The organism is Kribbella sp. NPDC050241, assembly GCF_044459685.1.
In the GTDB taxonomy this organism is placed as follows: domain Bacteria; phylum Actinomycetota; class Actinomycetes; order Propionibacteriales; family Kribbellaceae; genus Kribbella.
The window spans coordinates 681203-728289 of record NZ_JBITJE010000004.1 but is presented as its reverse complement, the minus strand read 5'-3'; the positions used below and the strand labels follow the sequence as shown (position 1 = coordinate 728289).

Sequence of the window (47087 nt, the reverse complement as noted above, 5' to 3'; positions counted from 1 at the left end):
CTGCGCGGTGACCTTCTGGTCCGCGTGCGCCGAGTTCCAGCCCGCGACCATCTGCTTGGCCCAGGCCACTTCCTCGGCGTTGTTCGAGTACCAGACGGAGATCTCGCCGCGCGCCCTGGTCGGTGCGCCCGTACTGCCACCGTCCCCGCAGGCGACGGCGCCGCCTGCTAGAGCAAGAGCTAACGCAGCAGCGATGGTCGTGCGATTCATGACTCCTCCAGTGGATCAGTGCTGGGATGCCGGTGGACCGCCAGACAGTCAGTGCTGGTGATGCGTCCGATCCACACGGAGGATGCTGGCGCTGAGCAAGCGAGGCTCGCATGCCTGGGAGCAATGGGCGCACAGGTACAAGTCGCAGTGCTCGCGGGTTCGCTCACTGATCTGCCGGAACACCCATTTGGACTCGGCCTGTGTACCGGGTCCGCAGCGGGCACAGGTCTCGTTGGGATCGAACGTGAGATCTGTTGCGCTCTGCGGCGATATCAGCCCGGCCGGCATGAGGTCGGGCCAGGGGAAGTGTGCTGCGGTTGTCATGGCACTGCCTTCTCTCCGTTGGTCGGCGTTCTCAGTAGCCGGGTGCGATGGAGGTTTGTGTCGCGGCGCTAGCCGGGCTGGGGTTCGCCAGGGGCGCACCGGCCGGGGAGACGACGGTCCACACGCCGCCGTTCAGGTTGATGCCCTGACCGTTGGTCTGACCCGGGGTGGAGTCGACGACGAAGGTGTACAGGGGGTGTCCGGCGACGGTCAGTTGACGGTGGCCGTCGTCACGGGTGATCGAGCCGACCTTGCCGCTCACGCCGGGCGAGGACGTCGGCAGCGAGTCGGGCGCTGGTACGTAGGGCCAGTTGTCCGAGCAGGCTGCGGCGCACGTCGACGTGTTGTTCTTGTCGTTGGCGAACTGGTAGATGGTGCGGCCTCGGCCGTCAACGAGGATGGTGCCGAGTGCGGTGGTTTGCGCGCTGACCGGATCGCCGGTCGCCGGCGGAACTGGCACCGGCGCCGATCCCGATCCCGATGGACTGCCGCAACTGGCCGCGGTGAACATCATGGCGGCGGCCGCCAAAAACGCCGCTGCGAGCTGGACGCGCCGGCGGTGGATCGTGCCTGACTTCCGATTGGTGAACACTTGTCGCTCCTACCGTGAGCTGGTCGTCAGCTGGTGTGCTGACGGATCTAGGCTCGCGGCGATCGGCACCCGTGGGCGCCGGTAGGTCCCCGGGTTCGATCCCGGGTCTGCGTGAAGAGGACACGAACGGACGAGGCGGAGGGCTGCACGCGGCCCGGCAGAGAGGTGGCACCGACCGAGCGACCGTGCCAATCGCCTCGAGAGGCTTGCCAAAACACTGGGCGCGCTCCCTACCATCGACCATGGGTCCGTCCAGCGGTCGCCCGCGGTCAGTGTTGCGTGGTCGGCGCAGCGAGTGCGAGGTACTGGCCAGGCTGTTGGACGCGGTATCTACAGGGCGGAGCTCCGTCCTGGTGCTGCGCGGCGAGGCGGGCTGCGGCAAGTCGGCTCTGCTTGACTTCATGCTCGAGCGTGCGGCAGGCTTCCGCGTCGCGCGAGTCGTGGGCGTCGAGTCGGAGATGGAGCTCGCCTATGCCGGCCTTCACCAGCTCTGTGCGCCGATGCTCGACCGGGTCGAGACGTTGCCGGCCCCACAACGCGATGCGTTGCGGGTCGCCTTCGGGCTACAAGAGGGCGACGCACCTGATCGCTTCCTCATCGGTCTTGCCGTCCTGACCCTGTTGGCGGGTGCGGCCGAGGAGCAGCCGCTCGCTTGCGTGATCGATGACGCACAGTGGCTCGATCGGGCCTCCGTGCAATCTCTGGCCTTCGTGGCACGACGACTGATGGCCGATCCGGTGGCCTTGATATTCGCCGTGCGGGAGCCCAGCGACGAGCTGACCGGCTTGCCGGAGCTCAAGGTTCAGGGCCTCGGCGAGCGCGACTCCCACCTGGTCCTGGCATCGGCGCTTCGTGGACCGCTCGACGTACAAGTGCGCGACCGCATCGTCGCCGAAACACGGGGCAACCCGTTGGCGCTGCTGCAGCTGCCGCGAGTGCTGACGCCGACCGAGCTGGCGGGCGGATTCGGCCTTCCCAACACGGCGGCTGTGGCGACCCGCGTCGAACAGAGTTTCTATCGACAATTCCAATCGCTTCCGGACGATACGCAACTGCTTCTGCTCACTGCTGCCGCTGAGCCCATCGGCGACATGACACTGTTGCGCCGCGCAGCCGAATTGCAGGGAATCGGAGGCGACGCTGCAGCGCCTGCCGTGGCTGCAGGACTGGTCGAACTCGGCACCCGGGTCCGGTTCCGCCATCCGCTGGTCCGCTCGGCGGTCTACCAGTCGGCGTCTGTGGACGACCGGCAGGCGGTGCACCGTGCTTTGGCAGAAGCAACCGATCTGGTGCTCGATCCCGATCGTCGCGCCTGGCATCTCGCCCGTGCGGCGTCAGGGCCGGATGAGGCAGTGGCCGACGAGCTGGAGCGTTCGGCCGACCGGGCGCGCGCCCGCGGCGGCGCGGTCGCGGCGGCCGCGTTTCTGGAACGCGCGACCGAGCTGACGCCCGATCGCGAGCTTCGTGGAGCGCGTGCACTCGCCGCCGCTCAGGCCAAGCTCCTGGCTGGCGCGCCGGACTCGGCGCAGGCGCTGCTTGCGGCGGCAGAGCTGGCGCCGCTCGGCGGCATCCGGCGGGCCGGGCTGGAACGCCTGCGCGCACAGCTGTCGTTCTTGCTCAGACGCGGCAACGACGCTCCATCGCTACTGCTCAACGCCGCCGAACACCTCAAGGCGCTGGACACTCAGTCGGCGCGTGAGACTTACCTCGAAGCGCTCGGAGCGGCGATCTTCGCCGGCCGCCTCAGCAAGAGCGGCGGCGGCGTGGCCGACGCCGCCGGCGCAGCCCGCACGGCGCCCCGGGCCCCGCAGCCGGCACGTGCGATCGATCTACTCCTCGACGGTCTCGTGAGAAGGTTCACCGAAGGCTACGAGGCAGGGGTGCAGCCGCTCCAGCGAGCGCTGCGCGCATTGTCCAAGGAGGAGGGCCGCAGTCAGGACGACACCCGCTGGCTCTGGTTGGGGTGCCGAATCGCCCCGGATCTGTGGGATGACGAGTCGTGGCATGAGCTGGCCACCCGGCAGCTTCGGCACGCGCGGGATGCGGGCTGGCTGACCGCCCTCCCGATCGCCCTCACCTATCGCGCCGGCGTTGACGTACATGCCGGCGAGTTCGCTTCCGCAGCGGAGCTCATCGACGAGGCCGACGTGATCACCGAGGCAACCGGCAGCCCCCCGTTGATGTACACGTCGCTGGTGCTCTCCGCCTGGCGGGGCCAGGAAGCCCAGGCCACGGCGCTGATCAGGGCCAGCATCGAGGATGCAACAGCCAGGGGTGAAGGAAGGGCGATCGCCTTGGCGGACTACGCCACAGCGGTGCTCTACAACGGTCTCAGCCGCTACCAGGACTCGCTCGCCGCCGCGCAACGGGTCTGTGAACACGATGACCTGGGTCTCTTCGGCTGGGGTCTGACCGAGCTGGTGGAGGCGGCTGTGCGCAGCGATCGACCGGACATCGGCGCTACAGCCCTGCGGCGACTCGAGGAACGAACACGTGCCGCCGGGACGGAGTGGGCGCTCGGAATCGAGGCCCGCTCCCGCGCGACGCTGAGCGACGGCGAAGTCGCCGACGCCCTCTACCGAGAGGCGGTCGAGCGCCTCGCCCGGACCCGGATCACCGTCCACCTCGCCCGTGCTCAACTCCTGTACGGCGAATGGTTGCGTCGCGGGAACCGTCGCGTGGAAGCCCGCCAGCAGCTTTACCGGGCCCACGACACGTTCAGCCGCGCCGGGGCCGAGGGATTTGCCGAGCGTGCCCGACGGGAGCTGCTCGCCACTGGCGAGACACTACGCAGGCGGACAGTCGAGACGCACGAGGAGCTGACCGCACAGGAGGCGCAGATCGCCCGGCTGGCCCGCGACGATCTCACGAATCCCGAGATTGCCGCCCGGCTGTTCATCAGCCCTCGCACCGTCGAATGGCACCTTGGCAAGGTGTTCGCCAAACTTGACATCACCTCCCGAAAACAACTGCGCCGCGCGCTGCCCGACTCCAGCTCTGCCACCTCGTCAGCCTAGTCAGACGAGGTTCAGCATCGCTACTCGGCAGGCTTGTACAGTCGCCGTGATCACCGGACAGCCAGTCAAAACAAGGTCCACTACGCAGCGCCTTGATCGTTCTCGACGATCTCCTCGATCGGCGTCCCGTCGACGGTGAGTAGGACCTGAATGTTGCCACGGATGGCATTGGAATAAGGGCAACGCTCGTCGGCCTCGGCCATCAGGTGTGCGGCCGCGGCAGGCGCCAGATGCGGTGCGTGCAGATCAAGGGCAACCCGAAGCCCGAAGCCGCCGTGTCCAGTCGGGCCGATATCTACCCGGGAGGCGAACCGGGAGTCACTGGCATCGAACCTGCCACGCTGTGCGACTGACAGCATGGTCGACTGGAAGCAGGCCGCATAGGCGATCGCGAACAACTGCTCGGGATTGGTGCCTGGACCGCCGTTGCCTCCCATGTCCTCGGGCACCGCAAGCTCGACTTCCAGGCGGCCGTCAGTGGTGCGGCCGTGCCCGGACCGGCCGCCTTCGGTGACCGCCTCGGCGGTGTAGAGGACTCTTTTCAACGCAGTGACTGCCATTTCATGGCCTTTCCGAGTTGGGTCGACGTTCTCGCCTCACATCGGTGTCGAGGCGTCAGGTTTCGCCGCGAGCTTGCTGGCTTCGTTGCGCCGGCTGGCAACTCAGCTGGCGGCTTCCTGCCATGTTGGCGGCTGATGCTGGACGGTTGTTGCCGTTGGCTTCGCGAGGTGGAGTGCGGTGGTGACGAGGCCGGCGTGGCTGAGGGCTTGTGGCGTGTTGCCGAGGTGGCGTCCGGTGATCGGGTCGTACTCCTCGCTGAGCAGGCCGACGTCGTTGCGCAAGGACAGCAGGCGGTCGAACAGCTCGGCGGCCTCATCCGTGCGACCGATTCCGTGAAGCGCGTCGGCAAGCCAGAAGGAGCACGCCAAGAAGGCACCTTCCTCACCGTGGATGCCATCGACGTTGGTGCCCTCGGCGCCAACTGCGTAGCGGAGGACGAGACCGTCGCGGGTGAGGTTTCTTTGGATGGCGTCGACGGTGGCGACCATGCGCGGGTCTGCCCAGGGCAGGAATCCGTAGCGCGGCATGAGAAGGACCGAAGCGTCCAGGCGCGCGGAACCGTAGGACTGTGTGAATGCTCGTCGCGACTGACTGAATCCCCGGTTGCAGATTTCCGTGTGGATCGCCTCCCGCAGCGCACGTAGTTCGTTCAGGGATTCACGCGTGTGGTCGTTCTCGAGAACGCAGACGGCTCGGTCCACTCCGACCCAAGCCATCAGCTTGGAGTGGACGAAATGTCGTTGCGGTCCACGGACCTCCCAGATGCCGTTGTCCGGTTCGGCCCAGTTCTGTTCAAGCTGTGTGACCAGACCCCGTTCCAGATCTGCTTCGTCTGGACGCGGCGGATCTGCTGCGGCGCGGGTCGCCTGCAGAGCGTCGAGGACCTCGCCCCAAACATCGTTCTGTCGTTGGGTTGCCGCCCCGTTGCCGATGCGCACAGGTGTGGAGGCGGCGTGTCCAGGCAGCCAGTCCAGTGTCAGTTCGGGAAGGTGGCGCGTGCCGTCGACGGCGTACATGATCTGCGTTCCGGTCGGATCGCCGGCGACCGTGCGCAGTAGCCAGTCACGCCAGGCAGAGGCCTCTTCGACGTATCCAGTGGCGAGGAACGCTCGCACGGTGAAGGCCGCGTCGCGCAACCAGCAGAATCGGTAATCCCAGTTGCGCGAACCGCCGATCTGTTCGGGCAGTGACGTGGTTGCCGCGGCCACGATGCCCCCGGTCGGGGCGAAAGTCAGTGCCTTCAGGATGATGAGAGATCGCTTGACTGCGTCTGCCCAAGGACCGGAGTAGGTGCACTTGCTCATCCACTGGAGCCAGTACCTTTCGGTGGCCGCGAGGTCGTCGGCGGCATCGACGGTAGGGAGTTCGAGCTGCGGCGAGGGCAAGTGTCCAAGAACGAAGGAAATCTGCTGACCCGCCGAGACCACGAAGTCGCCGGTCAGAGTGTCGTTCGTGGCGGTCAGGGCGACGTCACTTGTCAGCCAGACGGAGTCTGGACCTGCGGTTCCGACAAAGTGCCCTCCGACGCTGTGGAGGCTTGGCACGACCTTGCCGTAACCCATTCTGGGAACCATGCACATGTGCATCGGAACCTCGCCCGCCAAGCCTTCCACACTGCGGACCACTTGCGACCCTGCGCTGGTCGGTGACATGAAGTCAGTGACGCGTACGGCGCCGTCCGGGGTGATCCATTCGGTATCGAGGATCAGCGAGTCGCCACGGTACCGGCGACGCGTGCATCGTCCGCCGCTCTGCGGCGCCAGGATCCATCGGCCGTTCCGGGTATCGCCCAGGAGCGTCGCAAACACTGCCGGCGAGTCGAATCTTGGGAGGCACAGCCAATCGATTGATCCGTCGACGCCGACGAGGGCCGCCGTGCGGAGGTCGCCGATGAGTGCGTAGTCCTCGATCTGCTGTGTCATCATCGGCTCCTCTGCCCGGGTGGACGACTCTTGCAACAACCGTCGCGGATCCATCGGCCCGTGGCCCCAGGGAGGACCCGGGTCGTTGCCCCGGCAGAGTCCCCGGTCGCCAGGGAGAGCAGAGGGCCGGACTATCGGCGACCGTCAGGACCGCTACGACCACTGCCGGAGGGCCGGGACTTCCTCCCGGCTACCCCGACGCGGCTGCGCCCTGGCAGATTCCGCCCGCAGTGCGCTTGGGCTATGTCACGGCCGTCGCTGGTGCCTTGCAGAGGAGTCCCCGGCTGCTTGCCAGTACCTCATGCGAGTTCAGTCGGCGGCCTGCATGGCGGACGGCTGGTCCAGGGTGGCGTGGACACGGATCTCGACATTTCCCTGCAGGGCTCGCGAGACTGGACAGCTACGCTCGGCCTCATGGGCTGCCCGCTCAAGCGATGCGGCATCCGCTTGGGCGGCAACAGCGTGGACGTCGAGCAGGCTCGAAACGATCGTCGGGTCGCCGGATGTCTCCAGCGTTACGGTGGCCATGACCCGCAGGAACTCCGGAGGCATTCCGTATCCCGCGAGTACCGAACCCAGCGCCATGGCGAAGCATCCTGCGTGCGCCGCCGCGATGAGCTCCTCCGGACTCGTCTTGCCTGCCGGCTCACCGAAGCGCGATGCGAGCGTGACGGGCAAGTCCCGAATCGCGCCGCTTCCTCCGGATGTGACCCCGGCGCCCCGTGCGATGCTTCCCGTCCAGTCAACCTGCGCCGTTCTCTGTACTGCTGCCATTGGATGCTCCTTCAATCATCGATGCGGGCCAGGACCCACGGCTGCGGATCCAGGCACCCTGTCCTTCAGTGCAACCGCTCCCCCGGGCGACATCGCGATCGGGCTACTGCGGTGCGGTAGTAGGCACTCGTCCGCCCGTCAGCCTGAAACGGATCAGGCCTAGTCGATTTGCCTGACACAACTGTCATGCCGCGCAGAGCCCCATCGCGCCCGGGACAGCCCGGGCATACCCCCGGGGTATGGCCGGGAACACCGGAGAGAGCAGCCTCCCGCCTGGAGGGCGTGCCAGTCGTCGCGATCGGTGTCCCACGCAACGAAATACCGGCGGCAGCCGTCGTGGACGAGCTGGTGCGGCCCTGGCGCGGATAGCCGACGTACCGGCGTTGTCCCGGTAGGCGAAGCGGCGCGCGCAGACGTACTCGCCGCTCAATTTCGCCGCCCCAACCCGCTGGAGACGATGACGGGCCATGTAGTCGGTTTGCAAGCCGCCGGGTACGACGAACTCGACCAGCCCGTCGCGAGACTGTGCATCTTCCCGACGGAGTCGCCAGCTGACGCGGCCCGTCTGTTCGGTGAGATCCCCGTTCTGTGCCTGACCACGTCGTCGAGCCTCGTCGACGCACCGGGGAGTGCATCATCGGAGGGCATCGACCACATTGTGGCCGTCGCGGATCAGCCGATCGTCTCGCAACTCCTGCACACCTTCGACCGCGCCGCTCGCGTCACCTGGAACCGCGGCGTCGTCGACGGACATCGCAAACTGCACATCTTCGCCTACCAGATGAACGTCCTGCCTGGAATCATCTGGCTCCAATTCGCGACCGAGGCGGGGCGACAGGTCACCTCCGCGTGGCTCGAGACGTTGCCGAAGGAGCAGGCAGAGAAGGACCCCGACGCCTTCAAGCACGTCAACGTCCTCATCGATGTGGCCGTACAGCATGTGGTGGCCGCATGGTTCATGATCGACCAACAAGGAGGGCGCAGCAGTGACCTTCGGTCCCGGAGCCAGCTCCATCGACGTCAATGAGCTGGTCGCCAGTACGCTGAACCAGTTCAGCTCGGTGGGCGAAGAAGAACTGGTCAAGCTCACCGACCAATCACTGGCTGCACTCGCCTCGGTCCTGGCCCCTCAGAATCCGGATCGTCTGTCCGCCGTCATTCTCCGCCTGCTCGACCAAGAGCTCGACGAGCCGCTGGCCATGCGACTCGGCAGCTGGCGGATCAACGTGCCCTTCGCGTCTTCCAGTCGCTCGTCGCCTCCGCTGTCCTGGTCATCGGAGTCGAGACGCTGGGCAAGGATTCGATCGCGGTCGTGGTCCTGGCCGCCGTACTCCCCTTCCTGCTCGACGTCGACCGGGTACGGATCAGTCCATCCGAGCACCTGGTCCTCACCGAGATCACATCACTCCTGGCCGACCCGAAGTTGCCGCGTGAACTCTGGTCCTCTCTGCCCGCCGACATCAAACACGAGCTCACCTACCTTGAGTTCGTCGACTCCTCGACCGACTCGAACGAGCAGGCGCACTGCGTAAGAACCTCGACGACCGCTACACCACACGAGGCTGGTTCACCGCATCACTCGGAGACTCCTGACGCCGCTTGGCCATCCGCGTTGACCTGGACACTCAAGGCGCATCTCGAACGATCGCCGCCAACTCTTCAGAAAGGTCCCTCCCACCCAGTATCCGAGCTCCTCCCACGGTCGGCCAACGTCGACGTCGACGTCGGCGACTGCGAGACGTCCGGCGCCGGTTTCGGGACTGGCGCCATGGCAACCTCGACCGCCGGTTCCCAGGTGGGAGGACGGCCACGAACTCGCCGCCCGGATCTCCTCGGCGCTACACCTACGTCGCGTCCGCGTCGGCCGGGCCTGTCCTCGTCGTGCCCACGGCGCCAACATCCGCGCCGCGCCGCGCTACCGCATCTGACGAGAACACCCGACCCCGCGCCGACATGGGAATAGCAACCGCAGCTCAGCTCGAGATCCACCCCACCTCCATCCACCTGGAGCTTTGGCCGGCCGGCTGAGGCTCCGCACAAGCAGACTCTTCCTCCGCGATCCTGTCGCGTTGCTGGGTCAGCGGTAGGGGATGTTTTCCTGTTCGAGGATTGCGACGAAGGCGTTCGTTGCCTGCTGGAACAGCTCGATGCCGCTGAAGCCTCCGGCTGGGCCGGCTTTGCTGAGGTGGGGTTCCATCGAGAAGAAGCCGTCGAAGCCGTCCGCCTTGAGGGCGCGCATCGTCTCGACGACGCCGCCGTCGCCGGCACCCGCCACTACTACGCGCTGGTCGGCCAGCAGGGCGTCCTTGATCTGCACGTACTCCAGATGTGGGCGCAACAGCTCGAAGGCTTCCGGGAAGGGAGAGATCCCGCACTGGACGAAGTTCGCCGCATCCCAGGCGATCTTCAGATTCGGCGAGCCGACGGACTCGATGATGTCGAGGCAGCGTTCCGGCAGATCGCCGTAGATCTTCTTCTCGTTCTCGTGCAACAGGACCACGTCCCGCCCCGCGGCCCGCTCGGCGAGCGTCGACAGCCGCCGCAGTACCTCGTCACGGTGCTGCTTGGGTTCGTCGCCGTCTGGATAGTAGAAGGAGAAGATCCGGATGTACGGCGCCTCGAGCACCTCCGCCACCTGCAGGGCCCGGTCGAACCGGCGCAGGTGCTCGTCGAAATCGTCGGCGACCGAAATCTTGCCGATCGGCGAGCCGATCGAGGAGGTCTGGATGGCGCTGTCGCGCAGCTGTGCGGCCACGGCTGCCAGTTGTTCGTCGTCCAGGTCGAGCACATTCGTGTTCCAGGCGCTGCGGACCTCGATGTGGGCGATGCCCAAGCCGTTGAGCACCTCACACTGCACGGAGAGCTCAGGTGAGATCTCGTCGGCGAAACCGGAGAGTGTCCACATGTCAGTGTCCGCTCAGCGCGACCGGCGCTTCGGCTTTGGAGGATTCGTAGACGGACAGGATGAACTCCAGTGCCCGGCGACCGTCCTGCCCTGAGCTCAACAGCGGCGTACCCGACTTGATGGCACTGATCAGGTCCACCATCTGGCGGCGATGTCCCTCGTGCTTGATGGCGGTGGGATCGGAGGCGGCCGATGTCGCCGCGAGGCCCTCGGACGAGGTCGACTTACGGTTGCCATAGGCCCCGGTCTCCCCCTTCTCGTCCTTGAGTTCCTTCATCACGATGGTCCCGTCGTCGATCGCTACAGAGCCCTCCGTACCGCAGATCTCCAGTCGCTCCGGAAGCCCCGGGTACATCGTGGTGCTCGCATGCACCGTGCCGACGGCACCGCTGGCGAAGCGCACGAGCGCCGCCGCATCGTCCTCGACCTCGATGTCGTGCGCGAGGGTGTTGGCCTGGGCGACCAGGCTCTTCGCCGGACCCATCAGCCACAGCAGCAGGTCGACGTAGTGCACGCCCTGGTTCATCAGGCTGCCGCCGCCGTCGAGCTTCCACGTGCCTCGCCAGTCGGCACCGTCGTAGTAGCCCTGCGTGCGGTACCACTTGGTCGACGCCGTCCCGACCACGAGTCGGCCGAGCCGTCCCGAATCGATCAGGCCACGCACTTCCTGCAGCCCGTCGTCGAAGCGGTGCTGGGAGATCACGCTGAGCTGAACACCGGCGTCGGCACAAGCGGTGATCAGCCTGTCCGCCATCTCCAGCGTGACGTCGATGGGCTTCTCCACGAGCACGTGCTTGCCCGCCTGCGCCGCCGCGATACCGATCTCGGCGTGCAGGCCGCTCGGTGTGGTGACGCAGATGACGTGGATGTCGTCGCGGGCGAGCATCTCGTCGAGGCTCGCGAAGCTCTCCACGCCGAACTCCGCCGCGAGAGCGTCGGCGCGCTCGCCGATCACGTCGTTCACGCCGATCAGCTTCGCCTCGGGAATCTCGCTCAGCGCGTTGGCGTGCCAGCGGCTGATCACGCCGCATCCGACGATGCCGAAGCCGAGAATGTCGTCACTCATACCTGAGGGCCTTTCGCTGGTTCGGTTTTCAGGATCTCGATGTTGCGGAAGCTCTCCGCGAAAGCAACGCCGATCTTCGCACCCGCGGCGCGCAGCGCCGGCCCGGGCCGGTCGTCGAAGCTCCAGGCGGGCTTGCCGGTCTTGCCACCGAGCTGACTGGTGTGGCACTTGATCGCGCGGGCCTTGAGTTCCACCACGTCCGTGACGTCGATGATTCGGTCGGCGTCGCCGTTGGCCGGGATCCAGACATCGTTGACCCGGTGCGGCTCGAACCCCTCGTCGAGCAGGTCCGTATAGGCGCGCGGGCTGCTGGCTTCCGGGTACGTCGCGATGAGCGTCGCCTCGGCCGCCGCGATGTGATCCGCGTGGGAGAGCGAGATCGGCATGTCCAGGACGCGGAACGGCGCCATCGTGAGGATGAGCTGGGGCTTGTAGCGCCGGATCTCGCGGACGATGTCGTGGCGGAGATCCTCGGTCACTTCCAGCGTGCCGTTCTTCCGCCCCAGGTACCTGACCTCCTTGACGCCGAGCACGTCCGCGGCGGCCCGCTGCTCCGCCGCACGGATCGCCGTCAGCTCGGCATCCGTCATCGACGGATCCGTGCCGCCGCGGCTGCCGTCCGTGCAGCACACGTAGTTCACCTCTGCTCCGCGCCGGGTCAGCGCGGCGACGGTGCCGCCGAACTGGAACTCGGCGTCGTCGGGATGGGCGAAGACGGCGAGGACTCGCTGGTAATCCTTGAAATACATCGGTCTCCTCGAGAGTGCGTCGGCCGGGGATGGACCCGGCGGGGTTCAGACCTGCGGGCTGGGAGCCGGTTCGGAGGGCGTGATCTCGATGCTGCGAAAACTCTCGGCGAAGGCGACGCCGATCTTGGCACCCGCCGCCCGCATCCTCGTGCCCATCCGGGCCTCGAAGGTCCAGGCCGGTTTGCCCGTTTTGGCGCCGGCCTGGCTCTTGTGGCACAACCAGGCCCGTGCCTTCATCTCGACCGTGTCCGTGACGTCGATGATGCGGTCGGCCCCGTTCACCGCGGGGATCCAGACGTCGTTCACGCTGTGCGGCGCGAACCCCTCGTCCAGCAACTCGGGATAGGCACGCGGGCTGTCGGCCTCGGGATACACCGCGATGAGCGTGGCCTCCGCCGCGTTCATGTGATCGGCGTGCGACAGCCCGATGGGCGCGTCGAGCACGCGGAACGGCGAGAGCGTCAGAATCAGGTCAGGCTTCTGCCTGCGGATCTCCCGGACGATGTCCCGGCGTAGGTCCGCGGTGACCTCCAGGGTGCCGTTCTTCCGGCCGAGATACGTGACCTCCTTGACGCCGAGCAGATCGGCGGCAGCCCGCTGCTCCGCCGCACGGATCGCGGTCAGCTCGGCATCCGTCATCGCCGGGTCGGTGCCGCCCCGGCTGCCGTCCGTACAGCACACGTAGTTGACCTCCGCGCCCTGCTGGACCAGCCGGGCGATCGTGCCGCCGAACTGCCCCTCGGCATCGTCGGGATGGGCGAAGACCACCAGGACGTGCCGGTAATCCTTGAAGTACATGTCACCTCACTTGATGCCGGTCGTGGCGATGCCCTCGACCAGCAGTTTCTGGAACACGAGGAAGAACCCGATGACGGGCAGCAGCGCAAGACTCGACATCGCCAGCAGGCCGGCGTAGTTCGAGGTCGCGGTGTTGTCGATGAACGATCTCAGCGCCAGCGGCACGGTGAACTTCGACGTGTCGGACAGATAGAGCAGCTGACTGAAGAAGTCGTTGTACGTGAAGATGAAGGTGAAGATCGCCGTGGTCGCGAGCGCCGGCAGGCACAGCGGCATCATGATCCGCCAGTACAGTCCCAGCGGTCCGCAGCCGTCCAGCGCCGCCGCCTCGTCGAGCTCGCGGGGCACGTTCCGCATGAACTGGATCATCAAGAAGATGAAGAACGCGTCGACGGCCAGGAACTTCGGCACCACCAGCGGCAGGATCGTGTCGACCATCCCCATCGTGCGGAAGAGCACGAACTGCGGTACGACGAGTACGTGGAAGGGCAGGATGATCGTGCCCATCATGATCGCGAACATCTTGCCTTTGAACCGGAACTCGAGCCGCGCGAAGGCGAAAGCCGCCAGCGAGCAGGACAGGAGGTTCCCCACGATGCACAGCGCGCAGATGACGAACGAGTTGAGGAAGTAACGCCAGAAGGGAAAGCCCAACGCCGACCAACCGGAAATATAGCCCTTGAGGTTCGCACCGTGACCGGGGAAGGGATTCGCGGTGCCGAGGATCTGGCTCTCAGGCTTGAACGACGATCCGAACATCCACAGCAGGGGGTAGATCATCAGGACGGCTCCGAGGACCAGTACCGCGTGCTTGACGATCCGGCGCCACAGCGGCTTCCTGTTCCTCGCCCGGGGCCGGGTCCGGATCCGGCCCACGTCGATGCTGCTCGTCGTCATCTCGCATCTCCGTAGAAAACCCAGTACTTGGCGGTGAAGAACAACAGCCCGGTGATGCCGCCGACCACGACCAGGAGCACCCAGGCCATCGCGGAGGCGTATCCCATCTGGAGGTTCCCGAAGCCCTGGATGTAGAGGTAGAGGGTGTAGAACAGCGTGCTGTCGACGGGTCCGCCGGTGCCGCTGCTGATGATGAAGGAGGGCGTGAAGGCCTGGAACGATCCGATCATCTGCAGCACGAGGTTGAAGAAGAGGATCGGGGTCAGCAGCGGGAGCGTGACGTTCCAGAACTTCCGTACCGGCCCGGCGCCGTCGACGGCCGCCGAGTCGTACAGATCCTGAGGCATCTGGCGCAGGCCCGCCAGGAAGATCAGCATGGGCGAGCCGAACTGCCAGGCTTCCAGGACGATGAGCGTGTTCAGGGAGGTGGCCGGGCTGGTCAGCCATCCCTGACTCTCGATCCCGAAGAGTGCAAGGAACGACTGGAAGATGCCTGGATCACCGAAGATCTGGCGCCAGAGGATCGCGATCGCCACGCTGCCACCGAGCAGCGAGGGCACGTAGTAGATCGCCCGGTAGACCGACATGTGCCGCAGGCCGTCTTTGAGCAGGAGCGCGATCAGCAGGGCGATCCCGAGCTTGATCGGCACCCCGATGAACACGTACTTCACCGTGACGATGACCGAAGCCCAGTAGCGCTTGTCGTGGAACATGTCGCTGTAGTTCTTCAGGCCGACCCAGTGCGGGCTGGCCAGCAGGCTGTAGTCGGTGAAGGAGAAGTACAGCGAGGCGATGATCGGCCCGAGCGTGAGGCACACGTAGCCGATGATCCACGGGGTCAGGAACAGGTACCCTGCCTTGCCTTTCTTATCTTTCCTGCCCTTCTTGCTCATCGCCGCGCCCGCGGGCGGGCGAGGCAGGTCGGAGGTGCCCGGGGCCGGCACCTCGACCTGCTCACCCGCTCCGCGGACCAGCGAACTACTCACCGGCGGCGGCCTTGATCTCGCTGAAGTACTGCGCGCCGGCCTGCTCCGGGGACAGCTTCTTGGCCAGCACCGCCTCGGCGGCCCGGGTCAGGCTGTCCTGGATCTTGCTGCCGATGCTCGGCGGCGAGGCGGGCTGCGAGGCCGGGGAGATCGTGTAGGAGTCCATGAATCCGAGCATGGTCTTGATCGCCCCCGTTGCGCCCTGACTCACGGTGTCGAGCTGCTTCTGCGAGGCCGGGATGGCACGATCCAGGCCGAGCTCCTTGAACGCCCCCGGATCGGTGAACCAGAGATTCAGGAATTCCTTGGCGGCCTGCGGATTCTTCGTCTTCGAGGAGATGCCCCAGCCGAAGAAGGCATTGACCTCACCGCGTCCCGCCGGGCCGCTCGGACAGGGCGCCAGGCCCAGCGGGACCTTGTTGACCTTCTGGTAGCCCTGGAACTGCACGATCGGGCTCATCGAGATCACGGACTTGCCGGTGGTGAGCGGATCGACAGCCGCGCCGCCGTTGGACACATAGGTCTGGCTCTCCGCACCGGAGGCGATGGCGCCGCGGTCGCGTAGACCGCTCCAGTACTGAAACCAGGCGACGGCATCGCCCTCGTCGTGAGCCAACTTGCCGTCCGTCGAGAAGAGTCCCTTGCCACGGCTGGTCAGCCACGACGACCAGGTGTTCGACTCGGCGCTGTTGTCACTCATGCCGTACATGCCACCGCCGAGTTTCTTGGCAAGCTCGACGCCGAAGTCGCCCCACGTGTTCCAGTCGGCCGGATCCTTCGGAACGCTCAGCCCGCTCTTCTTCACGAGCTCGGTGTTGTACATGACGGTCAGGTACTGGAACCCGAAGTTGATGCCGTAGAGCTTGCCGTCGATCTTGCCTGTCTCCAGGGAGGCCTTGGCGTAGTCACCCAGATCGACATCGCCGAGATCGAGCAGCAAGCCGTTCTTGACGTAGGCAGCGAGGTTCGGCAGGTTCAGCTGGATGATGTCGGGCAGGCTGTTCGACGCGGCCAGCGTGTTGAGCTTGTTGAAGTAGTCACCGAACGGCAGGAACTGCCCTTTCGCGGTGTTCCCGGGGTACTTCGTCCCGTACAGCTTGAGGATCGAATTGGTGATCGCCGCCCGGTCGTCGGCGCCCCACCAGATGACCTCGAGATTCGCCGCGCCCTTGGCGTCGCCACCGGCCGAACCTCCGGAACAGGCGGTGAGGGCGGCGGCGGACAGCGAAGCCAGGCCGGCGGCCGCTAAGAAGTTGCGCCTCGTGATCATGTTCATTCCTTCCAGGACTGGACGGTCCGGCGACCTTGCCGGATGCAGGCATCCGGTGAGCTGACGTTGGTGCGAGGTTCTGGCGAGCTGGAATCCCTGACCACGAGTTCCGTTGCGAGCCGGACCTCACGCATCGACTGCCCCGCGATGGCGTCGACGAGCATTTCCAGGGCGCGTTCCGCGGCTTCCTTCACCGGAAGCCGGATGGTGGTGAGCGGAGGATTGAGCAGTGTTGCGAACATCTGGTCGTCGATCCCGACCACGGCCAGATCACGGGGAACCGACAGCCCCCGGCGCTGGGACGTACGGATCACGACAGCCGCCACCGAGTCGTCGGAGGCGATGATGGCCGACGGCGCGGGCTCGAGATCGAGAAGCTCGCTGGTGGCCCGCTCCCAGGTCAGCGGATCGGCGGTGTAGTCCGCGAGGCGGACATAGTCCTCCTGGTACGGCAGGCCGACCTTCTTGAGCCCCCGGCGGTAGCCCGCGGCACGCTCGCGAGTGCTGTCACGGGACCTGGGACCACGCAGGAACGCGATCCGCCTGTGCCCCAGATCGTGGAGATGCTCGACGGCGCCGGCGACGCCGGCCCGATCGTTCCAGGTGACCCGGCCGAACTCCGGGCCGGGACGCCGTCGGTTGACGACGACGGCGAGGATCCCGGCGGCGGGCAGATCAGTCAGATGCGTGTTGTCCACGGCCTCGGAGTTGGCGATGAAGATGATCCCGTCCACGCCCTTCGTACGCAGCACCGTGACCACCTCGGCCTCGTCCCGGGAACCGCGGGCGTGACAGACGATCAGGTTGTAACCCGCGGCGCGGGCAGCCGTTTCGAGCGCACCGACAGCGCTGAAGAACAGCGCCGTCTCGATCTCGGCGACGACGAGCCCGATGGTCGCGGTGCGTCCGGTGACCAGCCCGCGGGCGATGCTGCTGGGGCGGTAGCGCAGCGTCGAGATGACGCCGCGGACCCGTTCGAGAGTTTCCGCCGACATCCGCAGAGTGCGACCGTTCAGGACGTTCGACACCGTACTCACGGAGACCTCGCTCATCTCGGCGATCTGCCGGATCGTCACTCGATCAGAGCTCATCGCCGACCTCCTGGTAGAACGTTTTAGTAAAACGCTCCATCAAGCCAACCGAACAAAGAATGGACAACACGAGGGAATGGCCGCGGAGATTTCGGCGGGTCCGTTGTCGCCGATTCTCTGCACGCGCACGACTGACACTCTCCCGCAGAGTCGTGAAGGATTTCCTCGCGCCGGCCGGGAGACGTCCGCCCTGAATAGATCGTTCGGTCATTAGAGCATGCAACCGCTTGCAGGTCAACGACTTCCCGACCGCTCAGGCGGCCGCACCGCCTGGCCGTTCGACACCGGCGCAGCTGCGGACGGGCTCGGAGCCGCGTCCACGCGGCTTGACCTGCAAGCGGTTGCAGCCCAAGCTATGCAGCATGACAACGCCAACGATCGAGCCTTGGGTGCGCATCTTCTCCGATCCCGTCGCGACGGGCCGAGCGGCCGCAGCCGATATCGCGGCCGAGCTGCGCCGGGTCATCTCCCGCAAGGGTGAAGCACGAGTGATCTTCGCCTCCGCACCGAGTCAGGCAGAGACCATCAATGCATTACTGGCCGAACCGGATATCAATTGGTCCGCCGTGACGGCATTCCATATGGACGAATACATAGGGCTCGACGCCGACGATCCGGCCGGATTCGGCAATTGGCTCAAGAAGGCGCTGTGGAATCGGGTGCCACTGGGCACCGCACATGTGCTCGACCCGACCGGCGGGGCGGCCGCCGAAGCCCGTCGCTACGCGGAGCTGCTCGCGGCGGCACCCATCGACATCGTCTGCCTGGGCATCGGCGTCAACGGCCATATCGCCTTCAACGATCCGCCCGTCGCGGACTTCGACGACCCGCAGCCTGTGAAGGTTGTCGAGCTCGACGAGATCTGCCGGCAACAGCAGGTCGACGACGAATGCTTCGACTCCTTCGACGACGTACCCACACGTGCATTGACGCTCAGCGTTCCCCGGCTGCTCGACGCGGCCCGACTGTTCTGTGTCGTGTCGAAGGAAAGCAAAGCCGAGGCCGTTCGGGCCACTCTGCTCGACCCACTGGGCGAGCACTGCCCGAGCACCATCCTCCGCACCCACCCGGGCTGCACCCTCTATCTCGACGCGGACGCCGCAAGCCGGCTGCGCGCGACTCTGGGCGCCTGACCGCACCTTCCCGAGCTGCGTGAGAGGTGCCGTGATGTCGATAGAGTGCACGCGGGGGCGAGTGCCGATCGCGCCGGTGCCGGAGAGCAGAAGGAAGCCGACCCATGACGAAGGTCACCATCTACTCGATCGCCGACGCCCTCGGGGTGTCGGGGTCCACGGTGTCCCGGGCCTTCACCCGTCCGGACCAGGTGCGAGACGACGTCCGAGCGCGCATCCTCGCGAAGGCCGATGAGCTGGGTTATCAGCCGAACAAGTCGGCACGCCGCCTGGCCACCGGCCGTACGGGCGCCATCGGGCTGTTCATCCCCGACATCACCAATCCTTTCTTCCCGCCGCTGGTCCGCGCGATCCAGCAGGCGGCGGCGGACAACGACGCCTCGGTGATCATGGTGGACGCGGGAGAGAGCACCTCCGCCGAGGCCGCGCTCATCCGGCGACTGGCAGGGCAGGTGGACGGCGTGATCGTGGCGTCGCCACGCGGCACCCCGGCCCGGCTGCGCGACGCGCTCGGCTCCACCCCGGCGATCGTGGTGAACCGGGAAATGATGCATTCGACCACGGTGATCTGTGACAACTCGGCGGCGCTCGCGCAGGCCGGCGACCACCTTCGCGACCTGAACCACGAGACGGTCGCCCTCCTGCACGGTCCATCGGCGTCCTGGGCGGCCCGGCAGCGTGCCTCTGCGATCAGGAAGTGGGCTGCCTCAGCCGATGTCGAGCTCATCGAGCTCGGGCCTTTCGAGGCCTCGTACGAAGGGGGCAGGGAGGGCGCGGCGGCCTTCGCCGACTCCCCCGCGACGGCGGCTTTCGCCTTCGACGACCTGACCGCCTGCGGCGTCGTCGCGGGACTTGCCGAACGGGGACTCTCCGTGCCGGGCGATCGGTCCATCGTCGGCTGCGACGACGTACTGCTGGCCAGGGTTCTCACGCCGAAGCTCAGCACCGTGAGCGCGCCGATCGGGAGGCTCGGCGCGGCCGCGGTGGATCTGCTGGGCGAGGTGATGGCGGGGAAGCAGCCGGACTCGCTCCGGATCCAAGGGGACTTCACCCCGCGCCAGTCGTCGGGACCGGCCCCGACGACCTGAGTCAGGCGACGTCGGCGGCGAGTTCGGCGAGCTCGTGGTCGAAGCGGGGTTGGGCCTCGGTGAAGGGCATGTGGCCTATGCCTTCGTACCGAGACGGTCTGGCGGGTTTGCAGACGTTGAGGACGTGTTCGCCCATTGAGGGGAGCACGATGCTGTCGGACATTCCGTGGGTGACCAGCACGGGCACGGAGAGCGCGGACAGTACGTCGTCGCTGTCGATCTCGCGCGAGATCAACGCCCCCCTCACCTCGGGAGGAACGACCATGTTCCAGGCCAGGGCCGCGCTCCAGTCGTCCGGCTCGAGCGGCTCGGCGGTGCAGACGCCGAGAAAGCGTCGTACGGCGGCGATGTTCGTGGCCAGGTCGGGCATGCTCGCGTCCGGAGCGTTCTCGAGGAAACCGGGACCGATGTGGTCGAAGGTGGGCGGCTTCAGCATGACGGCGGCCCCGACCAGGTTGATGGCACCGATCCGGTCCTCGCCGTACGCCCGGATGTAGTCGGAGACGATGAACCCGCCGTACGACCAGGCGACCAGCACCGGCCGGTCGAGGCCCAACTGATCGATGACCGCGGCGAGGTCGTCCGCCCACAACTGCGGGTCGCGATAGCTGTCCGCGCCCAACGGCTTCTCGGACATGCCGTGACCCCGGTTGTCGAACGCCACCAGACGAAAGTCGTCGGCGAGCCGGCCCTGCATCTGGTGCGCCCAGCACATATGACTGGCCGACCAGCCGTGAATGAAGACAACTGCACGCCCTTGGCGGTTTCCCCACTCCCGGGCGTGCAGCCTGACGCCTCCCCCGCCGCGGACGTCGTACGTCGCTGTCGGCTCGGCGAGAACCGCCGACGCCCGGTCAGAACTGACCATGTGCTCCATCGAATGCCTCCTTCGAAGTGCCCGGGACCCGGGCGCTTGCCCTGATACCTGTGAAGGTAGGCAGCCGTACGAGTCGCTCGCATCGGAGCCAGCACGCAATGCCGCGGCGGCGGGCTGGCGGCCAACACGCAGCAGCAGCCCCGATCAGCGACGCTGCGTCTCGGAGAACCTGGCCGCCGCGGCCGCGCGTCCCGCCTTGCCCGAGACATGCAGCTTGACGTACGTGTTGGTCAGATGACGCTCGACAGTCCGGACGCTGAGGCTCAGCCTGTCGGCAATCACGTCGTTCGTCAGTCCGGCCGCGACGAGCGCGAGCACGTCCAGCTCCCGCGGGCTGAGCTCATCGATTCCGGCTCCGGGCCGCGCGGTGGCCGGTTCCGTCCCGAGGAAGGCACGCAACTCCGCGACGAAGTTCGCCCACGCGGGCTCATCCGACAGCAGGATGTGGTTCGCCGACTCCAGGAGGACAAGCTGCGCTCCGGGGAGCAAGGTGGCGAGCAGCCGGCCTTCGTCCACCGGCACGACTCGGTCAGCTGCTGCGTGTACGACCAGCGTCCTCGTCCGCACCCGAGCTGCGAGCTCCACCACGTTGAGGCGGCCACGCGCGTCGTAGAGACGTACTGCGGTCGCGGCCGAGGTGGAGTGTCGCTGCAAGTCGTCGTACCACCCCATCTGCTCGGCCGTGCCGGCTGGCAGGAACAGCATGCTGAAGAGGTGCCGGAACGTCGGATCGGGATCGGTCCAGCCGGCGGAGATCGCGGCGACCAGCGCCTCCTGCAGCCGGCGCTCGCTCACACCCCGAAGTGTCCGGCCGCGCGCGTATCCCCCGTAGAGGACCAGATGCGTGAGCCGCTCGGGATGACGAGCCGCGTACGCGATCGCGACCGCCGCACCGGCCGAGACGCCGAGCAGCGCGAACCGGTCGAGGCCGGCCGCATCGACCACGGCTTCGAGGTCGGCCACCCAGGCATCGAACGAGATGTCGTCGACGTCGCGATCCGAGAGCCCGCAGCCGCGCTCGTCGTACCGGACCAGGGTGTGACCGTCCCCGAGAGCGTCCAGCCAATGGCGACATACCGGGCTCTCCCATTCGAACTCCAGATGGCTCATCCACGTCGCCACCCTGACGATCGGCGGGCCGTCACCATGGACGGCGTACGCCAGCTTCACCGCATCCGGCGCCGCACAGTAGCCGACCTTGTGTCGCATCTCCCGATCGTAGCGAGAGCAGCCCCGCATCATCAGCCGCAGACGAGGCGGGAGGTGGCGCGGCTGCCGAACAATGGGCACAGGCCGGTAGCACCATCGCTGGGAGGGCCACGTGACGACAGAGCCTCACGCGTCCGGAGTGGAGCACGAGCGGATGGCAGGTGACCGGAGCGATTGGTATCTGTGGGGTCCATACCTCAGCGAGCGTCAGTGGGGAACGGTGCGGGAGGACTACAGCGCCGACGGCGAGGCGTGGGGCTACCTCTCGCACGACCGCGCCCGATCCACGGCGTACCGGTGGGGCGAGGACGGGCTGGCCGGGTTCAGCGACATCGAGCAACGGCTGTGCATGGGGCTGGCGTTGTGGAACGGGAGCGACCCGATCCTCAAGGAACGGCCGTTCGGCCTGACCGGCGCGGAGGCGAACCACGGCGAGGACGTCAAGGACTACTGGTGGTACCTCGACGCCGTACCGAGCCATGCCTGGAACCGCTGGCGTTACCACTACCCGCAGCGCGCGTTCCCGTACGAAGACCTGCGCGCCGAGAACGGCAGGCGCGGCAAGCACGATCCGGAGTACGAGCTCCTCGACACCGGCGCGTTCGACGAGGATCGTTACTGGATCGTCGAGGTGCGGTACGCCAAGGCGAGCCCGACCGACCTGTTGATGTCGATCCAGGTCACGAACGCCGGACCGGACCCGGAGACACTCCACGTCCTGCCGACGGCCTGGTTCCGCAACACCTGGTCGTGGAGCCCGGATGCGCAACGACCCGAGCTCGCCGCGACCGGTGAATCGAGCGTTCGCGTCTCGCATGCATCCCTGGGCGAGCTGGAACTACTGGCCGCACCGGGGCCGGACGGGACCACGCCGACTCTGCTGTTCTGTGAGAACGAGACCAACATCCAGCGCCTGTACGGCGTTGCCGGGTCGACGCCGTACCCGAAGGACGGCATCAACGACCACGTCGTCACCGGTGCGCCCACCGTCGATCCCGCTCTGCGCGGCACCAAGTGCGCGGCCTGGTATCGCGTCGACCTCGCTCCGGGTTCGACCGCGGAGCTGCGGCTACGACTGCGTCCGGCAGGATCAGGGGCCGACTCCGCGACCGCGCTCGGATCGGAGTACGAGGAGGTCGTCAGGACCCGCCGGGCGGAGGCTGACGAGTTCTACGCCGATCTCACCCCGGCGGCCGCCTCGCCCGACGAGGCGATGGTGATGCGGCAGGCCTTCGCCGGGCTGCTGTGGAGCAAGCAGCTCTACTACTACGACGTTGCCCGCTGGCTGGACGGCGACCCGGGACAGCCGGTGCCGCCGGCTTCGCGGCACACCGCGCGCAACCACCGATGGCGCACCTTCAGCGCCTTCGACGTGATGTCGATGCCGGACAAGTGGGAGTACCCCTGGTTCGCCTCCTGGGACCTCGCGTTCCACTGCATCGCGCTGGCCCACGTCGATCCCGACTTCGCCAAGAATCAGCTGCTGCTGGTATGCCGCGAGTGGTTCCAGCATCCGAACGGCGCCCTCCCGGCGTACGAGTGGGACTTCAGCGACGTGAACCCGCCGGTCCAGGCGTTCGCGGCGCTCGAGGTGTTCGCCATCGACGGTGGGCGCGATCTGGACTTCCTCAGCCGCATCTTCGACAAGCTGCTGGTCAACTTCACCTGGTGGGTCAACCGGGAGGACGCCGACGGGTCGAACCTGTTCGAGGGCGGGTTCCTCGGGCTGGACAACATCGGCCCGCTCGACCGTTCGCATCTGCCGGTCGGCGGGGTGCTCGAACAGGCCGACGCCACCGGCTGGATGGCGGCCTACGCGCTGGCGATGACGACGATCGCGGCGATCCTGAACCGGACCGGGCACCGGCCCGCGCGCGACCTGGTCCACAAGTTCCTCGAACACTTCGCCGCGATTCGCACCGCGATGGCGCAGCAGGGAATGTGGGACGAGACCGACGGCCTGTTCTACGACCGGATTGCCACCCCGGGCGGCGTCGTACCGGTGAAGGTGCACTCGATGGTCGGCATCATCCCGATGCTGGCGGTGGCCGTGATCGACGACCAGCTGATCGAGCGAGCTGTTGCCCCGGGCAAGCAGTTCGCCGAGTTCCTCGATCGCCAGGGCCTGCGCGACCGCGAGAGTCTGGCGGACGCCGGCGTACTGCGGGGCGACGCCGGGCAGCAGCGGCTGCTGATGGGAGCCGTCGGCGTTGAGCAGGTACTGCGCCTGTTCGGCAAGCTGTTCGACCCCGACGAGTTCTTGTCGCCCCACGGACTGCGCTCGATCTCCGCCTACCACCGCGACCATCCGTACACCCTCGAGGTGGAGGGGATGCGCGCCACGGTGGACTACGAACCGGCCGAATCGACCACGGACATGTTCGGCGGCAACTCGAACTGGCGCGGGCCCGTGTGGTTCCCGCTGAACTTCCTCGCGACCACCGCCGTGCAGCGCTACCACCGCTTCTTCGGCGATGACCTGAAGGTCGAGTACCCCACCGGATCGGGCGAACTGCTCGCTCTCGACGCCATCGCCGACGACCTGTTCGCCCGGTTGGTGTCGATCTTCCTCGTCGGCCCGGACGGCCGGCGGCCATGCTTCGGCGGGGTCGACCGGCTGCAGAGCGACCCGAACTGGAAGGACAACCTGATGTTCCACGAGTACTTCCACGGCGACAACGCCGCCGGTCTGGGCGCCGCGCATCAGACCGGCTGGACCGGGATCGTGGCCGACCTGATCCGGCGCAGGCACGGGTCGGTGCAGTCCATCGGCGATGTCCTCCGCACGATGGGCAGCGACAGCTGAAGGGCGGGCCGTTTCGGCCCACCCTCAGGGCTGAGTTTCGTCGGTCAGTTGTGGTGGTGGTCCAGTTGGCTCCTGATCTCACCGCCCGTGAACAGGCTGCTGTGCACGTTGACGTACGTCGTGCCGTTCCGGATCGCCTTGACCAGGTCGTCGAACTGGCCGGCGATCAGGCTCTGGGCCGCCGGACCGATGACGTCGGCCGGCCTGATCGTGCCCGTGATGGTCGCCGGTGCCGCGGGGCACGCTTGGGTCCCCGCGGGGCCGTTGCCCAGGTTGGTGCACAGGAACACGCTGATCCCGCCGCTCTGCGCCTTACCGCCGAAGTGGATGTGCGCCTGCTGGACCGCGCCCTCCAACGTGGTGTAGCTGAGGCGATAGGTGATCGTTTTGGCCCGGTCGTTGATCTGGGCCTGGAACCGTCCGCTGCCGTTCGTCGAGATCGGCGCCGGGTCCTCCTCGTAGCCGGTCAGTTGCTCGCGGATCGTGTTCGGCGTGCTGCCCGCGTCTTCCCGTCCCGCCGTCGCCACACTGCCTGTCGCCGTGGCCGCCAGCCCGATCGCGAAGGCCGCAGCCACCCAACGTGCTCGTCTTGCCACCATGTGCTCCCTCCCTCACCGAGGTGTGATCGTGGTCACACTCCAATGAACGATGTCGGGACCTGGAGGGTTCAGTCACGTAGGCGGCCGGTGCCTGGCGGCATCAGCGTCGATATCATCGCCGGCGGTGTCAGCATGGAGGGATGGACACGGTTCGCGAGCTGCTGGAGGCCGAACAGCGACAAGCGCTCCGGCGCCTCGCTGGCCTGACCGGCGACTTCGACGACGTGGTGGCGGCCTCCCGTGACGCCAACGCCGACGACGAGCACGATCCTGAAGGTGCGACGATCGCGTTCGAGAGGTCGCAGGTCTCAGCGCTCGTACTGCAGGTCCAGGGTCACCTGGCAGAGGTCGAGGCGGCGAGCGATCGGCTGGCGGCCGGCACCTACGGGATCTGTGAACGGTGCGGACAGCCGATCGCGAAAGCCAGGCTCGAGGCGAGACCGACGGCACGCACCTGCATCGGATGCGCCTCTTCAAGCTGATCCGGCTGAGACGCAGGGCTCTAGGAGTCGAGCCGCTTCCACTGTCCCTCGGAGATGACCTCGACGGTGCCGTCGGTGACCTTGATGGCCGTCTGGTCGTCGATCGCGTACGCCGGACCCGCGATGTCGGCGGCCCACCTCTCCGCCTCGGCCATGGTGTTGTCCGGCATGGACTCGTGACCCAGGTGCGGGAAGATCGAGAAGTCGACGATCCCCAGCGTGCGGTCGTCTGGCGCGGACTGCCACTCGACGAAGTCATCACCGATCCGTGGTGTCATCACCATGCTGCCGGCACTCACCCCCACCCAGACCATCTCGGGCAGCGACGGCAGCAGGTCCACCAGCCCGGACTGCCGCATCCAGTGGCACAGGTACGTCGCGTCGCCTCCGTCGACCAGTAGTACGTCGGCCTCCCGCACCCAAGGGACCCAGCGCTGCTCACCGATACTGGGCAGCGCGGTGAGTTCCAGCACGCCCACTGACTTCCATCCCAGGCTGCCCATGTCCCATGGAGGTACGCCGGCAACGAAGCCACGCACCGACGCCGGCCCGCACGCCGGGTGGCCCCACTGCGCGGTCGGGACGCAGAGGGCGTTGCAGTCGGCGATCGGTTTGCCCAGCAGGTCGACGAGCGCGTCGTGAATGCTCGGGTTCGTGACACCGCCGGAAGTGAGAAGAAGCCTCACGCTTGCCTCCTGGACGTAGAGGTCATGACACTTTCCTCGAGGGACGGGAGATCGGTGATGACAAGACAGACTGGACCATAGCGCAGCCGGTGCGTCGAACCCGTCGTTGGAGAGCGTCGACATGAGCGAGGCAAGGGAACACGAGGCAGGGCGGCGTACAGGTCGGGCGTGGTCCTCGGCCGGCGCGATCTATGGCACCATCGCGTCGATGGCCGTGGTTGCCGGCGGGGCGAAGCAGACCGCCATCAGCCGGCTGCTGGTGGTGACCGTCATGACCTTGGTCATCTTCTGGCTGGCACATGTCTACGCCAACGCGCTCGCTCACCATCTCAATGCAGCGGACGGCCTCGACTGGCGTGCGGTGCGCAGTGCGATGGCCGAAGAGTGGCCCCTGGTGACCGGACCGCTGCCGGCCCTGGCAATCCTGGCGCTCGGGGCCCTCGACGTACTGCCGGACCGTTCGGCGGTCCTGCTGATGCTGTGGTGCGGTGTCGCGCAGCTCCTCGGCTGGGGAATCATGTTCGCCCGCCGCCAGCGCTGGGGCTGGCCGATGGCGCTGACCACCGGCGCCGTGAACGCGACGTTCGGCATCCTCATCGTCATTCTCGAGGTGCTCATCCACTGACTTGACCTATCCCGGTCAGAGATCGTGCGAGATGGTTCAGGGATGAGTGGCGCGAAGAAGCGGTTGCCGAAGAAGGTGTACCAGCGGGAGTTGCTGCGACTGCAGGCCGAGTTGGTGAAGCTGCAGGAATGGGTCCGGGTCGAGAAGACCCGCGTGGTGGTGGTCTTCGAGGGCAGGGACGCGGCCGGGAAGGGCAGCACGATCAAGCGGGTGACGCAGTTCCTCAACCCACGGGTGGCGCGGATCGTGGCGCTGCCGGCTCCGACCGAACGGGAGCGGTCCGAGTGGTACTTCCAGCGGTACATCGAGCATCTCCCGGCCGGCGGCGAGATCGCGCTGTTCGACCGCTCCTGGTACAACCGGGCCGGCGTCGAGCGCGTGATGGACTTCTGTACCAACCAGGAGTACGCCCGGTTCCTGCACCAGTCCCCCATCTTCGAGCGGCTCCTGGTCGAGGACGGCGTACTGCTGCGCAAGTACTGGTTCTCGGTCAGTGACAGCGAGCAGGAGAACCGGTTCCGCCGCAGGCTCGAGGATCCGATGCGGCAGTGGAAGCTGTCACCGATGGACCTGGAGTCGATCAGCCGCTGGGAGGACTACTCCCGCGCCAAGGACGAGATGTTCGTGCACACCGACATCCCGGAGGCGCCGTGGTACGTCGTCGAGAGCGAGGACAAGCGCTCAGCCCGGATCAACATGATCGCGCACCTGCTGTCGACCATCCCGTACTACGAAGTCCAGCGGCCACCGCTGGGCCTGCCGCCACGCCCACCGTCGAAGGGCTACGAGCGAACCCCGCGAGAGATGCAGACCCAGGTCCCCGACCACGCGGCCGGGCTCTAGGTCATCGGGCCGCGCCGCGGATCGTTGCTTGTTGCTGGGCCTTCAGGGCCAGGCGCATGGTTTCGAAGGTGTGGGCCTGTGGGGCGGCTGTGGTGGTTCGTTCGCGGACGTCGCGGACCAGGTCGGGATAGTACGTCGTCTCGACGTCCGAGCAGTCGATGTACTGCGTGCCTTCCTGGTTGACCAGGAACAGGTGGTCGCCGCCGTCGCGGCCCGCGATGTCGACGTACTTGCGCAGCTCGATGTAGCCGTCGGTGCCGAGGATCATCAGGCGGCCGTCGCCCCAGGTCGGCAGGCCGGCCGGCGTGTACCAGTCGACCCGGATGTACCCCTGGGCGTTGTCGCTGCGCAGCAGGATCTCACCGAAGTCCTGCAGGCCCGGCTCGTCCGGGTTGCCGAAGTTCCCGACCGTACTCGCCACGATCTCGGCGGTCCGTGCACCGGTGAACCAGAGGAACTGGTCGATCTGGTGGGAGGCGATGTCGGTGAGGATGCCGCCGTACCGGCTGTTGTCGTAGAACCAGTCCGGACGGCCGGCTCCACCACCGAGGTGACCGCGGTCCCCGACGCGGTGCGGCCCGAGCCCGATGGTCTGCACCACGGTCCCGATCCGGCCCTCGCGGACCAGCTCACCGGCCTTGACCACACTGGCAACCTCGAACCGCTCGGAGAACGTCACCGACCAGAACCGCCCGCTCTGACCGACCGCCTTCTCGATCTCCTCCAGCTGCTCGAGACTGACACAGCCGGGCTTGTCGGTCACGACGTCCTTGCCGGCCAGCAACGCCGCGACGGCGATCGGTCCCCGTCGATCCGGTACGGCGGCGGTCACGATCAGGTCGATCCCGTCCTGGCCGATCAGGTCGTCCGGACTCTCGACCACCGCAACGTCGGGATACCGCTCGCGGACCCGGGTCGCGATCGCGGCCGCGGGATCGTCGGTCGCCATCGCGACGAACTCCGCACCGGCCCCGACCAGACCCGCGATCTGCCCGAAGATGTGCGCGTGATCCAGCCCGACCGCGGCGAACCTGACTGCGTGCGTGGAAGTCACCCGGATTCCTCCCGATTCGGCAACGTTTCAACGCTCACCCTATGCCAGATCGGCAAACGCTTGCCAGCCCCGGCGAGTCGGGCCGGCCCGGGCTCTTGCACAGGCGGGGACCGGGACGGAAAATCGCCGGTACGGTCGCCCTCCGGGACCGCGTGACACCGCCCTGCACCGGTAAGGAGTGACGTGAGATTCTCGTTCTTTGCGCCGAAACCCGAGGGGAGACCCGATGCAGGCCATCGGTCTCGGCCTCGCGCTGTCCCCGCTCTGACCATCGGTGCGCTGGTGGCCGCAACCCTGGTCCCACTCACCGTGGGACAGGCTTCCGCCGGCACACCCACGACGTACGCCGAGACACCCGACAGCGTCAACCTCGCCCTGCTGCCGGGCGCGGTCGCCTCTGCCAAGTCCCAACGCATGACCGCACCGGCGGCGACGTACGCACCCGCCAACGCGATCGACGTGTTCGTGCACAACGGATGGACCTCGAACTACGCATCGATCGGCAGCGGCTACGACCCGACCCAGGACTGGTTCCAGGTCAAGCTGGCCTCGCCTGCCCCGGTCTACGAGGTGTTCAGCCGCTGGACGTCCCCGGCCAAGCCGACCGAGTACGACCTGCAGGTCTCCACGGACGCCGACTGCCAGACCTGGTCGACGGTCACCCATGTGGTGAATCCGAGCGACAAGGATTCCCAGGTGATCGACCGCAAGGACCCGATCTCGTGCGTCCGCATGCAAGCCACGGCCACGACTTCGACCACCGGGTACACCCTCAACGAGTTCGAGATCTGGTCCGGCCCCAAGCCGCCGCCGACCGTGGGACAGATCATCCCCGTTCCGGTCAAGCAGACGGCCGGCACCGGTCAGCCGTTCGAGCTCACGGCCACGTCGCGGATCGTCGTCTCCAGCAGTGCGCTCGCCGCGACGGCTGAGGTGCTCGCCGGCTACCTGCGGCCGGCCACCGGGTTCGTGCTTCCCGTGGTGACCGGTTACGCCACGGCCTCTGACGTCGCCCTGAGCACGGGACCGGTGTCCGGTGTCCCAGCGGACAAGGCGGACGAGGGCTATTCCCTCACTGTGTCGAGTGCGGGAGCGAAGATCGTCGCCCCGCAAGCACACGGTCTGTTCAACGGTTTCGTGAGCCTTCGGCAACTGTTGCCAGCAGCAATCAACTCCTCCACCGCCGGCGCAGGGCCCTGGACCGCACAGCCCATCACGGTCCTGGACTACCCGCGCTACGCGCATCGAGGTCTTCAACTCGATCCTGCGCGCAACTTCATGACCGTGGCCGAGATCCGGTCCATGATCGACCAACTGGCCGCGTTGAAGGGCGACCGGCTGCACCTGCACCTGAGTGACTCCCAGTCCTGGCGGCTGGAGATCAAGGGCTACCCGGCTCTCGACGGCACCGGGTGCAACGGATCGGGCTGTATCGCGGGCTTCTACACGCAAGAAGACTTCAAGGGCCTGGTCAAGTACGCCGCCGACCGGTTCATCGAGATCGTCCCAGAACTGGAGGGCCCGGCCCACGCCACGGCGGCGGTCAGGTCCCTGGGCGGCGTCGCGGTCATGGGTTGCCTGGGCCAGACCCAGACCGACCGGTTCTGCACCAACCCGAACGACCCGGCGAGCGAGCGGGCGCTCGCGTTCTGGCGAGACGCCATCGCACAGCTTGCCGCGATCTCGCCCGCACCGATCGTCCACATCGGCGGCGACGAGGCCATCGGGATGCCCCACGAGGACTACAAGTGGTGGATCGGGCAGATGGAGTCGATCGTCAACGACAACGGCAAGCGGATGATGGGCTGGAACCCCGCACTGGAGGGCTACGCACCGGGCTCGACCTCGATCAACCACTACTGGTCCGACTACACCGGCGGTGGTCCCCCGCTGATCAAGCCCGAGTGGTTCAACCAGGGCCGCAGCGTCATCACGACCCCGGAGTGGAACGCCTACCTCGACTTCGGGTACGACGGGTCGCCCGGCCGGACGCCGCGGACCGAACTCGACAAGGCCTACACGTGGGACCCGGAATGGGTGTGGGAGAAGTACCGGTCCGTCTGGGCGCAACCGGCGTACGGCGGGCCGAAAGCCCAGGACATCATCGGTATCGAGGCGCCGATCTGGGGCGAGCAGATGCGTGGGCTGGCCACGAACGAGTTCATGGTCTTCCCACGGCTGGCCGGAATCCTGGAGAAGGCCTGGTCGCCCAAGGTGCTCACCCAGGACTACGACGCGTATGTGCAACGGCTCAGCGTCGCCGGACCACGGTGGGCGTTCGCGAATGTGAACTACGGCTCCATCGCCCAGGTCAACTGGACTCCGGAATCGATGGGCACGGTCAGCCGCTTCGGCACCGACAGGACAGTCAGCAACGCACCTCTGGGGCGCCTGGCTGCCGGATCGATTCCGCCTGGTGAGTTCACCGCCATGGTCGACTGGGGCGACGGATCCCCTGCCGAGGCCGGCACAATCGCGGCGCGCGACTACGTGGCGAGCCAACGTCAAGGCAGAAGCCTCATGACCGTGAGCGGTAGCCACACCTACCCGGCCGACGGTGTCTATCACGGGACAGTCACCTACAGCCGTCAGGGCCAGACCTGGCTCGTGCCGTTCGTCGCCACCGGCGTGCCGTCCTGTACGACGATGGTCACCGGGACACACGAGGGCCCGTTGACCGTGTCCTCGGGCGTCGCGTGCCTCGATGGCGCGACGGTCTCGGGCTCCGTAACCGTGGCAGCGGGTGCCGGGCTCTACGCATCCGGGTCCGTGTTCGGCGGCCCGGTGACGGCGTCCGGTGCAGGCAACGTTCTGCTCTGCGGTACGACGGTGGCCGGGCCGGTCAGCGTGACCGGTCGAACCCGGGTCTGGCTCGGCAACCAGAACGGCGAGTGCGCGCCGACGACGGTCCAGGGTCCGGTGACGGTTCGCGATTCGGTGGGTCAGGTGACGGTCGACGGCGCCACCGTGGCAGGCCCACTCGTCGTACAGAACAACACCGGCTCGACGATTGTCTCCGGCAACCACATCGGCGGACCACTGTCCTGCACGGGCAACTCTCCCGCCCCGACCAACGCAGGCCGACCCAACTCCGCCTCCGGCCCGAAGACAGGCCAATGCGCCACCCTCTGACAGCCGGCAACTGAACACAGCGGCCCTGCGCACCCACAAGTGCGCAGGGCCGTTGCCGGCACAGCGCGCTCATCTCACTGGCCTGCGTGTGCCGCCGACGGACAATTGCCAAACGCATGAATCAGCGGATCCGCGGATCGCAATTGTTCGTTGTCCACTACTTTGTCGACGAGATGAGGTCCATCATCGTCTTATAGCGCCCAGGCCCGGTCATGACGCATTTCATGACTTGACGACCAGCGCTGGGGGACGAATCAGGGGGGATGCTATGGCCGCGCCGAAAATCAGGTCACTCGATCCACGGCTTTCGCCGAAGCTCGACGTCTTCTTGGGCGGTACCGACGAGGTCAACCAAGCGCGGGCGGAGCAATGCCCGTCCGTAGCCTTGGCCGAGCCCGCGGTCGATGGCACAGGAACCGCGCCCGCCACCAGAGCGGCGCTCGCGCCTGGTGAATTCCGCGAGTCGATCGAAGTCGAGGGCGATGGTCCGGTCGACGCCGCGAGTCCGCGAGCCCCGACCGTCCTGTCGCCGGCGGAGGTGATCGCCCTTGCGACGCAGACCCCGCAGAAGGCGCCGCCGGAGAACGTCGCCTTCAGCCTCTTCGTCAAGCTCGATCGGGATCTGACGCCGAGCGTCCGTCAGGATGCCATCAATGCGGTCAACCGTTATGCCAAGAGGTCGCGCTGGAAGCTCGACACAGGCGTGGTGGAGGTCGCCGCGAGGGACGTGCGAGACCTACTGGTCAATGCGGCCGTCGCCTACGTCGAACCAGGCCAGGCGTTGCGGGGTCCGGAGCCGCTGGTCGGCCACAACATCACGAACGGCCCGGGCGATGCGCGACGGGTGAAGGCGGAGAGCGCTCGCCACCACGACGGTCAGAATGTCCTGGTCGGGATCATCGACGTCGGCGGATTCGACTTCGCGCACACGGACTTCCTGGACAAAGGCGTGACTCGCTGGGTTTCCATCTGGGATCAGGCGGGCTCCTCTCGCCCCTCTCCGGCCGGCCGCATTCCCGGGCGTTATGACGGCTTGGACTACGGATCAGAGATTCGCCGTGAGGCCATGAACGCGGCGATCGAGGGGGCGCGCAGCCGGAACATGGCCGCCAGCAGCCTCGAGCCCCAGTCGCAAATGGTCATCGGATCACATGGCACTCATGTGGCATCGATCGCCGCCGGCAACGACGGAGTTGCTCGCAAGGCGTTCATCGCGGGCGTTCTTCTCGCGCTGCGCCCGGAGGACACTGTCGCGGCGTCGAGCTTCTACGACTCCACGCGCATCGCCGACGCGGTCGAGTACCTGATCGAACTGGCAGCGGAACTCGGCCAGGACAACACCCCTCTCCCGCTGTCGATCAATATCAGCCTGGGGACCAACGGGCATGCCCACGACACCTCGAGCGCCATGGCCCGGTGGATCGACAACGCGCTGGCGACGCGCGGCAGATGCGTGTCCGTCGCGGCCGGCAACGCGGGCCAGGTCGAGCCCGGCTCGCCCACCGACCGTGGATACGTCAAGGGACGGATCCACGCCAGCGGAAGGATTCCCGCGACCAACCTGCGGCGCGAACTCGGCTGGATCGTGGGCGGAGACGGCGTACAGGACATCTCCGAGAACGAGCTGGAAATCTGGTACGGCCCCCAGGACCGCTTCGACGTCGAGGTCAAGCCGCCCGGTCAGCCCTGGCTGGAGCCGATCAAGCTCGGCCAGATGATGCGGAACGCGCTCCTGGGCAACGGCACGGTCCTGAGTGTCTACAACGAGGCCTATCACCCCGCCAACGGGCTGAACCGGATTTCGGTGCTGCTCTCACCGTTCTTCGGGCCGCAGCAGCCGGGCGGTAGCCCCCAACTGGGTCCGATCGCCTCCGGGGAGTGGCGTGTCCGCCTCACCGGAGCGGTCGTGCGCGACGGCAGCTTCGACGCCTGGATCGAGCGGGACGACCCACGGCGTGTGCCCGGATCCGCACAGCAATGGCGCTATCCGTCGTACTTCGCATCGGGCTCGTACACCGACGACCGCATGATCGGCTCGCTTGCCTGCGCTGAGCGCCTCCTGTCCGTCGCGAACGCCGACATCGATCGCAACGCCGCGCATGTCACATCCAGCCGCGGTCCGACGCGGGACGGCCGGCCCAAGCCCGATATCGCGGCGAACGGCACCGGTGTGGTTGCCGCCAAGGGCTTCGACAGCGAAGTCCAGTGGATCGAGATGACCGGCACCAGCATGGCCAGCCCTCATGTCTGCGGCGTCGCCGCACTGATGCTGGGGATCAAGCCCGATCTGACCTCCGCGCAGATCCAGGGAATCCTGCGTTCGACATCGTCACCGCTTCCCGGCCAGACCTTCGGCTGGCGCAACGACACCGGCTTCGGCCTGATCGACGCCGCCGCCTGTGTGCGGGCAACCGCGAAGTTCACCGACATGGTGGTCAAGTCGACGGCCGCAACCGAGAGTGTGAGCGCGCAATGAAGCTCGATGTGTTCTTCGCCAAGGACGGGGACTGTCTGCTGCTCACGTCGGCGGACGGGCACCACATCTTGGTGGACGGCGGGCGAACGGCCAGTTTCGAGTCACAGACGCGCCCGGTACTGCAGGATCTCGCCGACAACGGCGCGCCGCTCGACCTTGTCGTCGTCAGCCACATCGACGCCGACCACATCTCGGGAATCATCTCGCTGCTGCAGGACCTCGCGGCCTGGGAGGTGCACGACTTCCAGGTGAAGGAAGGACACAACCCGGCCTTCCCGCAACCCAAGCGGCCCCGTCCACCAGAGATCCACGGACTCTGGCACAACTCGTGGCGAGCGCAGTTCGGCGACCTGGCCGGACCGATCAGTGCTATCGCCATGCAGATCTCCGAGGCCGTCGAACTCGCCCCTCGCAGCGACGCCGCGAGTACCGGCCCGGCACGGATCGCGCTCACGTCCATCGTCGACCTCACCGAGAGCATCACCGACGGCATCGAACTCATGAGCCTCGTCGACGACCAGACGCCAGTCCCCCGCAACAAAGGCTTCAAGAACAAACTCGTGCGGCTACGCGAGCCCATCCAGCGCCGGCACTTCGGGAGCGTCACGCTCACCGTTCTGGGGCCGACCGAAGAGCACCTCGACAGACTGCGGAAGGACTGGCGCGAGTGGCTCGAGGATCTGCTCGGCTCGGGACGGCAGGCGGGGCCGCGCGGCGACGGGCAAGGATCGGCTGACGGACCCGGGCTCGGCCTCGATGACTTCCTGCTCGCCGGCCCGCCCACCTCGAGGGGAGAGGCTGAGGCTCTGATCAGCTCGATCGGCACCGCGGCGGAGATCATCGCGCAGTCGAACTCGGCGCGAGTGACGCCGCCCAACCGGGCCTCGATCACGCTGCTCGCCGAGGAAGACGGCAAGACCTGCCTGCTCACCGGGGATGCTGCCGAAGACGAGCTCCTCGAGGGCCTGACGGCCGCTGGGCGCCTGGTGGCCGACGGGCCTTTCCGCTGTGACATCGTCAAGGTCCAGCATCACGGCTCGGAGAACAACCTGAGCACGAAGTTCGCTGACCGCGTGCTCGCCGACCACTACGTGTTCTGCGGCGACGGTGCCCACGGCAACCCCAATCCGCGGGTCATCGCAACCATCGTCGAATCTCGGCTCAAGGCCCCCGGCCCGTTCACGCTGTGGTTCAACTGCTCCCAGGACCGCACCATCGCCAGCCGCCGGGAAGCCCTCGGAGCGGCCATCAAAGAAGCCCAGGATGCGCAGTCGCAGCACCCGGACCGAATCGACGTGAAAGTCCTCGACGACCTGCAACCCTCTTTCGCCATTGAGCTGTAGCGTCACGCGGACATCGGTGTCAGGGCGAAGGGGCAGCGTGGTCGGAGTAGTGCGCAGTCGGCCGACCGTCCCAGCGGAAGTACAGCCAGAACCCGACCGACACCAGACCGAAGAACGCGAAGAAGGCGAGCGCGCGAAGTACCGACCGTACGTCGATGCCAGGACTGTCGGGCCCGTAAGCCTGGACAACGAAGACGTACACGAAGAAGAGCACCGCTGCTGACTGCGCAAGCAGCCACGCGATCCGATGCCAGTCACGCAGTCGTTCGCCATCGAGAAAGCGCAAGGGAACAAGGCCGAACGTCAGTCCCTCGACGCCGAGCACGATGATCCAGAACAGCACGGCGTCGCCCACGACCCACGCGAACTCGGCGTGATCACCGTGCGCCCGGTCGTACGTCGCGTACCGGCCGATCCAGGCCGCGACGCCCACTGCCACGAGAACCAGCACGCCGGTGAGAACGGCCGGGCCGTCGTTGCCCGGAGCCGGCGGCCGGGCGGCCTTGGCCGCGACGAACCCGGCGATCATGCCGTAGAAGTATGCCGGTTCGAGGTGCAGACCCCAGGAGAGCAGGCAGCACGCGAGTCCGACGAACAACGCGGACGGCAAGGCTCGTAGCCGGCCCGGAGTATTCGTGCGAGACCGCCGGAACAGCTCGATCGATCCTTCGTAGATCAGGATGACGAGTGCGGTCGCGACCAGGAACGCGATGAACTCGGCCGCGACGTTGCCGTCCGGCCGCTCCCGGTCCGCCAGGAGCAGCGACATCAACGCGATGGTGGCGAGGAAACCGATGAAGCTCAAGGCGCGCCGTACTCGTCCGCTCTCTACACCGCTCATCCACCCGAACGCCTTGGTGATCTCGACCTCGTTGTTCTCGTAGGTCTTGTTGAACAACTCGGCCGGAAACGCCACGAGCAGAAAGAACAGCGCGGCGAGCGCGAGCACAGCCAGCACTGCGACGAGCGACATCCGGAAGTCGACCGGAAAGGGCACCGACATGGTCGTGAGCACCGGGTTGACGTGCTTTCCCGGCGGAGGCGATGGCGGAGGACCGGTCGTCGGCGGAACGCTCGCGGTCGGCGACGGTCCCGCCGAGGTGGTCGGCGGCGCACCACCCGAGGTTGTCGGCGGCACCGGTGCACTTGTGGTCGGGCTGCCTGAAGGCGTGGTCGTCGTCGGAGAACTCGGCACCGGCGACACCGTCGCCGTGGTCGGAGTGCCGGGCGGCGTGCTCACGGTTGGAGTCGGTGACGTTGGCGTCGGCCTGGAGGGGACGACGACTGTGAACGTGAACGAGTAGGTGCCGAACGCCGGGCAACCCACCGTCACTTCGGTGGCCCCGGCCGGTGCGTCATCCGGTACGGCGAACTGACCGCGGAACCAGCCCCTGGACGCCTCGAGAAGCGTCGACCTGTTCAGGTCCTTCCAGGTCACCTCGACCACATCGCAGGACGTAAAGCCCCTGCCCTGAACCCACACAGTGTCACCCGGAGCCCCGGAAGTCTTGTCGACATCCAGAGAAACAAGGTTCACGACGTCCCTGGCGACAACCGACTCGGAGCACGTGGCTTGCAACGTCCACGGCCCAGGAGGAACCTCGTCCGGGATCGTGAGCCGCAGCTCGCCGAATGACCCCTCGTCTAGCTTCTGAGGCTCAACCGTCACGTTGGGGTGCCCGGTCCACTCCAACAGCACCTCGCCCTTGCAGGCCTGGAGATTGCTGCCTTCCACGGTCACCGACTCGCCGGGCTTCACTACCTGAGGTGCGATGGTCAGCGTCGGCACGTCAGGATCGGCCGCGGCGGTGGCGAGGACGACGGTGATGGCGAGGGCCGCGAAGGCGCTGGTCAGGAGGTGGGCGCGGTGGGATCGCCTGGTGGTGCGGCGCTCTGCCGTAGCGCCAGGATTTGTTGTGCTGCCGGTCGACCGGCCGTGGTTCCGCCCCGAGTACATGATCCCCCCGGGAATACCGGACCGTGGTGAGTCCCGTTCCGTCTTCCCCGGAATTCTTCCAGCGTGCGACCGGGCCACGGGTACGTCAATGACAATTCAACGGATATTTCCGTCGGCATTCACCCAGTTGCTTCAATCAATCGCCCCAGAAGAACGCGTCCACACAGACTTGACTCTTCCTTTTGCCTGTCGATCGTCGCAACCTTGGCCCAGGGACCGTTCCGCCGCCTGTCGGTTTCCAACGCGGCGGCCGGTGAACAACTTGTCTCAGGGGGTGGCAGACGATGGCGAAAGTCAAGGTTCTGTTGGAGGTGGCCGGCCAGGATGTCCCGGGAGGCTTCGAGTCCTTCCAGGAATCAGCCGATTCAGCCTTTGCGGTGCATCCGACGATGACGTCGTCGATGGATCGAGTCGCGGGAATGGGCGTGGAGCTCGACGAGCCCTTCTTGTCGATCCCCATGTTCAGCGACCCGGCACCAGGACCCGGGCTCGGGCTGACTTCGCTGGACGCCTTCTCCGCGTTCGCCGCATCGTCCACGAATCCGGACCTGCCTGCTACCTCGGTCGTCGTTGCCGCCGAGGTCGACCCGGCCAGGCTGGACGATTTGCGAGCTCGCGACGGCGTCACCGTCTGGGCGAACTCTGCGCTGACACTCTTCCAGAACGACGATGTCCTCGACCTCGCCCGGTCCCGTGCCGGATTGGACTGCCGCCCGTTCCGGCAGGCCGTCAGTCTCGAGGTGCTCAGGACGATGCTGGGCGTCAGGCGGGCCTGGGACGACGGGTTCCGTGGCCAGAACATCGCGGTCGCGATCGTCGACGAGGGCGTCAACGGCATCCAGTACCCGGTCGTCGACGGGTTCGCTCGTCCCGGCGCGCAGCAGCCTGGCGCCGCACCGATCACCAGCCACGGATCAATGTGTGCCGCCGACATCCTCGTCGCGGCACCTAGTGCCCGCCTCTACGACTACCCGTTCCTGGGCATCGCGAACTCAGGCGGCGCGCTCGCCATGTTCCAGGCGATCCTCGACCACCGCCGCATCGACGGAACACCCCACCTGACGTCCAACAGCTACGGCTTCGCCGGCGTGCCACCCATAGCGAGCTTCCCCGAACACGAGGTCCACGACATCAACCACCCGTTCACCCGAAAGGTACGCGAGGTCGTCGCCTCCGGTGCGGTCTGCTTGTTCGCCGCCGGCAACTGCGGCCAGAATTGCCCGAGCGGCAACTGCCAACCATCGGGTATCGGCCCAGGCAGGTCGATCCACGCCGCGAACAGCATCCAGGAAGTCATCACGGTCGCAGCAGTCAACACACGGCACGAACGCATCGGCTACTCCTCCCAGGGCCCGGGGATGTTCCATCCCGAGAAGCCGGATCTCGCCGCGTACTCGCATTTCTTCGGCAACTTCGGACCGGGCCGCCCGGGTGGCGAGACGGACAGCCCGTTCGACAACGGCACGTCCGCGGCGACCCCGGTCGCGGCCGGGGTCGCCGCCATGCTTCTGTCGGCGAACCCTTCGATGACCCCGGACCAGCTCCGTGACGCGATGCTCGCAGGACTCCACAACGTCTCAGGGACAGACTGGGATCCGGGATACGGGCGTGGCATTGTGAATGCTGCGGCGTCGTACAGTGCGCTGAAGCGCTAGCCCTGGAGGCCATGTGCGTTGGCTCATCACTGTCCCGGCCGACTTCGACCTTGACGCCCTCGCCGCGGCGGTCACCGCCGCGGCTGGGTCGTTGGGCGACGAGGAGCCCATTCCACTGGGCGACGACGAGCTGGCCGTCTATGCAGAAGGCCCCGCTGACCTGCCGCGAACCCTGCACGAATCGATCAGCGAGGTGCTCAAGGTGAGCCCGAACTCGGAGCCGGAGCCGTACTGAACCCGGTCAGGCTCCGCAAGGAGCAGCCGGAGCTCGAGCGACTCTGGAACCTCGGTGAGGTCAAGTTCACCATCCTGGTCCCCCGCCCAGGCAGCGATCAGCGCCTACTCAGCCTGCTCTGACAGCCTTCAGAGCGTGTGCAGCTTGGCGAAGGGTGACGTGACGCGCAGCAGCTTGCCGCCGCCGAGGTCGACCACCACCGCATAGGTCCCTTCGACCGAACTGATCCGGCCCAGGCCTTCCTTGTCGTGGGACACCCGATCACCAACCTCGAAGGTCTTGATCGGTTCGGGCACCTTCGGCTTGAAGGGACTCGTGGACAAGTGACGACGCGTCGTCGCGCGGGAGGGCTCCACAACCCCAGTATGCGCCCAACGCGGCCCCTTGCGCACACCCAGACCCGTTCTCGCCGCGCCACCGGGGCAATCACTCGCCGTGGATGAGGTTTGCGGGCTCGGCTTCGCCAAGACTGACCCGGCCAGTTCCCGTCAGGAGGGTGATCACCGATGACAGCCGAAGCACCGTCCCGGCCGGGCCTTCGGGTCGGGCCCACGAGTGAGTTCAGTCTGTTCTTCCACGTGAAACCCGGACACGGTGAAGCACTGCGCAAGACCTTGCAGGCATTGCAGGAATCCCCCGGCTACCGGCCCGGCGACTACGACCTGCCGATCGGGACCATCCACGAGGCGCGTTTCGTGCCGTTCGACAATGACACCCGGCTGTTGTTCGCCACCAGCTTCGACGGCTCCTGGGACGCCTACATGCTGGACTTCGCGTCCAAGCCGCTGAAGCTGTTCGACGCCATCTTCCGGCATGTGGAGGGGTACGACGGTCTGCCCGACCTGGAGGCGGTCAAGGACTTCATCATGTCGGCGCAGCTCACCGCTGGCGCCTACGCACGCAACTACGGCGGAACGGTCAAGGAGATCCGCAAGGCCGAGCGCGTGAACAAGGCGTTCCAGGAGGTCCTGGACGACCCGGAGGCGGCCGAGCTGCTGCAGGCACCGGCCCTGGCCCCGTTGCTCGCCGAGGCGGCGGACTGAGCGTGGACCGTCGAGGAGACTCGCATGTCTGACCACATCTCGGGCCCGCGTGCGCTGGCCGAGCCCATCGCCGACATCACCGACGTCTTCGCGTTTCCCAGCCCGGAGACACCGGGCAACCTGGTCCTGGTTCTCAACACCCTGCCGTTCGCACCGCCCGACGGCCGTTTCTCGGACGGGCTGATCTACCGGCTCCGGCTTCGGCCGCTCACGCCGGCCGGCGGACCGCCCGGATCGGCGCCGTTCGCCGTGGGCACCGAGGAACTGGTCTTCGACTGCGTCTTCTCCGACCAGTCCCCCGAGGCAGGCCCGCAGTCCGGTTTCTGCCGCACACCGGCCGGCGACGAGGTGACCTTCGGAGTCGGCGACCCCGAGGGGGGCAAGGGCGCGGGGGTACGGGCGTTCGCCGGCCCCCGCTGGGATCCGTTCATCCTCGACGCCCCGGCGGCGCTGAAGACGATCGCAACCGGCGAGCTCGCGTTCACCGACCCGTCGGCGATCTTCCTGGACGGCAAGAACGTGCTGAGCATCGTCGTCGAACTCGACTGCGCGCAGCTGCTCGGCCGGACGGACGGCCTGGTCGGTCTGGTCGCGGAGACCCTGACCCGGGGCCGGCTCACCATCCGGATCGAGCGGACCGGCCGGCCCGAGGTCAAGAACCTGCTGCTCGGACCGAAGCAGTTCGACCCGGTCAACCGGGACCTGGAGATCCGCGACCTCTACAACATGGAAGACGGCTTCCACCTGGCCGACGGCTATCTCGGCGCCTACCGGGCGCGACTGAACGCCAACCTCGCCTTCTGGGACGGTCTGGACGGCACCGTCGACTGGCCGGCCGACGAACACGGCGACCACCCACTGACCAAGCTGGTGCTCGCCGACCAGCTCGCGTTCGACATCGGCAAGCCCTATCAGGAGCACGGGTCGTTCTTGGAGATCGAGCGGGCCGCCCTGGCGGGGCAGGAGCACCGGACCTTCGGCGGGCGAGCGCTCAACGACGACGTGATGGACGCCTTCTTCACCCTGCTGATCAACGCCGGCAACGGGCCTGTGATCCGGGACGGCGTCGATCGGTCTTCGCGGCCGGCGTCAAGTGTCTTCCCGTACCTCTCCCCCGCGAACCCCACGCCCCCGCAGCCACCCGAACACGTGTAGGCGGCCATGACCGACGTACTCGACCTCGACGACATCCAAGCCGGCGCATTGCATGAGCGGCCGTCGCCGTACGTCGGCACGTACGTCCTGCTGCGGGTCAACGACCCGGACGACGGCCGTCACCTGATCCGCCGGCTGATCCCGCTGCTGTCATCGGCCCGGTCCGTCCTGGACCGCACCCCGTCCGCGTGGATGACGGTCGCCTTCACCTATCAGGGGTTGCAGGCACTCGGCGTACCGCAGCAGTCGCTCGACAGCTTCTCCCCCGAGTTCCGGCAGGGCATGGCGGCCCGCGCGGCCGAGCTTGGCGACGTCGGTGCGAGCAGCCCCGACCACTGGGAAGAACCGCTGGGCAGCCCTGACGTGCACATCGCGCTCGCCACTCTCGCCCCGGACCAAGCGAGTCTCGACGAGCTGGTGGAGCGGGCGCGCCGCGCCCAGGACGAGTTCCCCGGGATCGACGTGATCTGGCGACAGGACTGCCACCAGCTCGCGTCCGGCCGTACGTCGTTCGGTTTCCGGGACGGGATCGGGCAGCCGGCCGTGGAGGGCGTCGGAACACAGTCGACGAATCCGGGCGAGCCGCCGATCAAGGCGGGTGAGTTCGTCCTCGGCTACCCGGACGAGACCGGGGCGCTGCCGCCGATGCCGACACCGGACGTACTCGGTCGCAACGGCACCTACGTGGTGTTCCGCAAGTTGCACACCCGAGTCGCCGCTTACCGCCGCTACTTGCGCGAACACGCCGCGAACCGGAGGGAAGAGGCGCTGCTCGGGGCGAAGATGGTCGGCCGCTGGCAGTCCGGAGCGCCGCTCGCGCTGTCCCCGGACCATGACGATCCGGAGCTCGGTGCGGACCCGAAGCGCAGGAACGACTTCGCCTATCGCGACGATCCGCGCGGGTTCAAGTGCCCGGCCGGGGCGCACGCCCGGCGTGCCAATCCCCGCGACTCCCTGGAGGACGAACAGACCGTCGACGTACGGCTGCATCGGATGATCCGCCGCGGCACCAGCTACGGTACGGCCCTGCCCGACGGAGTCCTCGACGACGACGGGGCGGACCGGGGCATCATCTTCGTCTTCGCCGGTGCGCACCCGGGGCGGCAGTTCGAGTTCGTCAAGACGCAGTGGCTCAACGACGGCATCTTCATCGGCGCCCCGCAGGAAAGCGACCCTCTCGTGGGGCCTCAGGACGGAACCGGAACCTTCACCGTTCCCCGGCATCCGATCCGCCGCCGCCTGCAGGACATTCCGCAGTTCGTGGTCACCCGCGGCGGCGAGTACTGCTTCGCCCCTGGCCTCCGCGGGCTGCGCTGGCTGGCCGACCTGACCGAGGAGAGCCGATGACTCAAGCCACCGGAACCGACCGCTGGAAAGACCTGGATTTCGGTCCACCCGCACCGGACGACGCCGACCCGGCCGAGTCGGTGCTGCTCGACTACACGTCCGCGGGCGCCGTCGCGGTCATCACCCTGAACCGGCCACAGGCCGACAACGCGATCACCACCGAGATGGGCGCCCGGCTCACCGAGGTTCTGGAGACCATCGCGGTGGAGCCGGCGATCCGCGTCGCGATCATCACCGGCGCCGGCACCCGCGCCTTCTCGGTCGGCAGCGACCTGCGCCAGCGCAAGAGCATGTCCAAGCAACAGTGGTTGCGCCAGCGGCAGGACTTCGACCGTACGTTGTACACGCTGCGTCAGCTCCGCAAGCCGATCTTCGCCGCGGTCAACGGGATCGCCTACGGCGGCGGTTCCGAGATCGCGCAGAGCACCGACTTCATCCTCGCCTCCGACAGCGCCACCTTCGGCCAGCCCGAGGCGATGATCGGGCTCGCGGCCGGCGGCGGCTCACCGGTCCTGCTGCCCCGGGTCCTGCCGCCCGGCAAGGCCCTGCAGATGCTGATGACCGGTGACCCGATCACCGCCCAGGAGGCGTACCGGCTGGGGATGGTCAACGAGCTCCATCCCGCCGACGAGCTGATGCCGGCGGCCCACCGCGTCGCCGCGAAGATCGCGAGCAATTCGCCGACCGCCGTACAAGCGGTCAAGCGGGCGGTCCAGCTGGGCGCCGGCCAGCCCGTCGAGCAGGCGATCTCGATCATGATGGAGGCGCACTGGCGCTCCGCGGTGCACCCGGACCGGATCGAGGGAATCGGCGCCTTCAACGACAACCGGGACCCGCACTTCCAGGACCCCGACTACTGACACGCCAGCACCGAGGAGCGCATGCCATGTCCGTCACCATTACCGATGCGATCGCCGCGAATCGGGCCGCCCTGGCCATGATCAAGGAGGAGCCGTTCAACGCCGAGGCGCCGCACGCGGCCCTCCGCGATCACATCACCTCGACCGATGAGCACTATGTCCGCAGCAACTTCGCGCTGCCGGAGCACGACGGGGCCCTGCACGTGGGTGGCGCGGTCGCCGCTCCCCTCTCGCTCACACTCGACGACTTGCGGGCGTTGCCGGCCGCCGAACACGCCGTCACCCTCGAGTGCGCCGGCAACGGCCGCCTCGACACCAAGCCGTTGCCGACCGGCGAACCGTGGGGCGGCTACGCGGTATCGACGGCCTACTGGAAGGGGGCCCGACTCGCCGACGTTCTGGCACAGGCGCGGCCCAGCGCGGACGGCGTCGAGCTCCGCTGTGAAGGTGCCGACCACGGCAAGTACCACCTCAGCTCGGTCCTCGACGACGTCGACGACCTGACCTTCGTCCGCTCGCTGCCGCTGGAGTACGCCGCAGGTCCGGCCGCCGAGATCCTCATCGCCTACGAGATGAACGGCGAACCGCTGCGGCCCGACCACGGCGCGCCGTTCCGGCTGGTCGTGCCGCACTGGTACGCGGTCGCGTCGGTGAAGTGGCTGACCCGGCTCGACGTACTCACCGAGCCGTTCGTGGGCGAGTTCCAGACCGGCCACTACATCTACCAGTGGCCGGACCGGCCGTTCGAGCCGGTCACCCACATGCGGGTGCGGGCCCGGATCACGGACCCGGCGCCGAGCTCCACCATCCCCGCCGGCACGTACACGATCCGCGGCAAGGCGTGGTCCGGAGACGGTGCGATCACCGAGGTCGGGCTGAGCTTCACCGGTGAGAGCGAATGGAGCCCCGCGGTGGTCGAGCCGCCGCGGACGCCGTACGAGTGGCAGGACTGGAGCTACTCGTGGGAGGCGACGCGCGGACGGCACAGCCTGCGGGCGCGCGCCACGGACGCGGCCGGCAACGTCCAGCCCGACGTACCGCCGTGGAACCGGATCGGCTACGGCAACAACGCCATCGAGATCTCGTACGTCGACGTCCGCTGACCGCTGCCGCCGACTCAGGCGGGTGCGGGGTTGGCGGGAGCGGGTGAGGACTGCTCGCGGCGGAGCATGAAGCCGGCCACGACGAAGACCAGGCCCCAGCACAGCGCGATCAGACCGAGCCAGATCGCGATCCCGACGGCACCACGGCCGGGGTTGGCGACGAAGAACACGCCCAGGAGGATCGACAGCGCGCCACCTACGAGGAGTAACCAGCGGGGTGTGAGCCGGTAACTGCTGAACGCCGTGAAGACCTCGAACAACCCACGGACGATCAGCCAGATGCCGAAGATCCAGGTCAGTGTCTGCGCCGTCACGCCCGGACTGAAGATCGCGAAGAACGCCACGACCAGCGCGATCACACCCAGCAGCGCACGCCCCAGCCGACTCCCCTCCGTGCTGGGCCGAAACACCTGCACCAGCAAGCTGATGCCCTCCAGCAACGCCCAGAATCCGAACAGCACCATCAGGGCGAGACCGGTCTCGATCGGCCAGACGATCACCAGGATCCCGAACACTATGCCGACGACTCCGCGGGCCACCATGATCTTCCAGCTCGACGTGAACAGCTCCCGATCCATCTCCAGACCTCCCGGCCTACAGGCCGCTCTCCGCCTGCAGGCGGCCGCTCTTGATGGCGTCCATGAACACCTGGTAGTCACGCTCGTTCTGGTCGGCGTACGCCTCGGCGTACTCGACCATCGCCTCGGGGAAGGCGTCGTCGCTGTTCAGGTACGTCGCCAGCGCGATCCGGTCACCGGATCGCGCATGGGCCCTGGCCAGCGTCCAGCCGCACAGCTGGCCGTACATCGTCATGCCGCGCGGATCCATCTTCTCCACCACGGCTGAACCCTTCATGTCCCGCAACTGCCGGACGTAGAAGTCGCGGGTCTGTCCGTCGATGCCATCGACCCGCTGCCAGCCGAGGAAGACGTCACTGGCTGCCTGCATGAGCCGTTGCCCCAGCACCACGCGCTCGCCCTCGTTGCGGGGCGCGGACCGCTGCCTGAGCACCGTGGGCACCATCGTCTTGAGCACCGAGGGCACGGCCTCCTTGACCTGCAGGAAAAGTGGATCTCCGTCGTCCCTACCGCGCAGCAGCACGATCCAGCACCGCGTGCCGACGCTGCCCACCCCAACCACTGTGCGGGCCATGTCGACGAACTCGAACTGGTCGAACAGGTCCCGCCGCTCCGGCGGCAACGACCGGCGGTAGAGGGTCAGCAGCTCCTTGATCCCGGCCTCGAGCTCTTCCCTGCCGGCGTCGGGCAGAAGATCGGCGATCGGCACGACCAACGGTGGGTCGGCCTTGATCCGGACGCCGTCATCGGTCATCTCGGTGAGCTTGGCAAAGGCCTTGAGGCTCCCGCTGCCGCGTGCCTTCAGCAGGGTCTGGTCGACATTCCTGCGCCGGCTCGCGCTCATCTTGCTGCGCAGGGCCTCCTCGACCTCGTCGATGTCGGCACGGGCGTACCAGACGTCGAGATTTCGCATGGTCGCGAAGTCGGCACTGGCATCGCGATAGCGCCGGACGGTCTCCAGGACGCACTTGCGGCGCTCCTTCCGCGAGAACCCGTTGCTCCGGCCGGCCACCGACAGGCTCGCGGCGAGACGTTTGACGTCCCACTCCCACGGACCGGCGATGGTCTCGTCGAAGTCGTTGAGGTCGAAGAGCAGGCGTCGTTCGGGAGATCCGAACACCCCGAAGTTCGACAGGTGGGCGTCACCGCACAGCTGTGCGGTGAGGCCCGACACCGGCGCCGCGCCGAGGTCGGCGGCCATCCCGAGGGCGTTGCCCCGGAAGAAGGTGAAGGGCGACACCATCATCCGGCCGTGCCGCACCGGCACGAGTTCGGCGATGCGGGACCGGGCCTGCGCCTCGAGCAGTGCGACCGGATCCGGACGGTTCGAGGGAAGTACCAGCTGTCCCTGCTCGCGCGGCGGAAGCGCTGCCCGCGCTGCGAGTCCCAGGCGGGCATGGTCGGACGGAGCGAGACGACGGACGGCGGGTGCCAGTCCACCGTTGGCGCGGGCTGATCTCGCTGTGGGTACGGCTCGCCCTACCCTCACCATCGTGGTCCGTGCACTCATGCTGCTCGTTCCCTCCGGACATGGTCGAGCCAGGGCGTCAGACTCAGATCAGCTAGGGACCCAGCCAACACCGGGGTTGCTTGGCCAGCATCACCCGCGCCGGATGAACCGCCCGCCCTCGGTTCGGGC

General features: G+C 67.2%; 40 protein-coding genes and 1 pseudogene. 19 read left to right on the top strand and 22 right to left on the bottom strand.

Going from position 1 to position 47087, the window contains the following annotated elements; translation table 11 throughout:
• Together ACIBG5_RS23590 and ACIBG5_RS23585 are read right to left on the bottom strand one after the other, a co-directional pair.
• A pseudogene (locus ACIBG5_RS23590) lies at positions 1-210 on the bottom strand (sugar ABC transporter substrate-binding protein); the annotation flags it as partial.
• A 355-nt stretch (positions 211-565) separates the two neighbouring features.
• Positions 566-1126 (bottom strand): hypothetical protein, encoded by a 561-nt coding sequence (locus ACIBG5_RS23585; protein ID WP_396393622.1) that lies wholly within the window; start codon positions 1124-1126, stop codon positions 566-568.
• 242 nt (positions 1127-1368) lie between these two features.
• Between ACIBG5_RS23585 and ACIBG5_RS23580 the strand changes: the two genes are divergently transcribed.
• Positions 1369-4143, top strand: coding sequence for an AAA family ATPase (locus ACIBG5_RS23580; RefSeq protein ID WP_396393635.1), 2775 nt, complete (start codon positions 1369-1371; stop codon positions 4141-4143).
• Between the two features lie 80 nt (positions 4144-4223).
• On the opposite strand, the gene ACIBG5_RS23575 is transcribed toward ACIBG5_RS23580, so the two are convergent.
• The 3 genes from ACIBG5_RS23575 to ACIBG5_RS23565 all read right to left on the bottom strand — a co-directional run bounded on the left by ACIBG5_RS23575 (position 4224) and on the right by ACIBG5_RS23565 (position 7400).
• Positions 4224-4703 (bottom strand): Ohr family peroxiredoxin, encoded by a 480-nt coding sequence (locus ACIBG5_RS23575; protein ID WP_396393621.1) that lies wholly within the window; start codon positions 4701-4703, stop codon positions 4224-4226.
• Between the two features lie 102 nt (positions 4704-4805).
• A complete protein-coding gene (locus tag ACIBG5_RS23570; RefSeq protein WP_396393620.1) occupies positions 4806-6626 on the bottom strand; it encodes a glycoside hydrolase family 15 protein in 1821 nt (606 codons plus the stop codon).
• Between the two features lie 309 nt (positions 6627-6935).
• Positions 6936-7400 carry an OsmC family peroxiredoxin gene (locus ACIBG5_RS23565; protein ID WP_396393619.1) on the bottom strand — a complete coding sequence of 155 codons (465 nt, stop codon included), beginning with the start codon at positions 7398-7400 and terminating at the stop codon, positions 6936-6938.
• A 457-nt stretch (positions 7401-7857) separates the two neighbouring features.
• Here ACIBG5_RS23565 and ACIBG5_RS23560 point away from each other — a divergent pair, with 457 nt between their 5' ends.
• Positions 7858-8427 (top strand): hypothetical protein, encoded by a 570-nt coding sequence (locus ACIBG5_RS23560; RefSeq protein WP_396393618.1) that lies wholly within the window; start codon positions 7858-7860, stop codon positions 8425-8427.
• Positions 8428-9477: 1050 nt separating this feature from the next.
• Here ACIBG5_RS23560 and ACIBG5_RS23555 read toward each other — a convergent pair.
• Genes ACIBG5_RS23555 through ACIBG5_RS23520 form a run of 8 tightly spaced genes read right to left on the bottom strand, consistent with a single transcriptional unit; the run spans position 9478 to position 17162 of the window.
• A complete protein-coding gene (locus ACIBG5_RS23555; protein WP_396393617.1) occupies positions 9478-10305 on the bottom strand; it encodes a sugar phosphate isomerase/epimerase family protein in 828 nt (275 codons plus the stop codon).
• 1 nt (position 10306) lies between these two features.
• Positions 10307-11371 (bottom strand): Gfo/Idh/MocA family protein, encoded by a 1065-nt coding sequence (locus ACIBG5_RS23550; protein WP_396393616.1) that lies wholly within the window; start codon positions 11369-11371, stop codon positions 10307-10309.
• Positions 11368-12120: a PIG-L deacetylase family protein gene (locus tag ACIBG5_RS23545; protein WP_396393615.1), complete on the bottom strand. Its 753-nt coding sequence runs from the start codon at positions 12118-12120 to the stop codon at positions 11368-11370. Before ACIBG5_RS23545 ends, ACIBG5_RS23550 begins: the two co-directional genes overlap by 4 nt.
• A gap of 45 nt (positions 12121-12165) precedes the next feature.
• Positions 12166-12918 carry a PIG-L deacetylase family protein gene (locus ACIBG5_RS23540; protein WP_396393614.1) on the bottom strand — a complete coding sequence of 251 codons (753 nt, stop codon included), beginning with the start codon at positions 12916-12918 and terminating at the stop codon, positions 12166-12168.
• A 6-nt stretch (positions 12919-12924) separates the two neighbouring features.
• Positions 12925-13815, bottom strand: coding sequence for a carbohydrate ABC transporter permease (locus ACIBG5_RS23535; RefSeq protein WP_396393613.1), 891 nt, complete (start codon positions 13813-13815; stop codon positions 12925-12927).
• Positions 13812-14801 carry a carbohydrate ABC transporter permease gene (locus ACIBG5_RS23530; protein ID WP_396393612.1) on the bottom strand — a complete coding sequence of 330 codons (990 nt, stop codon included), beginning with the start codon at positions 14799-14801 and terminating at the stop codon, positions 13812-13814. The genes ACIBG5_RS23535 and ACIBG5_RS23530 overlap by 4 nt, the downstream gene beginning before the upstream one ends.
• On the bottom strand, positions 14794-16071 hold the full coding sequence (locus ACIBG5_RS23525; protein ID WP_396393611.1) for an ABC transporter substrate-binding protein: 1278 nt from the start codon (positions 16069-16071) through the stop codon (positions 14794-14796). The genes ACIBG5_RS23530 and ACIBG5_RS23525 overlap by 8 nt, the downstream gene beginning before the upstream one ends.
• A gap of 2 nt (positions 16072-16073) precedes the next feature.
• Positions 16074-17162: a LacI family DNA-binding transcriptional regulator gene (locus tag ACIBG5_RS23520; RefSeq protein WP_396393610.1), complete on the bottom strand. Its 1089-nt coding sequence runs from the start codon at positions 17160-17162 to the stop codon at positions 16074-16076.
• A gap of 362 nt (positions 17163-17524) precedes the next feature.
• On the opposite strand from ACIBG5_RS23520, the gene ACIBG5_RS23515 reads away from it, so the two are divergent.
• Positions 17525-18295 carry a 6-phosphogluconolactonase gene (locus ACIBG5_RS23515; protein WP_396393609.1) on the top strand — a complete coding sequence of 257 codons (771 nt, stop codon included), beginning with the start codon at positions 17525-17527 and terminating at the stop codon, positions 18293-18295.
• 104 nt (positions 18296-18399) lie between these two features.
• Positions 18400-19383, top strand: a complete 984-nt coding sequence (locus tag ACIBG5_RS23510; protein WP_396393608.1) for a LacI family DNA-binding transcriptional regulator — start codon at positions 18400-18402, stop codon at positions 19381-19383.
• Position 19384: 1 nt separating this feature from the next.
• On the opposite strand, the gene ACIBG5_RS23505 is transcribed toward ACIBG5_RS23510, so the two are convergent.
• A complete protein-coding gene (locus ACIBG5_RS23505) occupies positions 19385-20260 on the bottom strand; it encodes an alpha/beta fold hydrolase (protein WP_396393607.1) in 876 nt (291 codons plus the stop codon).
• A 144-nt stretch (positions 20261-20404) separates the two neighbouring features.
• Positions 20405-21469: an alpha/beta fold hydrolase gene (locus tag ACIBG5_RS23500; RefSeq protein WP_396393606.1), complete on the bottom strand. Its 1065-nt coding sequence runs from the start codon at positions 21467-21469 to the stop codon at positions 20405-20407.
• Between the two features lie 112 nt (positions 21470-21581).
• On the opposite strand from ACIBG5_RS23500, the gene ACIBG5_RS23495 reads away from it, so the two are divergent.
• Entirely contained in the window at positions 21582-24275 is a 2694-nt protein-coding gene (locus ACIBG5_RS23495; RefSeq protein ID WP_396393605.1) for an MGH1-like glycoside hydrolase domain-containing protein, read from the top strand.
• Between the two features lie 44 nt (positions 24276-24319).
• Here ACIBG5_RS23495 and ACIBG5_RS23490 read toward each other — a convergent pair whose 3' ends face one another.
• Complete coding sequence (locus tag ACIBG5_RS23490; RefSeq protein WP_396393604.1) at positions 24320-24874, bottom strand: CHRD domain-containing protein; 555 nt, start codon at positions 24872-24874, stop codon at positions 24320-24322.
• A gap of 140 nt (positions 24875-25014) precedes the next feature.
• Here ACIBG5_RS23490 and ACIBG5_RS23485 point away from each other — a divergent pair, with 140 nt between their 5' ends.
• Positions 25015-25356, top strand: a complete 342-nt coding sequence (locus tag ACIBG5_RS23485) for a TraR/DksA family transcriptional regulator (protein WP_396393603.1) — start codon at positions 25015-25017, stop codon at positions 25354-25356.
• 20 nt (positions 25357-25376) lie between these two features.
• On the opposite strand, the gene ACIBG5_RS23480 is transcribed toward ACIBG5_RS23485, so the two are convergent.
• Entirely contained in the window at positions 25377-26042 is a 666-nt protein-coding gene (locus ACIBG5_RS23480) for a Type 1 glutamine amidotransferase-like domain-containing protein (protein ID WP_396393602.1), read from the bottom strand.
• 121 nt (positions 26043-26163) lie between these two features.
• Here ACIBG5_RS23480 and ACIBG5_RS23475 point away from each other — a divergent pair, with 121 nt between their 5' ends.
• Entirely contained in the window at positions 26164-26667 is a 504-nt protein-coding gene (locus ACIBG5_RS23475) for a hypothetical protein (protein ID WP_396393601.1), read from the top strand.
• A gap of 42 nt (positions 26668-26709) precedes the next feature.
• On the top strand, positions 26710-27510 hold the full coding sequence (gene ppk2, locus ACIBG5_RS23470; RefSeq protein WP_396393600.1) for a polyphosphate kinase 2: 801 nt from the start codon (positions 26710-26712) through the stop codon (positions 27508-27510).
• Position 27511: 1 nt separating this feature from the next.
• On the opposite strand, the gene ACIBG5_RS23465 is transcribed toward ppk2, so the two are convergent.
• Positions 27512-28564 carry a Gfo/Idh/MocA family protein gene (locus ACIBG5_RS23465; protein WP_396393599.1) on the bottom strand — a complete coding sequence of 351 codons (1053 nt, stop codon included), beginning with the start codon at positions 28562-28564 and terminating at the stop codon, positions 27512-27514.
• 282 nt (positions 28565-28846) lie between these two features.
• Here ACIBG5_RS23465 and ACIBG5_RS23460 point away from each other — a divergent pair, with 282 nt between their 5' ends.
• The 3 genes from ACIBG5_RS23460 to ACIBG5_RS23450 all read left to right on the top strand — a co-directional run bounded on the left by ACIBG5_RS23460 (position 28847) and on the right by ACIBG5_RS23450 (position 35515).
• Positions 28847-31696 (top strand): beta-N-acetylhexosaminidase, encoded by a 2850-nt coding sequence (locus tag ACIBG5_RS23460; protein WP_396393598.1) that lies wholly within the window; start codon positions 28847-28849, stop codon positions 31694-31696.
• 229 nt (positions 31697-31925) lie between these two features.
• Positions 31926-34172: a S8 family serine peptidase gene (locus ACIBG5_RS23455; RefSeq protein WP_396393597.1), complete on the top strand. Its 2247-nt coding sequence runs from the start codon at positions 31926-31928 to the stop codon at positions 34170-34172.
• On the top strand, positions 34169-35515 hold the full coding sequence (locus ACIBG5_RS23450) for an MBL fold metallo-hydrolase (protein ID WP_396393596.1): 1347 nt from the start codon (positions 34169-34171) through the stop codon (positions 35513-35515). Before ACIBG5_RS23455 ends, ACIBG5_RS23450 begins: the two co-directional genes overlap by 4 nt.
• A 19-nt stretch (positions 35516-35534) precedes the next feature.
• Here the strand turns inward: ACIBG5_RS23450 and ACIBG5_RS23445 are convergent, their stop codons facing one another.
• Positions 35535-36518 carry an FGLLP motif-containing membrane protein gene (locus ACIBG5_RS23445; RefSeq protein ID WP_396393595.1) on the bottom strand — a complete coding sequence of 328 codons (984 nt, stop codon included), beginning with the start codon at positions 36516-36518 and terminating at the stop codon, positions 35535-35537.
• Here ACIBG5_RS23445 and ACIBG5_RS23440 point away from each other — a divergent pair.
• From ACIBG5_RS23440 to ACIBG5_RS23430, 3 genes are all read left to right on the top strand, one after another.
• A complete protein-coding gene (locus ACIBG5_RS23440) occupies positions 36517-36819 on the top strand; it encodes a hypothetical protein (protein WP_396393594.1) in 303 nt (100 codons plus the stop codon). The two genes, ACIBG5_RS23445 and ACIBG5_RS23440, sit on opposite strands and share 2 nt — an antisense overlap.
• A 937-nt stretch (positions 36820-37756) precedes the next feature.
• Complete coding sequence (locus tag ACIBG5_RS23435) at positions 37757-39127, top strand: S8 family peptidase (RefSeq protein WP_396393593.1); 1371 nt, start codon at positions 37757-37759, stop codon at positions 39125-39127.
• 13 nt (positions 39128-39140) lie between these two features.
• Complete coding sequence (locus ACIBG5_RS23430) at positions 39141-39362, top strand: hypothetical protein (protein ID WP_360455977.1); 222 nt, start codon at positions 39141-39143, stop codon at positions 39360-39362.
• Positions 39363-39490: 128 nt separating this feature from the next.
• Here ACIBG5_RS23430 and ACIBG5_RS23425 read toward each other — a convergent pair whose 3' ends face one another.
• Entirely contained in the window at positions 39491-39718 is a 228-nt protein-coding gene (locus tag ACIBG5_RS23425) for a hypothetical protein (protein ID WP_360455974.1), read from the bottom strand.
• Positions 39719-39868: 150 nt separating this feature from the next.
• On the opposite strand from ACIBG5_RS23425, the gene ACIBG5_RS23420 reads away from it, so the two are divergent.
• The 5 genes from ACIBG5_RS23420 to ACIBG5_RS23400 are packed head-to-tail and all read left to right on the top strand — an operon-like array spanning position 39869 to position 44870.
• Positions 39869-40405, top strand: coding sequence for a hypothetical protein (locus tag ACIBG5_RS23420; protein WP_396393592.1), 537 nt, complete (start codon positions 39869-39871; stop codon positions 40403-40405).
• A 24-nt stretch (positions 40406-40429) separates the two neighbouring features.
• Positions 40430-41560, top strand: a complete 1131-nt coding sequence (locus ACIBG5_RS23415) for a DUF4331 family protein (protein WP_396393591.1) — start codon at positions 40430-40432, stop codon at positions 41558-41560.
• A 6-nt stretch (positions 41561-41566) separates the two neighbouring features.
• Positions 41567-42907 carry a Dyp-type peroxidase gene (locus tag ACIBG5_RS23410; RefSeq protein ID WP_396393590.1) on the top strand — a complete coding sequence of 447 codons (1341 nt, stop codon included), beginning with the start codon at positions 41567-41569 and terminating at the stop codon, positions 42905-42907.
• Complete coding sequence (locus ACIBG5_RS23405; protein ID WP_396393589.1) at positions 42904-43767, top strand: enoyl-CoA hydratase/isomerase family protein; 864 nt, start codon at positions 42904-42906, stop codon at positions 43765-43767. Before ACIBG5_RS23410 ends, ACIBG5_RS23405 begins: the two co-directional genes overlap by 4 nt.
• A 26-nt stretch (positions 43768-43793) precedes the next feature.
• The gene (locus tag ACIBG5_RS23400; RefSeq protein WP_396393588.1) at positions 43794-44870 is read left to right on the top strand and encodes a sulfite oxidase; all 1077 of its coding nucleotides are present in this window, start codon (positions 43794-43796) and stop codon (positions 44868-44870) included.
• Between the two features lie 14 nt (positions 44871-44884).
• Here the strand turns inward: ACIBG5_RS23400 and ACIBG5_RS23395 are convergent, their stop codons facing one another.
• Both ACIBG5_RS23395 and ACIBG5_RS23390 read right to left on the bottom strand, forming a co-directional pair.
• Positions 44885-45448: an HdeD family acid-resistance protein gene (locus tag ACIBG5_RS23395; RefSeq protein WP_396393587.1), complete on the bottom strand. Its 564-nt coding sequence runs from the start codon at positions 45446-45448 to the stop codon at positions 44885-44887.
• A 16-nt stretch (positions 45449-45464) separates the two neighbouring features.
• Positions 45465-46958, bottom strand: coding sequence for a DUF2252 domain-containing protein (locus ACIBG5_RS23390; RefSeq protein WP_396393586.1), 1494 nt, complete (start codon positions 46956-46958; stop codon positions 45465-45467).
• Positions 46959-47087 lie beyond the last annotated feature (129 nt).

Excerpts from the sequence above, each read along its gene's own strand:
- ACIBG5_RS23475 (WP_396393601.1), top strand. The coding sequence starts at position 26,164 with ATGAGCGAGGCAAGGGAACACGAGGCAGGGCGGCGTACAGGTCGGGCG.
- ACIBG5_RS23420 (WP_396393592.1), top strand. The coding sequence starts at position 39,869 with ATGACAGCCGAAGCACCGTCCCGGCCGGGCCTTCGGGTCGGGCCCACG.
- ACIBG5_RS23390 (WP_396393586.1), bottom strand. The coding sequence starts at position 46,958 with ATGAGTGCACGGACCACGATGGTGAGGGTAGGGCGAGCCGTACCCACA.
- ACIBG5_RS23400 (WP_396393588.1), top strand. The coding sequence starts at position 43,794 with ATGTCCGTCACCATTACCGATGCGATCGCCGCGAATCGGGCCGCCCTG.
- ACIBG5_RS23510 (WP_396393608.1), top strand. The coding sequence starts at position 18,400 with ATGACGAAGGTCACCATCTACTCGATCGCCGACGCCCTCGGGGTGTCG.
- ACIBG5_RS23485 (WP_396393603.1), top strand. The coding sequence starts at position 25,015 with ATGGACACGGTTCGCGAGCTGCTGGAGGCCGAACAGCGACAAGCGCTC.
- ACIBG5_RS23525 (WP_396393611.1), bottom strand. The coding sequence starts at position 16,071 with ATGATCACGAGGCGCAACTTCTTAGCGGCCGCCGGCCTGGCTTCGCTG.
- ACIBG5_RS23445 (WP_396393595.1), bottom strand. The coding sequence starts at position 36,518 with ATGTCGGTGCCCTTTCCGGTCGACTTCCGGATGTCGCTCGTCGCAGTG.
- ACIBG5_RS23575 (WP_396393621.1), bottom strand. The coding sequence starts at position 4,703 with ATGGCAGTCACTGCGTTGAAAAGAGTCCTCTACACCGCCGAGGCGGTC.
- ACIBG5_RS23540 (WP_396393614.1), bottom strand. The coding sequence starts at position 12,918 with ATGTACTTCAAGGATTACCGGCACGTCCTGGTGGTCTTCGCCCATCCC.
- ACIBG5_RS23515 (WP_396393609.1), top strand. The coding sequence starts at position 17,525 with ATGACAACGCCAACGATCGAGCCTTGGGTGCGCATCTTCTCCGATCCC.
- ACIBG5_RS23560 (WP_396393618.1), top strand. The coding sequence starts at position 7,858 with ATGACGGGCCATGTAGTCGGTTTGCAAGCCGCCGGGTACGACGAACTC.
- ACIBG5_RS23555 (WP_396393617.1), bottom strand. The coding sequence starts at position 10,305 with ATGTGGACACTCTCCGGTTTCGCCGACGAGATCTCACCTGAGCTCTCC.
- ACIBG5_RS23410 (WP_396393590.1), top strand. The coding sequence starts at position 41,567 with ATGACCGACGTACTCGACCTCGACGACATCCAAGCCGGCGCATTGCAT.
- ACIBG5_RS23405 (WP_396393589.1), top strand. The coding sequence starts at position 42,904 with ATGACTCAAGCCACCGGAACCGACCGCTGGAAAGACCTGGATTTCGGT.
- ACIBG5_RS23565 (WP_396393619.1), bottom strand. The coding sequence starts at position 7,400 with ATGGCAGCAGTACAGAGAACGGCGCAGGTTGACTGGACGGGAAGCATC.
- ACIBG5_RS23535 (WP_396393613.1), bottom strand. The coding sequence starts at position 13,815 with ATGACGACGAGCAGCATCGACGTGGGCCGGATCCGGACCCGGCCCCGG.
- ACIBG5_RS23570 (WP_396393620.1), bottom strand. The coding sequence starts at position 6,626 with ATGACACAGCAGATCGAGGACTACGCACTCATCGGCGACCTCCGCACG.
- ACIBG5_RS23580 (WP_396393635.1), top strand. The coding sequence starts at position 1,369 with ATGGGTCCGTCCAGCGGTCGCCCGCGGTCAGTGTTGCGTGGTCGGCGC.
- ACIBG5_RS23440 (WP_396393594.1), top strand. The coding sequence starts at position 36,517 with ATGGTCGTGAGCACCGGGTTGACGTGCTTTCCCGGCGGAGGCGATGGC.
- ACIBG5_RS23505 (WP_396393607.1), bottom strand. The coding sequence starts at position 20,260 with ATGGAGCACATGGTCAGTTCTGACCGGGCGTCGGCGGTTCTCGCCGAG.
- ppk2 (WP_396393600.1), top strand. The coding sequence starts at position 26,710 with ATGAGTGGCGCGAAGAAGCGGTTGCCGAAGAAGGTGTACCAGCGGGAG.
- ACIBG5_RS23550 (WP_396393616.1), bottom strand. The coding sequence starts at position 11,371 with ATGAGTGACGACATTCTCGGCTTCGGCATCGTCGGATGCGGCGTGATC.
- ACIBG5_RS23490 (WP_396393604.1), bottom strand. The coding sequence starts at position 24,874 with ATGGTGGCAAGACGAGCACGTTGGGTGGCTGCGGCCTTCGCGATCGGG.
- ACIBG5_RS23435 (WP_396393593.1), top strand. The coding sequence starts at position 37,757 with ATGGCGAAAGTCAAGGTTCTGTTGGAGGTGGCCGGCCAGGATGTCCCG.
- ACIBG5_RS23545 (WP_396393615.1), bottom strand. The coding sequence starts at position 12,120 with ATGTATTTCAAGGATTACCAGCGAGTCCTCGCCGTCTTCGCCCATCCC.
- ACIBG5_RS23415 (WP_396393591.1), top strand. The coding sequence starts at position 40,430 with ATGTCTGACCACATCTCGGGCCCGCGTGCGCTGGCCGAGCCCATCGCC.
- ACIBG5_RS23500 (WP_396393606.1), bottom strand. The coding sequence starts at position 21,469 with ATGCGACACAAGGTCGGCTACTGTGCGGCGCCGGATGCGGTGAAGCTG.
- ACIBG5_RS23450 (WP_396393596.1), top strand. The coding sequence starts at position 34,169 with ATGAAGCTCGATGTGTTCTTCGCCAAGGACGGGGACTGTCTGCTGCTC.
- ACIBG5_RS23520 (WP_396393610.1), bottom strand. The coding sequence starts at position 17,162 with ATGAGCTCTGATCGAGTGACGATCCGGCAGATCGCCGAGATGAGCGAG.
- ACIBG5_RS23395 (WP_396393587.1), bottom strand. The coding sequence starts at position 45,448 with ATGGATCGGGAGCTGTTCACGTCGAGCTGGAAGATCATGGTGGCCCGC.